Raw genomic sequence first — 57671 nt, 5'->3', positions numbered from 1 at the left:
AATGTGTACTGAGCCATCTGCTTTCGGTGCTAGATGCACTTTCCCGACAAACGAATTCCCACATGCACACAAAGTGATTCATTCGGTTGAGGATATCGAAAATCTTCCCCAACCAAATGTATCAACCGATGGATTGCTTCCATTTATGTTGAACAGATTAAAAATGAACCGTCAGAAAATTGAAGACGCCGGGCATAAAATTCGATTCTCTGTTTCGCGAGGACCATTAAATATTGCCAGTTATCTAATGGGTTCAACGGAATTTTTAACAACGATGATGATGTACCCCGACCAAGCTCATCTATTAATTAGAAAAATTACAGATTACTTAAAAGATTGGCACTTGCTTCAGAGAGAAGCAATTCCAACTATCGATGGAATTTTAATGCTGGATGATATAATCGGTTTTATGGGCGAACCAGAATTTCTTGAGTTTGGTCTTCCATATTTTAAAGAACTTTATGATTCGGATGTATCGATTAAATTTTTACATAACGACGCGCCATGCAGAGTATCAACTCCTCATTTGCCTGAAATGGGAGTTAATTTTTATAATATGGGTTTTGATGTATCATTAAATGAATTGAAGGAATTGACTCAAAACAAAGTCACTATGCTTGGAAATTTGCCCCCTCGTGATGTACTGGCAAGCGGAACAACAGATGAAGTAAAATCCGAAACCACAAAGCTTATAAAATCGCTGAATGACAGATCACATATAGTAATGTCGTGCGGGGGAGGAATGCCTCCAAATGTTTCCTCGGAAAATATTCAAGCTTTTATTGACGCGGTGAATAATAATTAAAATGAATTATGGATGTTAATTATTAATAAATATAGTTTTTATCTGAAAGGTTTTCTGCTCGGATTCCTAATTTTAATTTTACTGAATGTTAAAATATTTTCTCAATCAAAAAATGAGACTGAGAAGGTATTGATGATGATGAGCAGTGAAATAATTAAATCTACTTCTTTTAGTTTTATCTCTGATTCTTCGGGAAGAGAATTTAATTCTACTAATGAAATTCCGGTTGGTGAAAAAGTAAAGATTAAAAGTCCTTATAATGATTGGAGATACTGGAATGGGGTGCTGGGTATTTCATTCTTAAAACTAAGTTCAAAATTAAATTTGCCGGAATTGAAGCATTTTGTTTCCAGAAATCTGGCATTTGCCTTCGATAATGTTGATTACTTCAAATCAAATCATAAAGATGGATGGAAATGGAGTTATCCATTTGGACAGTTATTTATAACAGAAGAATTGGACGATTGCGGAGCTATGGGCGCAAGTTTAATAGAACTAACTAAATTCGATAATCAGCCACGGTACCAAAATTACATCAACAGTTCAGCTAATCATATATTGAAAAAACAAATACGACTAAAGGATAAAACTCTTGTTCGCCACTTCCCCGCAAAGTATACAATCTGGGCGGATGATCTTTATATGGGACTCGTATTTCTTTCGAGAATGGGAGAGATTACCGGAGAGCAAAAATATTTTGATGACGCCGCATTACAAGTAATTAATTATCACAAATATCTTTTTAATGAACAGAAAGGATTAATGCACCATTGCTGGTATTCAGATTTGAAAAGGAATGGAGTTGCGTTTTGGGGTCGAGCTAACGGTTGGGCTTTACTTGCACAAATTGAATTATTGGAGCGATTACCATTAAATCACCCGAAAAGAAAAATTCTTATTTCACTTCTTCAGAAACATATTTTAGGAATTTCTCAATATCAAAGTAGCAATGGTTTATGGAGACAATTATTAGATAAACCGGACTCTTACAATGAAACATCGTGCAGCGCGATGTTTACCTACGTAGTTGCAAGCGCAGTAAAAAATGGTTTTATTGAAGAGAGATATTTGTCAATTGCAATTAGAGGCTGGGAAGGGATCATGACAAAGATTGATAAGGATACGGGAGAAGTTGAAGGAGTTTGCGCCGGGACTGTAGTGAGTGATGATTTGGTTTATTATTATAATCGTCCTACACCCTTGAATGATATACATGGGCTGGGTGCAATCATTCTTGCAGGAATTGAAATGCTGGATGTACTGAAATAATAAGTTAGTAATTGCTTGAAAATCATAAACCATATTCAGATAGAATAAACTTACCGGGCTCAATTTCTGATAAAATATCCTCCACAAATTTACTTTCATCATCGGGGATTGATTCTATATCATCTCGTAAAATATTAAACCAGCCAATTTCTTTTGGATCATTAATCAGTCTGTTTTCCTCAATTGCTCGTTCGATAAGATCCAGTCCCTTTAGGCATCCTCTTTTGGTCGCGTCAATGTAATTGCTTCCTTTTACAATTTCTTTTGATATTTCAATAACATTTGCAGGAGCTAAGATTAATGCCTGCGGATCAAAAGAGATATCGGAATTAACAAGCAATCGTTGAAGATTTATAACGCTTTCTTTACCTTCCTTAACTGCTTCATTAAATAATCGAACGTCATACTGCAATTGTTCCATATAAACCACAGGTGCAAAATCGGATAGTAATTTTATATTCTGTACTGATTCATTGCTCCATAAATCGCAGCATGCCGCGGCCACATTTCCAAGCGGACTGGTGTGTGCGCAAGCGGAAGTTTTGCCTTCCATCGAAATAGGGATGCCGGTTATTGCTTTCAAGAAAGGTCCTTCATACCCGCAATCCTTATCTGGTCCTAATGCTCCTTCTTCAACTGAAGCTAAAGTTCTAACAACAGTAGCAATACGGGCAATTGCCGCAAATGTTTTGGGAATATATTTTTTTTCTGCCAATACCATTGCTGTATTCCCGAATCCACAAGCAGTATCACCGCCGGGAATTGTATTAGTTCTATTTGCGATATCAACGATATTCTTCCATAAAAATTTAATATCGCGCACACCAAGCACAGCTTGTGAAAAAATAAATTGTTTGATATTACACATTAAGAGGGAATCGTCTGAGATTTCTTTTCCACCAGTAGATTCAATAGAAAGCAGATCGCCTCCTGCTAGCGCGCCTTTTTCGAATAACTCAAACATTTTCACAAGCAACTCTGAAGTTCTCTGTTTAGGTGGGCGTTCAAATTCTCGAAGATCGTTTGGTGTTAATCTTATCTCACTTTTCAAACCAAACTTATAAAAATAATCTTCGCACACATCATTCATTACTTTTACTATTTCAATACCAATCTCAGGATTTTGTGTCATCTCAATTAAAGTCTCAAATTCAAACACAACGCCATTACTGCTTAAGTGAAGCGCTTTTTCAAGTGAGTTTTTTACAATATCTCTATAGTTAGATATCACTTCATCAAGGGTGGAAGGGGAGATGCTCATCGGGGGAAGTGTAAAATTTAATTCGGGATACACGAGTCCACCCCCAATAATTAATCCTCGTTTTGTTTTAATGGGATGAGGAGCGGTTCCAAAAATTAGATTGTCGGGATTACTGATTGCTAAATCTTTATACCTCATTACCAATTCCTAATTAGTGATTAAAAGAAAGGTTCTCAGAATAAATTACTAAATGAACTTATGTATATATTGAAATAGAAATCAGTAATATAAATTATAAATTAAGTGAGCGCCTGATGCCTAACTCAACACCACGAAGCTCCGATAGTCCTCTCATTCTTCCAAATAATGAATAACCCGGATAAATACCTTCTCTATTCATATCAGGTATCATCAGATGTCCATGATCGGGTCTCAATGGAAAACGATTATCTTTTCTTCCCTGTTCCAATCTTTTTTTCTGCTCGATGAGAAGCGTTTTCATTACACCAAAAATATCAATGTCGCCATCAAGGTGATTCTCTTCCAAAAAATCCCCCTGTTCATTTCTCGATAAATTTCTCAAATGAACAAAATTTATTCGATGAGCGAAAAGTTCGGTTAATTCGACGAGGTCATTCTTTACATCGGCGCCGAAAGATCCGGTACAAAGTGTTAAACCGTTGTGAGGTGAATCGTAGGCATCTAAAATTCCTTTTACATCGAATTTATTCTTTACGACACGGGGCAAACCTAATAATCCCCAGGGTGGATCATCAGCATGAATAACTAGATACATGCCAGCTTCCTCGGCAATCGGAGCTACTGCTTTAATAAATTGATGTAAATTATAGCGAAGTTTATTCTCATCAATATCATCATATTCTTTTAGGGCTTTTCTAAATTGTTCTAAAGTTAAAGCTTCTAATGAACCGGGCAGTCCAAGAAGTACTGTATCCTTTAGATTTTGGATCTCTTCGGGTTTTAATAAATCAAAAAATTCTTTCGCACGAGCAACTTGTTCCTCTGAATAATCTTTAAAAGCGTGGGCTCTTTTAAGAATAAAAAGATCGAATGCGGCAAATTTTCTTGATTCGAATTTTGAGGTGATAGAACCATCTCTAAAAACAACTTTAAGATCGGTTCTCGACCAATCCAGTATCGGCATAAAATTATAACAGATAATATCTAGACCGCATTTGGCTAGATTTTTAAGTGATACCTTATAATTCTCGATTAGTTGTTCGTAATTGGCTTTTCTTTTTTTAATGTTTTCATGTACAGGAAGACTTTCAACAACTGACCAGGTAAGTCCCTCCTCCTCAATTATTTTTTTACGTATTAATATTTCTTCAACGCTCCAAACTTCACCAACCGGAATATGATGAAGGGCACTTACAATTCCAGTTGCGCCTGTTTGTTTTATTTCTTTGAGTGATATCGGGTCATTAGGACCGAACCACCTCCAAGTTTGCTCAAATGCCATTTATATATTATTCCTTATCACAATTAAAATTTTACACACCGCTGAATGAACTAAATCCACCATCAACCGGTATGATTGCACCGGTAACAAATTGGGAAGCATCACTAGCAAGCCAAAGTATTGTTCCAACTAGTTCGCTGGGTTCACCAAATCTTTTAAAGGGAGTAATATCAATTATTGTTTTACCTCTATCGGTTAATGAACCATCTTCATTTGTCAATAAAGTTCTATTTTGTTCTGTGAGTAGAAAACCCGGAGCAATTGCGTTCACGCGTAATCCACTGCCATACTTTGCGGCAAGTTCAACAGCCATCCATTTTGTGAAGTTATCAACCGCGGCTTTAGCTGCCGAATACCCAACAACGCGAGTAATCGCTCTGTAAGTAGCCATCGAGGAAATATTGATAATAGAACCTTTATGCTGTTCTGACATTATTTTCCCGAAAACAAGAGTTGGCAGGACAGTTCCATTTAAATTTAGATCTGTAACTTTTTTAAATTGATCTATCTGCAGATCAAAAATGGTTTGATCAATTCCAATTGTTGCGCCTGCCATATTACCGCCGGCAGCATTTACGAGTACATCTATTCTTCCAAATTTCTCAACAATTTTACTTTTAACTTCATTAAGATTTTCTTCATCAAGCACATTACATTTATAACCATAGATTTCGCTACCCAAAGATTTTAGTGAATCAACTTTTTTGATTAAAGCAGATTCATTAATATCAAGTAAAATAACTTTTGCTCCAGCTTGAATAAACCCAGCAGCCATTTCTCCGGCTAAAATTCCACCACCTCCGGTTAGTAATACTATCCTACTATCAACACTGAAGAGGTTATTTATATAATTCATTTTTTACCTTTTAGACTTACTTTTTAAATTACTTACTTAAAGTTCAATAAAAATTTGAACCGTTTCAAATTAATAAAAGAATTGGAAGAAAGTCAAGCAAATTTGGGGGTACTTTTGATAAAGTTGAAGCACGCATTTTTTTCTTGCCCTTTTCAAAAATGATTGGTATTATTGAAACGGTTCAATGAACTATATATTTTGTTTAATTTATAAATAGCCCTTATTACTAAACAAAATATTTTTAGAATTAAATGCTTCTCCCGATTCAAAATAGAATAGATAGTATGGTGCCTCCTTCTATTTATTTCTATAGGTGGGTGGAATGTTCAACTTTTTAAGTTTGCCACCCACCTTTTTTTCTTCACTTCATTTATATCGTATCCTATCAATAATTATAATGAATTATCTTTTTAATAAATATAACCCGACACATTTGAAAAAAAGAGGTAAATTCAAACAGAAAACTGGAAGATCAGCTTGGTATCAAATTTGTGATATTGTAGAGTCTATTATTACTATTTTATTTTAAGGATCAAGTAATATGAAAAGAATAGTTTTTTTATTTCTACTGGTTTCAATAATTCATGGACAGAACCTATTGAAACTAAATGAGCAAGAATATTTTGAAATGCCAGGATTAAATGTAATGGCATTTAGCGATTTTTATCCAGATGGTCATCAAACGGGGCTTACATTTATTCAGCATGGAAAAAGAACAGCGGCTAACGGCGATGTTAGATTGGAACCGACTCCCGGGCAATGGTCTCCGATTCCAATGGTAGTAAATAGAAATGTTGATATAACTAAAAATCAAATCACAACATATTTGAGTTATCCCGATTCAACTAAAGATAGGAAAGGATTTAATCCCATTGTATATCCCGACTTCAAATTAAATTATTCAGTTAGGATAAAGTGTGAAGGAAAACTCATAAAAGTATATGTTGATTTGGAAAAACCACTACCAGATGAATGGGTTGGAAAAGTTGGGTTCAATTTTGAATTATTCCCCGGTGATTATTTTGGGAAATCATTTTTAACAGATAATTCTTCCGGGATTTTTAATCGCCAAGCAAATGGTCCTTTATTTAAGGATGAAGATGGAGAGGTTCAAATTATTCCGATGGCTGAGGGCAATAAAATTATTGCCGCACCGGAGGACCCATATTTTAAAATTACAATTGAATCAGAAAGCGGTAAATTGCAGTTAATTGATGGGAGAGGAAAACATGATAATGGCTGGTTTATAGTTCGCTCTCTTCTGCTACCAAACAAAACAGATTCCGCACTTGAATGGACTATTACTCCTAATGTTATTGAAAATTGGAGATATAAACCAGTTGTGCAAATATCTCAGGTTGGGTACCATCCACTGCAATCAAAAAAAGCTATAATAGAAATGGATAAACTGGATATGCCTGTTGATATTCATCTCATCAAATTAAATTATGATAAAAATGAAATTGTACTATCAGCACTGCCAATCGAGTGGGGATACTTTTTGCGCTATAAATATTTCACTTTCGATTTTACTAATATAACTGATGAGGGAATGTACCAAATAAAATATGGCGACTTTTTAACTTCTACATTTCAGATATCAAAAAATGTTTTTGCGAGAAATGTTTGGCAGCCGACAGTCGATTATTTTTTACCAGTTCAAATGTGCCACATGCGAGTAAATGATAGATACCGTGTTTGGCATGGGCTATGCCATAATGATGACGCACTGATGGCTCCAACTAACATAAATCATTTCGATGGGTATTTACAAGGTTCCTCAACACTCACAAAATATAAACCTTTGGAACATGTTCCGAACTTAAACCAGGGGGGGTGGCATGATGCGGGGGATTATGATTTAAGAATTGAATCGCAAGCCGAAACTGTTCATTTGCTTTCTCTAATTTATGAGGAATTTAAAATTGATTACGATGCAACTACTATCGATCAGAAAAACAAAATAGTAGAAATACATCAACCAGATGGAAAACCTGATATACTTCAACAGATTGAACATGGATTACTGTCAATTATAAATGGATATAAATCATTAGGCAGATTATATCGAGGGATAATATCACCAACAATACGTCAATATACCTTATTGGGAGATGGTTCGGTGATGACCAATAATATTTCGGAACCGACGGCAAATATCGATGAACAACCTGATGACAATTGGGTTTTCACTGAAATAAATCCAAACCATGAGCTTCAAACAGCATATTCGTTGGCTTCAGCATCAAGAGTAATGAAGGGATTCAATGATGAACTCGCAAACGATTGTTTAAGAATTGCAGAGGAATTATGGGCTTCTAATGAGGATAAAAATCCTCCATCAAAAATCGAAGCGGCAGTTGAACTATTTATTACAACTTCTAGAAATAAATATCGGGATTATATTTTATCTAATACAAATAATATATTACAGAGAATTGATAGGCAAGGGAGTAGTATATCAAGAATTTTAGACTTGGTTAATAATAAGGAATTCAAAGAGAGAACTATAGAAGAGCTTAAAAAATTCGCATCAAAAATAGATGAACAAAAAAATGAAACACCTTATGGTGTTCCATACAAACCAAATATTTGGGGTGCAGGTTGGGGTATTCAAAGTTATGGCGTTGACCAGTATTTTTTATTCAAGATTCTTCCGGAATATTTTCCAAAAGATAATTATATGAATGCATTAAATTTTATTTTAGGATGCCACCCTGGGGAAAACACTTCCTCGTTTGTATCAGGCGTTGGCGCAAAATCGGCAACGGTTGCTTATGGTACGAATAGAGCAGATTGGTCGTATATTCCCGGAGGAATAATATCTGGAACCGCGCTTATTCGTCCCGATTTACCCGAATTAAAAGAGTGGCCCTATTTTTGGCAGCAAACCGAATATGTACTGGGTGGAGGAACTGTTGATTATCTTTTTTTAGTTCTGGCAGCAATTAAGTCACATAATAAGTAGAGGAACAAATGAGAAATGGTTTATTAATTATATTATTGTTAATGATTACAACGTTCACTATAATTTCTAGGGCAGACAATTTTAATGAAAAGAATCCTACTAATACTATAGTTGAGAAGTATGGAATTTTGAAAGTTGATGGTAATAAAATTGTTGATAAAAATGGTGAGGCTGTTTCATTAATCGGTATGAGTTTGTTTTGGAGCCAATGGGGTGGTGAGTTTTATAATCAAAGTTGTATAGAGTGGTTGGTAAAAGATTGGAAGTGTACTGTGATTCGTGCGGCAATGGGAATTGAAGGTGGAGGATATCTAACAAATCCTGAAAGGGAATTAGAAAAAATATTTACTGTTATCGATGCTTGTATCAATCTTGGTGTTTATGTAATTGTTGATTGGCACGATCATAATGGAGAAAAACATGCAGAAGAGGCGGTGAAATTTTTTGGATTAATTGCACAGAAATATGGCGAATACAATAACATTATTTATGAAATATATAATGAACCGCTTCAAGTATCATGGTCAAATGTTGTAAAACCATATTCTGTAAGAGTCATTAGTGAAATCCGCAAGTATGATAAAGATAAATTAATTATTGCCGGAACTCCATCATGGTCTCAAGATGTAGATTCAGCCTCAACCGATTTAATAGACGATAAAAATACAGCATACTCATTGCATTATTATTCGAGTACTCATAGGCAATTTTTAAGGGATAAAGCAATTGCAGCGATGAATAATGGTGCGGCACTTTTTGTTTCGGAATATGGAATTAGTGAAGCTAATGGTAACGGAATAATTGATCTCGTTGAAACCGATTTATGGTTTAAATTTATTGAGGAGTACAAATTAAGCGCATTGAATTGGTCAATAATGGATAAGGATGAAACATCTTCCGCTTTAAAACCGGGGACATATCCTCATGGTAATTGGAAGGAAGAAGATTTAACGGAATCGGGTAAAATAATTCGCGACTATATTAGAAATAGAAATGCTGAAATATGGAAGTCTTTGTCTGAATAATTGATAGCTCTACTTTTTAGAATCCAACTAGAAATGATTTTCGGCCAAACTTTTATTGCGCATTTTGGTATTTAATTAGTATTATCACTTAATTTGCATTGCATTTCTTCCTTGGTTTACAATCTTAACGGAGTTTTTTAATGCAGCAAGATGGTTTTAGGTTTAGAGAAATACCTTATAATTATACCTCGCTCTCCGATAAAGAGATTATTCTCAAGTACTTCGATGAACAAACATGGACGGAGATTAATGCATTACGAACTCAAAGAGTAACAGGTAGAAGTGCCAAACTCATCTTCGAAATAATCGGTGATATATTTATTATCGAACGCAATCCCTATTTGTATGAGGATTTTCTAACCAATAAGAACAAGTATTTATATTTAAAAAAAATACACAAGCAACGCTTTGACTCGGTATTATCACATTCAGAAAATAAAGATCTGGTATTTGATCTTATTCGAAAAACAAAATTGCTGAACGATACTTTTTTTAAAAGTTTTGCCAAAACAAGAAATCTCCGCAATCAATTACTAATAAATTTAACAGGTACAACATCTCTAAAAAATATTTGTTTTACACCATTTCATCGGGTTTCACACGCAACCGACGCAACCGACTGGAGAGTTGAATATCCCGTTGCGGTAATTTACCCCGACTCCTCATCAGAGATCCCACGATTGATAAAAAAAATTAAAGAATTGGGGTTAACTATTATTCCGCGTGGAGGTGGTACCGGATTAACTGGCGGATCAGTTCCGGTGCAGAATAATAGCGTGGTGATAAATACCGAAAAGTTAAATCGGATTGGTGAAGTAAATATTATTAGTGAAAATGGAAATTCAATTCCTATCATTAATGTGGAGGCTGGAGTTGTAACTGATGATGTGATTGAATTTTGTGACGCACAAAATTATATATTTGCAACCGATCCAACCTCAGCTTGGGCATCTACAATTGGCGGTAATATTGCAGAAAATGCCGGTGGTAAAAAATGTGTGATGTGGGGAACCGCAATCGACAACATCTATTCTTTTACTCTCGTTGATCCGGAGGGAGCTTTAATCACTGTGAAAAGAATCAATCATCCATATAGAAAAATAAATGAAGATGATACTGTTGAATTCGAAGTGATAAAAAAAAATAAGAAGAAGGAAATATTACGTACAAAAATATTATTAGCGGGTACTGAGATTCGAAAAAGAGGCTTAGGAAAAGATATAACTAATAAGGCCCTAAAAGGACTGCCCGGCTTGCAGAAAGAGGGAGGAGATGGACTAATAATTTCAGCTCAGTTTGTACTTTATAAACCATTTAGTTTTAAAAATACTTTGTGCCTAGAATTTTTTGGTACTAATATGGTCAATGCTTCAAAAGCGATTGTTCATATTAACGATCACTTTAAAAAAGATGAGCTTGTATATCTTACCGCACTAGAACATTTTGATGAAAAATATGTAACCGCTATAAATTATAGAAATAAATCAACACGCTACGAAATTCCAAAAGCTGTATTGTTAATTGATATTGAAAGCAATTCACAGAAGGAGCTTCAATTAGCAAGTTCCACAGTTATTGAACTTGTTAAGCAGTATGAATCAGAGGGTTTTTTGGCAGAAACAACAAAAGACCAGAAAAACTTTTGGAATGATAGAAAACATTTGGGCGCAATCGCTCAGCACACTAACGCATTTAAATTGAATGAGGATGTTGTAATCCCCCTACAGAAACTGCCGGAATTTGCTGATTTTATTGAGCTTCTGAATTATGAAAAAGTGATATTAAACTCGCTGAACGCAATCCAAAAAATTGAAAATTACCTAATTGAGCTTACTGAGCAGTCTACTGTTGAATATCCTCATGACAGATTGGTGTCATATTTGTCTCGCATTCAAAAAATTAAAGTGGATTACAGTTTATTTCACTCAAGATTAACTGCTGAAGAAAATGATAAAGAATCAGAACAGAAAAATTCAATCCTCCGAAAACTTCAAGCTAAAGAAATTGTTATAGATTTTGAGGAGGAAATAAAAAAGCATTATTCAAATACATTCTTCGGTTATGAAAATATACTGTCTGATCTTAATAAAATCTCAAAAGGGGAATTGAGTCGAAAAATTATAATTGCTACTCACATGCACGCCGGAGATGGCAATGTGCATGTAAATATTCCTGTTCACTCAAGTGATTACTTGATGATGCGGGAGGCTGATGAGGCAGCTTCAATAATCATGAAAAAGGCAGTTGAATTGGGGGGTGTCGTTTCAGGTGAACATGGTATTGGATTAACTAAATTGAAATTTATGGAAAGTGATCTGCTTGAAAAGTATAATAATTATAAATCAACAGTCGATCCAAATAATATTTTTAATCCGGGAAAATTGAATGCAAATTTCCCTTATTTCAAAGTTTACACTCCCTCCTTCAACTTGCTTGAACGGGAAGCTATAATTCTTGAATCAACCGACTTGGAAAAATTATCTAATTCAATTGCAAAATGTGTACGATGCGGTAAATGCAAATCGGTTTGTAATACTCATTACACGAATGGTAATATGTTTTACAATCCGAGAAATAAAATATTGGCTGTTGGACTCATTACAGAAGCTGTTCTGTTTTCGGCCCAAACTATGGATATGAAATCATTCAAGCAATTTAAAAAGCTTAGAGAAATTGCTGATAACTGTACAATGTGTCATAAATGCAAAATACCATGTCCAGTAAAGATAGATTTTGGTGATGTATCCTTGCAGATGAGAGAACATTTACAGTATAGAAAGAAAACATCATTAAAACTTTTTACTAATATGGCTTTGTTTTATCTTAGCCGAAAGAAGTATTATACAAACACATTTCTCAGAGTTTTAATATTAAAATTCGGATATGGTATACAGAGAGCTATTTCTTTTGTATATAATCCGATTTCTAAATATACAAGCAGTTTATTGCCACGTTATGTTCAATTAATAAAAAATCCATTTCCTAAAAGTGGATCAAAATCGGTTCGAGAAGTATTTAAGCTAAAAAATGTAAATGCATTCTACTGCTTCCAAAAAAAAGAGAGTGACAGCATCAAAAGTGTATTATATTTTCCAGGGTGCGGGTCTGAGAGAATGTTCTCGGATATTAGTTTTGCCGTAATTGCTTTATTGTATAAATCTGGGATTAGAGTAATTATTCCTAATGAATATTTATGCTGTGGATATCCATTCTCAGCAAATGGGAAAAAGGAAAAAGCTGAAATAAAAAGTTATGAAAATAGGGTGCTCTTTCACAGGATTAGTGATGTTGCGAGTTATATGAATATAGAGGCTGTTATTGTTTCGTGCGGAACATGTTATGAAATGATTGAAAAATATGAGATTGAAAATATTTTTAATGGCGCTGAGTTGATTGATATTAATGAGTACATTTTTCAAAATAACTTATTCAAATCTGAAAGCATTCATAAAAATGAAATCATTTATCATGAACCTTGTCATACTCCTCTAAAAAAATATGGTTACTCAAAAACAATTGAGTATTTGCATAACAGCATACCGGTTGAATCAAAAAATTGCTGCGGGGAGGCTGGTACACTTGCTCTTTCGAGACCTGATATTTCCAGCATCTTACGTGATCGTAAAAACAATAATATAAGTCTACAAAACGTAAAAGGGGGAATAGATATATTAACCACATGCCCAAGTTGTGTTCTCGGTTTGTCAAAACTTGGAAATGGACATAAAGTAATCGGTAAATCCTTAGTTGTTCATAATGCTGAAGCTTTTCTCGGTAAGAATTGGAAAAAGGATTTTATTAAAAGTGCTAAAAAAAATGGTGTAGAGAAAATATTGCTTTAGATTGTTTTTATTATTGAATAGATCATATAAAAAATATTTGTGCACAAATATATTATAGTGATTAGTGATCAATACCAATATTTGACCTAATGCCAAATTTTTCTCTTAGCTTCAACAACTCATTCACCTCTTTCTCGTTTAAGTTGTTTACGTTTCCAAGTTGAAGTGCTAAAAATAAAATTTGGGCGAAATGCTCTACTGTCTCCATTTTGTGATATGCATTTTGAACATTACTCCCAACAGTAACAACGCCATGATTCGCTAATAAAAAAGCGTCATGATTTTTTAAATATGGCAGCAAAGAATCTGAAAAAGGCTCAGTTCCGGGGGTTTCATATTTAATTAAAGGTACTTTCCCTAGAACAATTACCGCTTCTGGCAATAAGAATTTATCTAGAGCCTTCCCTGCAACTGTGAATGCTGTTGAGTATGGCGGGTGAGAGTGGCAAACGCTATTCACATCATCGCGATTTTTATAAATTTTTAGATGCATTAAAAATTCCGAGGAGGGTTTTCTATTGCCTTTGATCAATTTCCCATTGAAATCTATCATAGTTAAATCAGCAGGTTTCATGAAGCCTTTACTAATTCCGGTTGGAGTAATGAGTATCCGGTCATCATCAATTCTTGCGCTTATATTTCCATCATTAGCAGCAACATAACCGCGCTTGTACATTCGAATACCTGCGGCTATTATTTCTTTCTTCAACTCAAAAATTTTCATTTTCTTTACCTAAAATATTTTTCACCTTTCAAAATCGGTTACTAATCATCTATTCCAATTTTATTAGAATAATGCTTATCGCTAAACAAATAATAACTTTTTTCAAAGCCTTATGCAAAAATCAATTGTATTTATTCTCTCACCATTTCATTATAGAAAATTAGGAGTAGAATTGTTTGGATGGTTTTAAAAATAAAAATGCCACATACAATGAAGTATGAGGCATCAAAATAAATGAGTAATTAAATACTATATATAAAGGTTAATAATTTGCTCATAAAGTTCTTGTTTACCGCTAATCTGTTTTGGTTCTCCATACTTTATCGCGATTTCACGAAGATCTTGAAGAGTTAACTCACCTTTTTCATAACGGGCACCATCGCCATTATCAAAGGATGCATATCTGTTACTTCTTAATTTTTTATAATCCGATTCATTCAGAATTTGATCGGCAATTATTAAAGCTCTTGCAAAAACGTCCATTCCAGCTATGTGGGCAATAAACATATCTTCCGGGTCAGTAGAGTTTCTTCTAACTTTGGCATCAAAATTTACCCCACCAAGCCCAAACCCGCCTGCTTCAGCTACAACAAGCATAGTCTCAACCATTTCATATAAATTTATAGGGAATTGATCTGTATCCCATCCATTTTGATAATCGCCACGATTAGCGTCAATGCTACCGAACATGCCTGCATCAACTGCGCATTGAATTTCGTGCTGGAAAGTATGGCCTGCTAATGTTGCATGATTAACTTCAATATTCAACTTAAAATCCTTATCCAAACCGTAATAGCGTAAAAATCCAATAATCGTTTCCACATCAAAATCGTATTGATGTTTTGAAGGTTCCATCGGTTTCGGCTCAATTAAAAATGTGCCGGTGAATCCCTGTTTACGAGCGTAATCACGGGCTAGTGATAAAAACTTACCCATATGTTCCTTTTCGCGCTTCATATTTGTGTTGAGTAAAGACATATAACCTTCTCTGCCTCCCCAGAAAACATAATTAGAACCACCAAGCTCAATTGTTGCATCGAGGGCACGTTTAACTTGCACAGCACCATGAGCAAGTACATTGAAATCGGGATTAGTTGAAGCACCATTCATATAACGGGGATGAGAAAATAAATTTGCGGTTCCCCAGAGTAATTTTACACCGCTAGCTTTTTGTTTCTCCTTTGCATAGTCTACAATTGCCTGCATTCTTTTATCTGTCTCAGCAATTGAATTACCTTCATCAACAATATCATTGTCATGAAAACAGTAAAAAGGAGCACCTAATTTAGTTGTGAACTCAAATGCGGCATCCATCTTTGCTTTACCGCGAGCTATCGCATCAGCGCTTTCATTCCAAGGAAGTACTTTTGTCCCCGGCCCGAATGGATCTCCTCCTGTTGAACAGAAGCTATGCCAGTAGGCAATCGCAAATCTAAAATATTCCTTTAATGATTTACCGGCTACTATTCTATTCTCATCATACCATTTAAATGCAAGGGGATTCTTTGAATCTCTACCTTCATATTTGATTTTACCAATACCTTTAAAATACTCGGTATCTCCAACTAAATAATCCATTTTACTTTTCCTGTGTTTGTTGATATTTTTTTATAAACTTTTGTTCAATTGGTCGAGCCATTTTTTGTACGCGGCTAAAGTTACATTCTTATTTTTCTCTTCAGGATTTACCTCATTCACTTTTTTAAGATTACCAAATGCATCGGTAAATGATTTGTAGTAGCCTGCGCCGTAAGCCGCGCCGCGAGCAGCGCCTTGCGCTCCATCAGTATCGTAAAGCTGAATTGACGCGCCTGTAACATTAGCTAAAGTTTGGCGAAAGACGGGACTCAAGAACATGTTTGCCTGACCAGCGCGAATTACATTTATATTTAATCCCATCTCTCTCATTATTTCAACACCATACATAAATGAGAATACAATTCCTTCCTGAGCGGCTCTGAAAATATGATTTATTGAATGCCTGTTGAAATCCAATCCTAATATTTGACTTCCAATATTTTTATTCTGTAGTACTCTTTCAGCTCCATTGCCAAATGGAATTATTATTACTCCATCGGAACCAATAGGTGCTTCGGCGGCATAACTGTTTATTTCATTATAAGATAATCCGGCGGCAAAATTTTTCCGGAGCCATGAATTTTGAATTCCGGTGCCATTAATACAGAGAAGTACGCCAAGCCTTGTGGATTCGTTAGAATGATTAACATGAGCGAATTGATTGACTCTCGATAAACTATCGTAATTTACTTGATCAATCACTCCATAGACAACACCTGAAGTTCCGGCCGTTGCGGCAACTTCACCCGGATTTAATACATTTAATGAAAATGCGTTATTTGGTTGATCACCCGCCCTATACGATACTATTATGCCTTCTTTCAAACCTAGTTCTTCAGCTGCTGATTTGGATAATCTTCCCTGCTCGGAAAATGAGGGGAGAGGTTTTGCAAGAATTTCAGGGGAGATGCCATATTGATCTAAAATTTTTGATGAAACAGAGTTTGTTTGGAAATCCCAAAATATACCTTCTGATAACCCAGAAAAAGTTGTATAAATCTCATTAGTGAGTTTCATTGCAATATAATCGCCAGGAAGCATGGCTTTATAGATTTTTCCATAAACTTCAGGTTCGTTCTCTTTTACCCATGCAAGTTTAGAGGCTGTAAAATTTCCAGGAGAATTCAATAAATTTTTCAAACAATAATCCGCGCCAATCGAATTAAAAGCTTTATTGCCAATTTCAACAGCCCGGCTATCACACCAAATTATTGATGGTCTCAGTACTTTCTGATTTTTATCTACGATAACAAGTCCATGCATTTGATATGAAATACCAATGGAAACAATGGCAGATGAATCAATTGAATTTTCTTTTAATAATTGCTGAGTAAGAGTTTTAGCATAATTCCACCACAATTCAGGATCCTGCTCTGCCCATCCCACATGTTTTGAAACTATCACCATTTCCTCGGAAGGATAAAAACCTTGCGCAGAAACTTTACCCGTTTCAATTTCTATTATGCTGCATTTTACTGATGAACTTCCGATGTCGTAACCAAGTGAGTACACTTTTAACCTCTTCAATTTTATGAAAATAAACTTAAAAAGATGTTTTGTTTTTTATTTCGGTGTAAAAAATACACTAATTAATTATAATTTTCATCAATAAAAATTCTTTATTGATATATTTTTTTGTTTGACATTAGTTTGCTCTTTTTTAGTTTTATAAATGTAAACTTATTTAATAAAGGAGTACTGTATCTGTGTCTCATGTGCGCAAAGAAATAATAAAAAATGTATCAATTGATTGTGTGATATTCGGATTTGAAAAATCTGTTTTGGAGGTCCTTTTAATTAAGAGAGCAAGGAAGCCGAACAAGGGGACATGGGCGTTGCCTGGCGGTTTTATCAAAAAGAAGGAGTTAGTAGAAGATGCCGCACACAGAATTCTTGAAGCCTCAACAGGAGTTCGAAATATTTATCTGGAAGAAATTGCGGTTTTTGATAGCGTTGATAGGTTCCCGACACATAGAGTTTTTACGATCGGGCATTTCGCCCTTATTAGTCCGGAGCAGTACCAATTAACAACAGGTATAGATTCAACCGAGGTTAGGTGGTTTAAAATGAATGAGTTACCCGAGCTGCCATTTGATCATGAGAATATATTAAAGGTTGCGCTATCAAAGCTCAGATCTCGTGTTAGGTACAAACCCATTGGTTTTGAGCTGCTCCCCGAAAAATTCACACTCCCAAAACTTCAAAATCTTTATGAAACAATTCTTGATAAAAAATTGGACAAAAGAAATTTTCGAAAAAAAATATTAAATATGAATTTATTAAAGAGTTTAAAAGAAAAAGATAAAAACAATAAAAGAAGAGCAGCGTTTTTATATAGATTTGATAAGAGTAATTATAACAGGCTAAAGGAAAAGGGATTCATATTTGAGTTGTGATAATTTTAGATAAATCTTATGTATAAAAAAAGGGATTCATTTTTTATTGAATCCCTTTTTGCTAATTACAGCCAGCTGTTTTCACTTGTTAATTAATGCTTACTTTAAAAAGATTTTTTGCAATTCTTTTTTATTCCTAGATTTCCACGCGCCTTTATGATAAGCATAACCGGCAATTAGGGGCATTGCCAATGTAGCTTCGGAGTAAACCATTTGCTCGTAAGTAGTTTCAACCTTGCCCCAGGAACTAGCTTCTTTTAAAGTAGAAGATGAAAGAGCTCCATCACGAACATCGGCAACAGTAATTTGAACCGCGTATTTATGCATCTGAGCATCTTCTTTTAATATATCAGCGGCAACAACTATATCCTGAGTAAAGTTTTTTGGAACACCACCTCCAATCATGAATATACCGGTTTCATCATTGTGAAGTTTTATTTGAGTCAATTCATAAAAATCTTTTCCAGAATCGAATGAGAGATGTTTCTCTGGGTTTTTATGTTGATGCATAACAATACCGAATCCGGCAGAGCAATCAGAAAATGCGGGGACAAAAATTGGTACATTATTTTTGTATGCTGTATAAATTACACTATCATCAACTTTAGGACCGCCATTATCTTCTAAGTACTTCCCAAAGTGCCATAATAATTCGCGTGAAGAATAAGGGCGCGGTTCGAGAGAGTCGAATATGGCGGCTGTGGTATCATCACATATTCTTAATTCATCTTCGTCGATAAATGTATCATAAATTCTATCAATATGAAGATCTCTCATCATATTATCATCAACATAGGGAGATCCAATGTAATGTTTAAATCCGAGAGCTTCAAAAAAATCTTGATCAACCATAATGGCACCGGTTGAAACTATAGCATCCACCATATTATTAGCAACCAAATCGTGAACAACTCTTTTTAAGCCTGCACTAAATAAACTTCCTGCTAATGTTAATATTACAGCGCACTCTTTATCTTGCAACATCATGTCATAAATTTTAGCGGCTCTATTTAAATCACGAGCGCTAAAAGCCATATGCTCCATCGCATCAACTAACTTAATAACATTGTGTTCCTTTATATCGATATGTTTAATCGTATCTTTTAAGAAATCTTTTTTTGACGACATTTTTACCTCGCTTTTTTTAATTGAATGCGCAAATATAACTACTTGTCAATAATTACCAATCTTGATAAACCGATTTTCGATTGGGTTAAAAGAATATTTTTGCCAGTTTTAATATTCCTTGTTTCCAGGGAGAACGATGGTCAATGCCTTCATTGTCTTTAAAACTTTCTACATTTTCAAGATACCATTTGTAATTTCTGATTAAAGCTTCTTTATTAGAGAATTTTGGTGCAAAGCCAAGTACTTGTTCTGCTTTTTCGATTGAAACAAATGAATCCTTTGCCGCCGTTTCATAAACCCATTGATAAAGTGGAGATAATTTTAAAAATTCCAAAATCTTTAAAGCGAGTATGATAGGCTTTTCGGGTAACGGGATTATTTTTTTTCCGTGTCCCGCAAAATCTAAAACCGTTTGGTAATCACTTTTCATTGTTCCAAATTCTTTTGCTCCAATATTAAAAGTATCATTTACCACATTTTTAGGAAGTTTGATGCATTGAATTATTGAATCGCATAAATCATCAACATCCAATAATTGATAGTGGTTATTGCCACTTCCAATCATAGGAAAATTTTTCGCATCTTTTACCCAATCATAAAAAAGTGCAAAAACACCAAGTCTTTCTGGACCGATGAATGATTTTGGTCTTAAAATGGGGATACATAATCCCTTCTCTCGATATTCTAAACATAGATTTTCTGCTTCAATTTTGGCTTTGCCGTAGGGACCAACCCCAATTAAATTATCTGTTTCATAAATTGGATGATGAACAGGAACTCCATAAACAGCTGTAGATGAAATATGGATGAATCTATTTATTTTATTTTTGTATGCTTGCTGAAGTAGTAATCTTGTCCCTTTAACTTCTGTTGAATAAATGTCTTCTTGAGAATATAAAGGAAGAGCCGCGGCAGTGTGAACCACGATATCAATTCCATTAAAGGATTTTTCAACAACGGAATTATTGCGGATATCTCCATTAATAATCTTTAAATTCCGGGATGAATCGGAATAATTAAAGGGAGCAATATCTAATGATACAACTTCATGATTTTCGGAGAGGAGACGTCGGATTAAATTAATTCCTAGAAATCCGGAGCCCCCGGACACCAAAATCTTCATTTTTGCCCTCAAACTCAGAAATGCACCTCAAAATTAATGATTTGATTAGATTAAAACTATTGAAGACTCATTATTCAACTATATTTATTATTGTTCTAATGGAAAATTTAAAGAGAGTTATCTTGACATTTTAACGGGGCAAGGATATATTTGGAACCTTTATAAATAGAATAAGTGTGTTTTTGGAGGAAAAAAGTGAAGCAAGAAAGAATCACTAAGTTCATTAAACCTGAAGATGCTGGTCAAAAGTGGTATCTGGTTGATGCAAAAGATCAAGTGCTTGGCAGATTAGCGGCTAAAGTTGCTAGTATAATTAGAGGTAAACATAAAGCTTTGTTTACACCCAATATGGACACAGGCGATTTTGTAGTTATTATTAATGCCGAAAAAGTTAAGCTTACCGGTAAAAGAGCAATTCAAAAAACCTATTTTACCCACTCGATGTATCCAGGTGGTGCAAGAACAAGAAGTTTTTCAGAAATTATGGAAAAGAAACCTGAATACGCTCTTCAAACCGCGATTAAAGGAATGCTTCCTAAAACTCGTTTGGGTAAACAATTAATCAAAAAATTAAAAGTATATGCGGGCGAAACTCATCCTCATTCAGCTCAACAACCGCAAGTATTAAGCTTATAATGGAGTAGTTGATGGCAGATAAAATGTATGTTGGTAGAAGAAAAAATGCTGTTGCTCGTGTTTATTTGAGAAATGGTTCCGGCAAAGTTACTGTAAATGATAAAGAAGTAGAACAGTATTTCCCAATTAAAGAACACAGCACTAACGTATTTCTACCTTTTATAGCAACCGAAACGTTAGGCAAATTTGATGTATTTGCAAATGTAGCTGGTGGCGGAATTACCGGTCAATCTGATGCTATAAGATTAGGGATAGCAAGAGCATTGGAAGATATGAATGCCGATTTCCGTTCTCCACTCAAATCTGAAGGTCTCCTTAAAAGAGATCCAAGAATGGTTGAACGTAAGAAATACGGTCAGAAGAAAGCAAGAAAAAGATTCCAGTTCTCTAAGAGATAATTTATTATTTAATATAACCATTCATATTCTCGGATTTGTCTCCTGTGTCCCACATTGGTTAAACCATAAAAAGGGATGAAAGACAAAGTTGAAGAGAATAGAAGCAAAACAGGAGTATATATGCCAAGAGTAGAACTCACAGAACTCATTGAGTCCGGTGCACACTTCGGACACTTAACCCGCCGTTGGAATCCTAAAATGAAACCTTACATTTTTATGGAGAAAAACGGAATTCATATCATAGATCTCAAGAAAACTCAACAAGCTATTGATAATGCGGCTCAAGCAATCAATGAAATTGCTTCGCAGGGCAAAAGAGTTCTTTTTGTAGGTACAAAAAAGCAGGCCAAAGGTGCAATTGCAACCCAAGCACGCAGATCAGAAAGTAACTGGGTTAGCGAAAGATGGTTAGGCGGAATGCTTACAAATTTTTCAACCATTCGCAAAAGTATTAAACGTCTTCAAAATATTGAGAAGATGGAGAGCGATGGCACATTTGAAAAAATTACCAAGAAAGAAAGATTATTATTAACTAGAGAAAAAGATAAACTAAGAAAAGTACTCGATGGTATTGAAACAATGAACAAAATGCCGGGTGCAATTTTTGTGGTTGACATCAAAAAAGAAAGTATAGTTATTAATGAAGCGCTCAGATTAAATATTCCTCTCTTCGCAATTGTTGATACAAATTGTGATCCCGATCCGATTGATTATGTTATTCCATGTAATGATGACGCCTCACGAGCAGTTGATACTATTTGCAGAGTTATGGCCGATAGTATTATTGAAGGAAACGCAAAATCGAAAGAATTGAGAGCTCACGAAGCCGCAGAAAAAGAGAAAGAAAGAAAAATTGAAGATGAAAACTCGGATAAAAGAGAAAATAAAGGTAGAGTTAGAAAAGTAAGATTTGAAGGCAAAGATAATAGAGGTGAAAGAGGAGAGAGAAAAGACAGAAGAGAAAAAACCGAACCTGCTGCTGAAAAACCAGCACCAGAAAAACCGGCTGATTCTCCTGCAGAAACTCCGGCTAGCTAATATCTTAATAGTAATTGAATAATTAGAAATTATAAAAGGTGAAATAAAATGTCGATTAGTGCAAATCAAGTTAAAGAGCTGAGAGAAAAAACCGGCGCGGGAATGATGGATTGTAAAAAAGCACTCGCTGAAGCTGATGGAAATTTTGAGAAGGCTATTGAAATATTGAGAAAGAAAGGTGCTTCGGTTGCAGCTAAACGTGCCGAAAGAACCGCAAGCGAAGGTACTGTAATAACTCGTATTTATAACAATGCAAAATCAGCCGTTATAGTTGAAGTTAATTGTGAAACCGACTTCGTAGCTAAAAGTGATGATTTTGTAAACTTTGCAAATTTTATTACTGATTTAGTAGTTGAACAAAAACCGGCTAATGTTGAAACTCTTATGGGAGCTTCAAAAGATGGTAAATCTGTAGCCGATGAATTAAATGCCTTGATCGGAAAAATTGGTGAGAAAATAGAAGTTTCTCGTTTCTCATTAGAAAATACTGAGAATGGAATTCTTGTAGATTACGTACACCATGGTTCAAAACTTGGCGTATTAATTCAAGGTGATAATGTTCCAACCGCCGCGACTGATGAGTTCCAAGTAATACTTAAAGATATTGCAATGCAGATTGCAGCTATGCGTCCTCTCTCAATTTATAGAGAAGAATTAGATAAATCAGTAATAGATAAAGAAATTGATATCTATAAAGAAATTGCAAGAAAAGAGGGTAAACCGGAAAATATTCTTGAAAAAATTGCATTGGGGAAACTCAATAAATTTTATGAAGAAAATTGCCTTTTTGAGCAAGCGTTTGTTAAAGACAATACAAAAAAAATCAGCACTTTAATTGATGAGTTTAATAAAAAGCATTCGGCAACAGCTAAACTCATTAAATTCAAACGCTTTCATCTTAGCGATGAAAAAAAATAACAGCCAATTAAAGGTCTTATTTTTTAATAAGGCCTTTTTTTTTATATTAAATCGAAATTTTTAGGTAAAAATGAAATATAACAGAATACTACTAAAATTAAGCGGTGAGTCACTTGCTGGTGAAGGTGATTTCGGTATCAACCCTGCAATACTTGATTTTTTTGCAGATGAAATTAAGTTAGTAATTGATCTTGGAGTTCAAGTTGGAGTTGTTATTGGGGGAGGAAATATTTACCGGGGTTTGAATGCCGAATCGCAGGGTATCGATCGTGTCACAGGAGATCAGATGGGCATGCTTGCAACAATGATCAATTCTCTGGCACTTCAGAATGCATGCGAGAGAAAAGGAATTTATACACGGTTAATGACTGCAATAAGCATGGAAGCTATTGCCGAACCATATATCCGCCGAAGAGCAATCCGGCATCTTGAAAAGGGAAGAGTTGTAATATTTGGAGCTGGAACTGGGCATCCTTATTTTAGTACTGATACAGCGGCTTCTTTGAGAGCAGTTGAGATTGAAGCTGACGCGATATTAAAAGGAACTCGAGTAGATGGCGTATATGATTCAGACCCTGAAAAAAATCCCTCCGCACTCAAATTTGATGAAATTTCTTACACCGATGTATTACACAAAAATCTTCGTGTTATGGATCTAACCGCTATTAGTTTATGCAAAGAAAATAATTTGCCTATCATCGTATTTAATATGGACAAACCGGGTAATCTGTTAAAAGTTGTTACCGGAGAAGGGGTAGGCACTTCGGTAAGGAATATAGATTTTATTGAGGTTAACAAATAGGAGATTATAATGGATAACACTATTCTGAAAGATGCAAAAAATAGAATGGACAAAACCATTGATGCGTTTAGAAGTGAAATTGCTAAAGTTCGCACCGGTAAAGCCACAACCACATTACTTGATGGGATAAAAGTAGATTACTATGGTACATTATCACCATTAACTCAAGTAGGAAATGTATCTGTACTTGATGCTCACACAATTTCTGTTACCCCATGGGATAAATCTATGGTTCAGGCTGTGGATAAGGCCATTCTATCTGCCGATTTGGGATTAAACCCAATTAGTGACGGTACAAATCTTAAAATTCCAATTCCACCATTGAATGAGGAACGCAGAAGGGAATTGGTTAAGTTGGTTAAAAAATTTGGTGAAGAAGCTAAAATTGCACTTAGAAATGTTAGAAGAGATGCGAATGATCATTTGAAAAGACAGGAAAAAGAGAAAAAACTTACTGAAGATCAACTAAAAGATGCTGAAAAAGAGACACAAAAGATGACTGACGAACATATCACAAAGGTGGATGAAATTATAAAGCACAAGGAAAAGGAAATTTTGGAAGTTTAGTTTTGATTAATTTTAGTAAAAAAAGCCCTATCATCTGATAGGGCTTTTTATTACATATAAACTTTTTGAAAATAAATTCGATAATGAGGAAGTTGTGCTAATTTTGAAATTGAAAAAATAGGCTTAGAAAATAAATGCAAATAGCGAAGGTAAAAACTGTTAAGGCCCCAAACGTTCTTATTCCAATTACCTCTGATGAAAAACCGGAAATTTCTAAGGAACTTCAGGAGAAGTGGCAAAAGGTTCTAGATTTAGCCGCAAAAATTATTGGCGTTCCTTCGGGATTAATAACAAAATTTCATCCTACTGAATTAGAAGTATTTCTCACGAGTAAAACTGAGAATAATCCTCTACCACAAAATTTGAAGTTAGAGCTAGGATTAGGCTGGTACTGTGAAAATGTTACCGGAACAAGAGAAAAAACAATTGTACCGAACGCTCTTGCGATGGAAGATTGGAAAGAAAATCCAAGTGTACCGTTCAACCTTCTATCTTATATGGGAATTCCAATTTTATGGCCTGATGGAGAGGTGTTTGGTACTTTTTGCATGCTCGATCTGAAGGAGCATAATTATCCTGAAATTTATCAGGAATTGTTGGAGTCGCTCAGAGAAGTAATTCAAAACGATCTCAAATCATTAATAGATTACCAAAGGATTGAAAATGATTTGGCCCATAAGGAAATTTTGCTCAAAGAAATACATCACCGTGTAAAAAACCACTTTAATTTATTAATTAATACTCTTCATCTGCATTCATTTTTAGAACCGAATAATGTTGATACCGATAAACTAATACAGAATTTGCAATCAAGAATTTCTGCCATTGCACTAATTCATGATAAGTTATATAAATCCTTAAGTATTGAAAATATTCTGATCGGAGACTATCTCTCTGAATTAGCTAAACACATTGTATCAACTCTTTCTTTAAAAAAAGTTGAGATTATTTGTGAGACAGCCCCTATTGAAATTAAGTCGGATGTCTCAGTCCCACTCGGCATCATAATTAGTGAATTGGTTACAAACTCTATTAAATATGCATTTAAAGATGAACCCGCCCCTAAAATCAAACTCGTAATTAGAAAGAGTGCAGATAAAAATATTTTTATTTCATACATGGATAATGGAATAGGCTTTTCAAAGGGTATGAACCCCTTAGAATCGAGTTCGCTTGGAATGACACTTATTAATCACTCCGCCCAGCAATTGAAAGGGGAATTCTCAATTAAAGGGGAAGGTGGTTTTACTTTTGAGCTTAATTTTAAGAGTTAGATATTACCTCCGTTATTTAAATCCCACAAATAGAGACGTAGATTTCTTCTTTTAAAAATTGACAACACTTAATTTTTTTCTATTAAGTAGAGTCTTAACTCCATATTTTAAATTACTCGAAATTCTGTGGTCTACTATCATTCAAAAAAAGGAATATTTTATGAGCCACACAAAAGAAGAAGCATTAAAATATCACAGTTCGGGAAGGAAGGGAAAAATTGAGGTAATCCCTACAAAACCCTGTTTTACTGCGAGAGAGTTATCATTGGCATATACTCCTGGAGTAGCGGAACCATGCCGGGAAATTGAAAAAAATGATGACGATGTTTACAAGTACACCGCGAAAGGAAATTTAGTAGCGGTAGTTTCTAATGGAACTGCTGTACTTGGACTTGGCGATATTGGTCCCCACGCTGGCAAACCAGTGATGGAAGGTAAAGGAGTTCTATTCAAAAGATTTGCTGATATTGATGTTTTCGACATCGAGCTTAATAGTAAAGATAGTGGAGAAATTATTAGAGCGGTGCAACTTCTCCAGCCAACATTTGGAGGTATCAATCTCGAAGATATTAAAGCTCCAGAGTGTTTTGAAATTGAGGAAGAACTTATTAAAACAATGGATATTCCGGTATTTCATGATGACCAGCATGGAACAGCAATTATCTCCTGCGCAGCTTTAATAAATGCTGTAGAGATAGCGGGGAAAAAATTGAGTGATGTAAGAATTGTAGTATCCGGCGCCGGTGCTTCTGCGGTTGCCTGCTGTAAAATGTACATTGCCGCTGGTGCTAAAGTAGAAAATATTTCGATGTTCGATACAAAAGGGCATATAAATCAATCAAGAAAAGACTTAAATAAATACAAAAGTATTTTTGCTCAAAAAGTGGAGTATAAGGATTTAACTCACGCAATGACGATGGCTGATGTATTTGTAGGTCTTTCAAAGGGGAATGTTGTTTCAAAAGATATGCTCAAAGTAATGGCAAAAAATCCAATTGTTTTCGCTATGGCAAATCCAGATCCTGAAATTAGTTACGAAGATGGGATTGATGCTCGTAAAGATATAATAATGGCAACAGGAAGAAGCGATTATCCTAATCAAGTTAATAATGTTCTCGGATTCCCATTTATATTTAGAGGGGCATTGGATGTTCGCGCAAAAAAAATAAATGAGGAAATGAAAATGGCAGCCACAAGAGCATTAGCTCAACTGGCTCGCGAAAAAGTACCTGAAGTTGTGCTTCACGCCTATGGTGGAAAAGAATTTTCATTTGGTCCTGATTATATAATACCAAAACCATTCGATCCCCGAGTTTTGTGGTATGTAGCTCCGGCAGTTGCCCGTGCGGCTATGGAAACCGGTGTTGCTCGTCTCCCGATAAGTGATTGGAATGCATATAAAGAGGAATTACAGGAGCGCCTCGGATTCTCCTCTGAGATAGTTAGAGTAATGGTTCACAAAGCTCAAAAGAATCCTAAAAAGGTTGTATATCCTGAAGGTGAAGAGGAAAAAATTATTAGAGCTGCCGCCACGGTTTTTGATGAAAACATTGCAAAACCAATACTCGTTGGCAATGAAGCCAAAATTAAAGCAAAAATAATTGAGTTGGATTACGATCCCGAAAAATTTGAAATAAGAGATCCTTTAAGTTCGGATAAACTTGATTTTTATGGCGACGAGTTCTTTAAACTTAGACAGAGAAAAGGCATCACCTTAAAAGATGCAAAAAAAATTATTTGCGAGCCAAACTACTTTGCTTCTATGATGCTGAAACTTGGCGATGCAGATGCTATGGTTGGCGGATTAACTTATCATTATCCACAAACAATAAAGCCAGCTCTGCAATGCATTGGAGTTAAAGAGGGTTTAAAGATAGTGTCCGGAATGTACATCGTAATTATTAAACGCAAAATTTACTTTTTCGCCGATACAACAGTTAATGTAGATCCAAACGATGAACAATTGGCCGAAATTGCTATTAGTGCTGCCGATGCAGTAAAAGAATTCGACATCCTACCCAAAATAGCAATGCTTTCTTTCTCTAATTTTGGAAGCGCTCCTCATCCAAACTCTAATAAAGTTGCAAGAGCGGTTAAAATAGTTAAACAAAAAAGACCCGAATTAATTATAGATGGAGAAATGCAGGCCGATACGGCTGTGGTACCAGAGAGAATTGAAAAAGAATTTCCATTTTCCAATTTGAAAGGTGGCGCAAATGTGCTCGTCTTTCCAAATCTTGAAGCTGGAAATATTGCATACAAATTAATGCAGCGATTAACAGACGCTACAGTAATTGGTCCAATCTTAATTGGAATGAATAAGCCGGTACATGTTTTACAACGTGGCGATACAGTTCGTGATATTATTAATATGACCGCATTTGCCGTTGTTGAGGCAAAAACTATTAAGTAAAATATTCATTAACTCATTGCTAATGAAAGCGTCTAAAATGGCGCTTTCTTTATTTTTAAGAGTAATTTATATTTCATATAAGAATCATGTAATTAGGTTATAAGTGATTAAAGATATTATTTACATAACCTCAAGCATTCTCGTCTTCTTTTCAGGTTTGATAATGTATGGTACTATTCTAAATCTTCGTGATGAACCACTTTCTGAAATTATGACCCGAAAGGGAATAGTGGAAATCACAAATCCCAAAATTTTAATTAATAAAAACAACTTCCGTCTTGAATTATATTCTGATAAGATATTTCTTAAATCATACCGGGCTTCATTCGGAAAAAATTCTGAGAGATTTAAATTATCAGGTAATGATAATGTAACTCCGAGCGGCGAGTATAGGATATGCAAGATTGATTCAACTCATAAATTTTATAAATTTTTTCAACTCGATTATCCCAATAGCAAGGACGCTTATGAATCTTATAGAAGAGGGTATATTAATAAAGACGAATTAGATGCAATTCTCATTTCGAAAAAAAATAAAGAATGCTCTCCCCCCGAAACAAGACTTGGTGCACAAGTCGGTATCCATGGAATTGGAGAGTATAATTTAATTTTCAAAAATCTCCCTTTTACATTTAATTGGACTAATGGCTCAATTGCACTTAGCAATGAAGGTATAGATGAGTTATATTCGGTACTAAAAATTGGAACTCCTGTAATTATATCTTACTAGACTGATGAAAAAAACACCATTATTAGTTATCATATTTTGCTTATTGAGTATATCAATTTATTCTCAAAATAGATTAGAGATTGATAAGATAGAGTTTATTGGCAATACGGCAATTCCGGCTGAAGAGCTTGAAAAAGTAATTCTCTCAAAAGAATCTCCCAATTGGTTCCTCCAGTTATTAAATAAAGTATATGATATTGGGAGTAAACCAATTTACTACGATTCAAATTTAGTCCGAAACGATCTTGGAGCAATTAAATCTTTATTCGCCGGAAGTGGTTACTTTAAATCAAAATTTTGGTTCAAGGATTCTGTTAGTGAGGATAAAGAATCGGTAATTCTTCGGTATTTCATTGATGAGCGGGATCCCGCAATTATTGATTCTTTTGTTGTTACAGGGCTTGAGAAGATTGACCCAGAATATTATGATATGTTGATGGAATACTCGAGAATAGAACCTAATACAGTATATAAAGACAATATTGTTGAAGAGAAAAAAAATTATATCCTTTCATTCCTGCGCGACCACGGATTCATGTTTGTAAAAGTGGATAGGCCACAAATTACTATTGATACTGTAAAGAATAGTGCAAACATTCTACTTAATTTTGAACCGGGAAGAAGATACAAGATTAGCAACATTGTAGCCAACAGATCCGGTAAAGGTGCTGACTTAGTTGATGATGACCTGCTAATTAAAATTGTGGGCATTAAACCAGAATCCTGGTACAGTTACTATGATATCCAGCGTGGACAAGTCCGTTTATATCGAACCAATTTATTCACATCTGCAATAATTAATAGTGTGATATCCGATACTGTTGGAAACAGAGTACCCCTTAGTATTAGTGCAGATGTAGGACTTCTTTATGAAATAGCTCCCGAAATTATTATTAACAATGAGGACAATACATTTAATTTGGGTCTTGGTTTGAATTTTATAAGAAAAAACTTTTTAGGGAATGCACGTAAGTTTACTGCTGGAGCTTCTTCAGCGGCACAAAATGTATCCGAGTTTATAAAAAATCCATCTTTCGCCGATTCTACCTTTTACGGATATGCAGATACCAGAATATCGTTTGAACAGCCATTCTTGTTTGGACAATTAATAAATACAAAATTTGAAAGTTATTACACACTTCAGAAAAGAAAGAATGAATATAACTCAACCTTGTATGGCGTAAAACTATCGCTAGATTTTGAACTTCCTCAGAAAACATTTTTGAAATCTGTAACATCATATTTTAATGTTGAAAGAAACGAATATCTCTTTAAAAAAGAATTTTTAATTAATCTTGCCAAACAGTTTATTAGATACAATACCGATATTGACGAAAGTTTAATTGATACTACTGCTAGCCTGGTTGTAGAATCAAGTTTTGGTGGACAACTTATATCTCAGAGCACTAACGCAACTCTGGGCACCACGATGGGTACTAACTATACTGATAATTTATTTTTCCCCACAAGAGGTTATACACTTTCACTGATTCTTGAAGATTATAATTCAATCCCTTATTTATTTTCACAAATATCAGGTTCTAATTTTCAGAGACCGTTAAGTTTTAAGGCTGTATTTACGGGTACATATTATTTACCCGTCTATAGTTCACCTAATAACGCATTTGGTACAAAACTTAAAATAGGACAAATTTTTACCTATCGTGGAAATAAAGCAGATGTATCCCTCAATCAAAGATTATATGCGGGGGGAAGTAACTCAATCAGAGGTTGGGCCACGAGAGAATTAGTACCAACCGATGCTGAATACAGTCTTTCGAATCCAAGTTTAGAAGAACTTGAAGCGTTACTAATAAATGGTGCCACCACAGGAGGGTTTTTTATACTTGAGGGCTCAATTGAAACCCGTAACCGCTTATTTGGAAATGTAAGTTCGGCACTCTTCGTTGATTATGGTAATACTTGGAATAGCTCGAAGAGTTTGAGATTTGATGAAATTGCAATTGCAGCCGGGTTTGGGTTTAGATATTACACAGAATATATGCCATTTCGCATCGATTTCGGTTTCAAAATTTATGATCCGAACAATCGAAAGGCGTTCTATAAAAAGCAGTTTTGGAGCGAGCTACTACAGTTTCATATAGGAATTGGGGAAGCATTCTAATCAATAGATAATACCTCAAATTTGAACCATCAATTTACTTTGCTGGGTGCTCATTTTTAGCTAAATTTGTGCCCACTTTATTCGGGAATTTACATGATTTTAAGTATGACCGGTTATGGGAATGGTACTTCGGTCAAAAATGATATTGAGATTGAAGTCGAAATTAAAAGTGTAAACAGCAGGTATCTCGATCTTTCACTTCGACTTCCCAAATTTTTACTTAACCGTGAATTTGAGATTCGCGAATTAATAAAAAAAGGTGTAAGAAGAGGAAAGGTTTTTTTATCGGTTTCGATTAAAAAAGGAAATATTGAAGAAAAATTTAATGAAATTGATCCAACTGCAGTTAAATACGCCCTTAACCTCTTAACGGAAATTAAAAAAGCCGCGAAGATTAAGGATAAAATTTCTCTTCAAGATATTATGCTATTCCAAAATATGATTTATAAAGATGAAGAGACTCAAGCTACAGAAGAATTTGAGCTTGTTGCCGATGCAATTGAGAAAGCTATTGTTCAATTAAACCAAATGAGAGAGGCTGAGGGTACAGAATTAGAAAAAGATCTTAGAAAAAGAATTGCTCTCATCCAAGATTCATTGATTGGTATTGAAAATAGAAGTGAGCAGAGCATTAAAGATCATTTTGAAAAATTAAAAGATCGCGCAAAACAAATTCATAACGATTGGGCAGATAATGAGCCAAGATTGAATATGGAATTGGCATTACTAGCCGAGAGATCAGACGTTACCGAAGAATGTGTACGATTACGAAGTCATATTAAAATGTTTCTTGAATCCCTTGAAAAATCTGATGATGCCGGAAGAAGATTAAATTTTATAACTCAAGAGATGAACAGAGAAGCAAATACAATTAATAGTAAAACGGTATCTTCCGAAATTTCACATCATGGAATTTTTATAAAGGAAGAACTTGAAAAAATTAGAGAACAGATTCAAAATATTGAGTAACTGTGATTAATAATAACGCTAAATTATTTGTCTTTTCTGCTCCGAGCGGTACTGGTAAAACTACTATTATTCAAGATGTTCTTTCGAATAATCCGGAGTTTGTTTTTTCAATATCTGTTACCACAAGAAAACAAAGAAAGGGTGAAATAGATGGAGTGCACTACTACTTTGTTGACGAAGCTCAGTTCCTAAAAAATATTGAAGAAGATAAATTTATTGAATGGGAAAAGTTTTACGATTATTATTACGGTACTTTAAAAGAAACTATAAATCTAAATCTTAAGGCTGGTAGAACAATTGTATTTGAAGTTGATGTTAAAGGTGCTCTTAAAATTAAAAAGCAATATCCTTCTGCAGTTCTAATTTTTATTGCACCACCAAGTATGGAAATTCTTAAAGAAAGATTGGTAAAGAGAAATACAGAAACCGAAGAGGATTTGAGAAAACGAATTGAAAGATCGGAATTAGAAATGAGTTTTAAGGATAATTTTGATTATGTTGTAACCAATCTTGAACTTGAAATCGCAAAAGAAGAAGTGAAGAAAATAATAGAAAATGAAACCATGGAGGTAAAAAATGGCAATTAAACCGATTAATCTTTCTACTATAAAGAAGAGCATTCCTAATCTTTATGAAAGTGTGATTGTTGCCGCAAAAAGAGCTCGCAAATTAAATGATGACCAAAAACTCGAGTTTAGTCAGTTGTTGGGCACAATGAATGCCGGGCATGAAGATGATTTTGAGGATAGAGAAAACCCGGAACAATTCAAACTATCTCTCGAATTTGAGAAACGGGAAAAACCACACATTAGAGCTTTGCAAGAATTAGTTAAGCACGATATTGAATACAGATACAAAAACGAAAAAGAAATTAAATAGTATTCGCTGAAAATCGGATAATTAGTGAATCAGTAATTCGGAATTGAAAATAGTTACAAATGCTTTTTATGAGCGGAGTATTTTATAAAACTCCGCTTTTTTTTGTTTTACTAAGTAATTATTAAGATAATTTTTTAACTTCTCTAGTAAATCTTCAAAAATTGGATTTTAACATTGCTTGCTGATATAAAAAAGGGCATTATTGAATCGTTGAAAGATCAGCGCGATATTTTTGGTGATGACCTTTATGAAAAATTTAATTCCATTCCAATTTCAGAATTAAATATGAGCAATACTCATGAACCATCACAAAAAGAAGACAAAATGGAATCGTTTCAGAACGCAAGTAATTTAGAAGATCTAAATCAACTCATTTGTAATTGCCTTAAATGTGATTTAGGAAAAACAAGAACTAAATTTGTTTTTGGTGTTGGTAATCCAAATGCCAATGCGATGTTGATCGGCGAAGCCCCGGGCGCGGATGAGGATAAACAGGGGGAACCCTTTGTTGGGAGAGCCGGAAAATTGTTGAACGATATTCTAAAGGCAATTAATCTATCAAGAGAAGAAGTTTATATCGCTAATATTTTAAAATGCCGCCCACCAGGAAACCGTGATCCACTTCCTTCTGAAATGGAAACTTGCATCCCTTATCTCCAAAAACAAGTTGATCTGATTAAACCAAATGTAATTTTATGCTTGGGGAGAATTGCGGCTAATGGGCTGTTGAATAAAAAATTACCCCTTTCAGGATTGCGCGAAACAACCCACGAGTTTGCTGGAATTCCTGTTATTGTAACTTACCATCCCGCCGCATTACTTCGAAATCCCAATTGGAAAAGAGGATGCTGGGAGGATGTTCAAAAATTTAAAAAATTATTAGATGAATTAAGCTGATTGTTATGGCAAAAAAATCAAAAGAATCATTCGATATTGAAAAATTAAAATCCTCTTCCAAACTTCCTCCATCAGCTGTAGAAGTAGAAACGGCTGTGTTGGGGGCCATGCTTCTTGATGAAAACTCAATTCCTAAAGCTGTTGAAGTACTTACTGCCGACGCGTTTTATGATCCTCGAAATAAAATAATTTTTGAAGCTATTGTATCATTATATGAATCGAATGAACCGATTGACACTGTCTCGGTTTATGAAGAATTAAAAAAAGCCGGTAAGGTAGAGGATGTTGGCGGAGCCGCATTTATAAGTAAACTTACACAAGATGTTTCCTCTGCGGCAAATATTGATTACCACGCGAGAGTTGTTCTCGAAAAATATATTCTCCGGCAATTAATTTCTTCTTCTCTGGAGATAGCGGATCTAGCTTATAAAGGTCACGATGATGTGTTTGATTTACTCGATTCAGCGGAATCAAAAATTTTCCAAATCTCTGAAGCAGGAATTAAAGAATCATTCAAGTCGATGGATAAAGCGGTAAATGAAGCATGGGAGTTAATTGAGGCAATCCACGCAAAAAAGATATCAACTTTTTCGGTACCCTCCGGTTTTTTTGAGCTTGATGAATTATTAGGAGGATTCCAGAAATCCGATTTAATAATAGTTGCGGCTCGTCCCTCAATGGGTAAAACTGCATTCGCGATGTCCGCTATCAGAAATTCGGCTATCGATCATAACATTCCAATTGGTGTTTTCAGCCTCGAAATGGCAACTATTCAACTTGTAACAAGATTAATATCTGCCGAGGCTCGAATTAACGCACACAACCTTAGAACCGGAAAGTTTAGGGCAGAAGAAGGCGCAAAGGTAAGTAGGACTGTATATAAACTTAAAAAAGCTCCAATATACATTGATGATTCCCCTTCTATTACAATATTGGAATTACGAGCCAAAGCAAGACGGTTAAAAAATGAAAAAAATGTTGGAATGATTGTGGTGGATTATCTTCAATTAATTCATCCTTCAAATAATATGGAAAGCAGAGAGAGGGAAATATCAACAATTTCGAGATCTCTGAAAGCCCTTGCGAAAGAACTTAATATTCCTGTAATAGCATTATCACAGTTAAACCGTGCGGTTGAAACAAGAACTGATAAAAAACCGATGCTTTCTGATTTACGTGAATCCGGATCAATCGAGCAAGATGCCGATGTTGTTTTATTTCTTTATCGTCCTGAAGTTTATGGCATCACTCAATATACCGGTGGAGATATGAGCGGTCAATCGACCGAAGGAATTGCAGAGATTATTGTTGGTAAACAGCGTAACGGTCCGATTGGCGAAGTAAAGTTAAGATTTATAAAGGAGTACGCGCGTTTCGAAAATCTTGATAGGTTCCGAACAGAATTACCCGGTGGCGAAGAGGTTGCGCAAATTACCGCCGGCGGTGAAGAATACCCAATTTAAGGTGAACTATGAAATTCATAAAGACACTATTTTTAGTTCTACTTTTCTCACCTCTAATTTATTGTCAGGAAAATAATAATCAATTGTTCTGCAGTAAAGATTCTCAAATATTTGGCGAGAAAATTTCTTTAGCAAAAAAGAATAATTTACATACAAAAAATATCAACGAGATAATAGAATCTATTGGGAAAAGTTTTATAGGTACAAATTATGTCGCAAATACACTCGAAAATAGTGATACTGAGAAACCAATATTTTGTCTTGATGCGCTTGATTGCTATACTTTTGTGGAGGCAACACTTTCTTTATCAAGAATAATTAAGAACAACAAATCAAGTATAGATGATTATATAGCCGAAATTGAGAATATTCGTTATAGAGATGGTCAAATTAACGGGTACCCTTCGCGTCTCCATTATTTTTCCGACTGGATCTACGAAATGAATAAGCGCGGTATTTGTGAAGATATCACAAATAAAATTGGTGGGATGATCTACTCAAATAATGTTGATTATATGAGTACACATCCAAATTCTTACAAACACTTAAAGAATAATCCCGAAAATGTTAAAGCTCTTGCTGAAACTGAGAAAGTGATATCACAAAGAAGGTATTACTATATACCGCAGGAAAGAATAGCTCTTCTCGAGAATAAAATTGAGAGTGGTGATATTATTGGAATTACTACTAATGTTGATGGTTTAGACATTGCTCACACAGGCTTAGCCATAAAAATGAATTCGGGAAGAATTCATTTTCTACACGCGCCAAATGTTGGTTTTAAAGTTGAGATTACTAAAAAGCCCCTTTCTGAATATGTTAAAGGAAATAAAAAACAAACCGGTATTATGGTTGTGAGAGCGATTAATCCATAATTTATTTTATCAATCCGAGTAGAGTTTTTACATTTTCCAAATCTTCAAGCTGTTCTTTCCCTTTTGGGGTTTCTAAAATTTTTGCAACTCCATCCAATCTTTTATCATTCATAATATTTGTAAATCCTTCTAATCCAATAAATCCTTTCCCAATATGATCATGCCTATCTACTTTTGAGCCCAATTCTTTTTTGCTGTCATTCATATGAATACATTTTAGCAATTCCAATCCCACGATCGAATCAAAATCCTTTATTACAGCATCATAGGTTTTAGGATCCTTAATATTATAGCCGGCAGCGAAAATATGCGCGGTATCAATGCAGACACACATTCTATCTTTCTCTTCCACTAAATCAATAATTTTTATTAGGTGTTCGAAAGTATATCCAATTGCTGTTCCTTGTCCCGCGGTAGCTTCAAGCATACTTTTCACTTTAAAATTTTTTGTTTGCTCATGCGCCAAATTTAATGATTCAGCGATCATCTTAATTCCCTCATCTTCCCCTTGCCCGCCATGCGCACCGGGATGAAAATTTAAGTATGGAATTTCAAGTTGTTCGCATCGTTCAAGTTCATCAATAAAGGCTTTACGCGATTTCTCCAATATCTCGGGATTTTGAGCGCACAAATTAATTAGGTAGGAATCATGAGAGACAATAACTTTTATCTGTGACGACTTTCTTTTTTCTTTAAATGAGGAAATTTCTTTTTCCGACAATGCTTTAGAAACCCAGCGATTGTTATTCCGTGTAAAAATTTGAATTGCCGTAAAGCCAAATTCATCAGCTTTCGAAATTGCTGAATCGACACCGCCTTCAACAAATACGTGTGCCCCAAGTAACTGATCCATATTTAATCTCTCTTTCTTAATTCTAAAGCGAGCGAATAAACTAAACCGCCTTCTCATTTATGTTTTTTTTATTATTGCGACGGTGAATTTATTGAATAGGGAACAAATATGAAAATTTTTATAACCGGTGGGAGCGGAATGCTGGGGCAATATTTGAATTTGGAGTTACATAAAAAGCATGAAATACTTACTCAATATTATTCTAATCCTGGTAACTGTTCTAATTTCCCCAATGTTTGTTTAGATCTCACAAATTTTGAGCAGTTAAAAAAAGTATTTAACGAATTTAATCCAGATATAGTAATTCATGCCGCCGCTGTTTCCACTCCCGAAAAAGTTGATGAACAATCATCTAAATTTGTGTACAATTTAAATGTTAACACTACGGCTAAAATTGCAGAGCTATGCAAAGTTAGTTCGTCGAAAATGATTTACACATCAACCGATTTAGTTTATGCCGGTTACAGAGGCTCGTTTTTGAAAGAAGACTCGAAGCTGATCCCCTCCTCTTTATACGCTGAAACAAAGCTGATGGGTGAAGCAAAAATAAAAGAGGTTTTTGATAACTATTTGATACTTCGAGTTTCATTGCAAATAGGATTTGGACTAAATCATTCAACAAATAATTTCCATAAATTATATAATAGTCTAAAGGAAAATAAGTCATTCAAATTATATACAGATCAATTTAGAACTCCGCTTGCCCTTCATGAATCAGCTAAAATGATCTCTTCATTAATAGAAATGGATATAGTAAGTGAAACTCTGAATTTTGGTGGAAAAGAGAGAGTTTCGAGATATGAACTTGGTGAGATTTTATGTGAGGAAGGTGGGTTTGATAAAAATTTATTAATCCCAACAACAATGGCTGACGTAAACTTAAAATATCCGGTTGCTGACGTATCCTTAAATACAACTAAACTCTCTTCATTCGGAATTAATATTGAACCGTTGAGAAATTCAATACGTACTTTACTTAAAGAAAATGAATAGAGATAAAGATTATATAAGAAGAACTTTTGAGTTAGCGAAGAATGGAGCCGGATTTGTATCTCCAAACCCACTCGTTGGTGCAGTCATTGTTAAACAAGAAAGAATAGTTGGAGAGGGATTTCATGCAAAATATGGAAATGCTCACGCGGAAGCTGATGCCATAAATAATAGATCAGAAAATCTTAAAGGGGCAACACTTTATTGTAATCTCGAACCCTGTTCACATACAAATAAACAAACCCCTCCTTGCGTTCCTTTAATTATTAAAAGTGGAATTAAAAAAGTGGTAATCTCAAATGTTGATCCGAATCCAAATGTAAATGGTGCGGGAATTCAACAACTAAGAAATGCGGGTATTGAGGTAACTACAAATATTTTGAGCGCTGAGGGGAAGGAAATTAATAAATTTTACTTCACAGCGGTTGAAAAACAGAGACCATACATAACTCTGAAACTTGCTCTATCCGCCGACGGATTTATTAATAGGGCTGAGGGTAATAGGACTAAAATTACTAGCATTGATTCAGATAAGTATGTGCATCAGCTAAGAAGTGAATTTGATGCAATAATAGTAGGGGCAAATACAGTGAAGGTGGACGATCCCCAATTAAACGTAAGATTAGTTAGTGGAAGAAATCCTCTTCGAATTATTCTTGATAGTAAATTAAGTTCTCCGGTTGACTCAAAAATATTTAATGATGCGAATTCAAAAAACACAATTGTGGTCTGCTCATCCAATGCAGACTATTCTAAGCTGAAACTCTTATCGGAGAAAGGAATAAAAATTCAGAATGTTGAGATGAATTCTACGGGAAAGTTTGATTTATCTGAATTACTAACATATTTATTTCATCAAAAAATAAGATCTATTTTGGTTGAGGGGGGAGCATTCGTTTTTGATCGCTTTTTTGAAAATTCTTTGTTTGATGAAATACTATTTTTCCGTTCAAATCAATATTTCGATACTGGATTGAAACCATCAAAAATTTCGGCTGCACGCAAATTACCCCTTCACCAAATGACTCGATTAGGTGCAGACATCCTTGAAGTTTACAGAAATCCATCCTTATGAAAAGTGAGCCTTTCTTTTTAACTTTGCCCCCATGTTTACAGGAATAATAGAAGAAATAGGAGTAATCCAGAGAGTTAATTCAATCCCTGGCGGACTCAAATTCACCATCGGATGTAAGAAAATTCTGGATGATCTTAAAATTGATGATTCAGTTTCGGTTAATGGTGTGTGTTTAACTTCAATTAGGGTTGATAATGATAGCTTTGATTGTGAGGCTGTGGGCGAAACTTTAAATAAAACCACTATAAATACTCTTACAGTAAACATCAAAGTGAATCTAGAAAGAGCGGTCCGTTTGGCTGAGAGACTTGGTGGGCATTTAGTTCAAGGTCATGTTAATGGTGTAGGAATAATTACCAAAATTGTTAAGCTTGGAGATAATTATCTTCTTGCATTAAAAATACCGAATGAGTTAAAAAAATATGTAGTTGATGAAGGCTCAATTGCGATTGATGGTATTAGTTTAACAGTTGCAAAAATAATTAATGATGAAGTAGAGATTTCTGTAATCCCTCACACTTGGGCGAACACAAATCTGTCACACAAAGAACCGGGCAATAAAGTAAATATTGAAACAGATATACTTGCTAAATATGTTGAAAAAATTCTAAGTGAAAAAAATAATTCTATCAATACCGGCGAAAGCTGGGTAAACAAATTAGGTTATCAGTGATGAACGATTTAATATTTGAATTGAATACGATTGATGAAGCGGTGCAAGATCTTAAAAATGGAAAAATGATTATTGTTGTGGATGATGCCGACCGTGAAAATGAGGGCGATTTAATTATGGCATCGGAAAAAGTTACCAGCAGTGATGTAAATTTTATTACTAAAGAAGCGCGCGGAATTTTATGTATCGCAATAACGGAGGAGAGAGCGGCTCAGCTTAATCTTGAATTACTGGTTGAGAATAATACAACAACATTTCAAACCCCATTTACTGTTGCAATAGATTATATCCACGGCACTACCACTGGAATCTCAGCATATGATAGAGCGGCAACAATAAATGCTGTTGTTAACAGCGCGGTGAAGCCTAATGATTTTGCGCGTCCGGGACATATATTTCCATTAATCGCAAAAAAAGGGGGAGTACTAAAAAGATCGGGGCATACTGAGGCGGCAATTGATTTGACAAAACTTGCTGGATTATATCCATCCGGTATTTTATGTGAGATAATGGCTGAAGATGGATCAATGGCACGGATACCTCAATTAGTGGAATTCGCTAAAAAGTATAATCTAAAAGTTATTTCAATTGCTGATTTGATTGAGTACAGAAGAAAAACTGAAAAACTTGTCAAATTAAAAAGTACGGTAAAAATGCCCACAAAGTTTGGAGATTTCAATCTTCATCTTTATGAAAATTTACTTGATGCAAATGATAACCCAATAGCTTTGGTAAAAGGGGAAATTAATCCGGATCATCCTACTTTAGTACGAGTTCATTCTGAGTGCCTAACAGGTGATGTGTTTGGTTCACTGCGATGCGACTGTGGTGAGCAGCTAGCGAAATCTCTTCAGATTATTGATTCAGCCGGTTGCGGTGTTTTACTTTATATGAGACAGGAGGGAAGAGGAATTGGTCTAGCAAATAAAATACTAGCGTACGGACTTCAAGAAAATGGAAGTGATACTGTTGAAGCAAATGAAAAACTAGGATTTAAAGCAGATTTACGTGATTATGGAATTGGCGCGCAGATACTAAAAGATTTGGGATTAAAAAAAATTAGATTAATGACTAATAATCCAAAAAAAATTATTGGTTTAAAAGGGTTTGATCTTGAAATAGTTGAACGGGTACCTTTAGAAATTGACACTAATGAAAATAATCAACATTACATTCAAACAAAGCATGAGAAGATGGGACACATTTTTAGTTTTATTAATAAGCATAATTAATATTTGGAGGATAAATGGCTAAAATGATTGAAGGACAACTTTCTGCCGAGGGGCGTAAATTTGCGATTGTTGTTTCAAGATTTAATGAAATGATTTCAAAAAGTTTATTAGGCGGAGCTTTTGACTGCTTGGCAAGACATGGAGCCGATGAAAAAGAAATTACTGTATTATATGTGCCCGGTTCCTATGAAATTCCACTAGCCGCAAAAAAACTAGCATCATCTAAAAAATATGATGCGGTAATTTGTCTTGGAGCCGTTATTCGGGGAGGCACTCCTCATTTTGATTATATAGCTTCTGAAGTATCGAAAGGGGTAGCGCAAGTATCTCTTGAAACTGAAATACCTGTAATATTTGGTGTTATAACTTCCGATACAATTGAGCAGGCAATTGAAAGAGCCGGAACAAAGGCGGGGAATAAAGGTTGGGATGCGGCTTTAAGCGCTATTGAGATGGCTGATTTGATGGATAAAATTTGAAGATGAAGATCATGTGCCTTTGCTAAATTTTATTTAACGAAGGCACTTTACTAATTTTTTAATTTATTGAGCTTCTTTTTTAATAGTTGATTTACAGATTGCGGATTAGCTTTCCCTTTTGTTTCCTTCATGATTTGACCAACTAAGAAACCAATTACTTTATCTTTGCCGCCTAAGTAATCAGCAACATCATTTGGATTTTGAGCCAGCACTTTATCTATCGCTAATTCAATCTCTCCAGAATCATTAATCTGCACTAGATTTTTTTCTTTAATAATTATTTCGGGATTATTATTTGTGGCAATCATTTCGGGAAATATATCTTTTGCGATCTTCCCGCTTATAATATTATTATTGATGAGTTTAATAAGTTTACCCAAATTGTCGGGTGAAACAGTAAAATCTTTAATCTCGATTTTTTGATCATTTAATGATTTTAACACTTCAGTCATTACCCAATTACTCGCCGATTTATAATCATCTGTCTCAATTAATATGGATTCGAAATAATCAGCCAACGAACGGGAGGATGTCAGCACTTCAGCATCATATTTGGGAAGAGAATATTCATTTATAAATCTCGTCAATCTTATATCTGGCAATTCGGGCATTGATTTATAAATCTCATTTTTCCATACTTCATCAATTACAACAGGCATTAAATCGGGATCGGGGAAATAACGGTAATCATGAGCATCTTCTTTCCCACGCATTGGCATTACTTTATTTAAGTCCGCGTTCCATAATAAAGTTTGCTGCACTATAGAGCCGCCATCTTCCACGATACTAATTTGTCTTTCAATTTCATATTCAATTGCTCTTTCCACATTTCTAAAAGAGTTCATGTTTTTAACTTCGGTCCTGGTACCAAGTTTTGAATCACCACGCAAACGAATTGAAATATTCGCGTCACAGCGCATCGAACCTTCTTCCATATTACCGTCACATATTCCCAGATAGGTTAGGATCTGTCTGAGTTTCGTTAAATATAGGTATGCTTCTTCGGCGCTTCGCATATCGGGCTCACTCACAATTTCCATTAACGGTGTGCCGCATCGGTTAACATCAATTAGTGTATTAAATGATTGATCATGTATTGATTTCCCCGCATCTTCTTCCATATGAATTCTGGTAATGCCAATCATTTTTGTAGTCCCATCCGAAAACTCAATTACAATATTTCCATTTTCACAAATTGGTTTTTCATACTGTGAAATTTGGTAACCCTTAGGGAGATCGGGATAAAAATAATTTTTACGCGCAAATACCGACTTCTCATTAATAGTGCAATTTGTTGCTAAGCCCATTAAAGTTGTATACTCTACAACTTTTTTGTTGAGAACAGGAAGTACACCCGGATGCCCCAAACATATTGGACACACATTAGAATTTGGATTGGAACCGAACTTTGCAGAACAACTGCAAAATATCTTTGTTTCAGTTAATAGTTGGGCGTGGACTTCAAGCCCGATTACTACTTCGTATTTGGAATTCATAAACATGTATTTTTTTTGTGCGAATATAATTAAATATAATCTATTTATTGAATTGGTTGAACGATTATTAAATGATGATGCTCTTTTGCGATTCAAAAAAAGTCGGTACAAAAATATTATTGTCCGCTTGTTCCACCTTGATTATGGCAAGAGCCCACATCTTTTGAAAAGAATTTAATTGATTCAGGTATTTTGATTTGTTCGCTGCTTATCCAATTATTTCCATCGAAGTATTCGATATCATACAAAGTACCTAAAACTTGATACTGAAGTTGTCTGATCGGATCCCCAATCTTTCTAGAAATTGATCCTGTTCCGGAAATACTGAAATTAAGATTCCTCTGCAACAATGTTGCTGCGAGAGTTACACTCAACCTATTTAAAGAAATTGTAGAGCCCACTGTGACTGAAGCCGAAGCTTTTTCCGATCTGCAATCTGCAATGGCAGTGGTACTCTTTACCGAATCTTCATATAATTTCTCAGTTACCCTAAATAGATTTTGATCTAAATAAAGAATTACATAACTAAAGTGATTAAACTGAACATTAATTCTTCCCCCGGTAGTTATTGTCACATTAGATATTTGCTCAACTGCGCCGGTGGCGGAGTTTACCGTTAAGGCTTTTAGGTTTGTACTGTTTACTATTGATGGAGATACCTGCAAAGGAACTTGAAGTGTAAACGGTGAGGAAAAAGTTTGTCCGGCAGGTTCGCATGCTACCGCTTCAATAACAAATTTTCCCGAAGTATTAAAAGGAATTCCTCCTCCAAGAATTGGAGTAATAGACATTGCAGTATTTGCTGATAACGCATTCGCCGGAATCGAGAGCGAATAACCTTCTGTTAAATTGATTGATCCCCCAGTTGATGCTGTGATATTAACAGTGGGATTTTTTTGAATCATGCTAAAAGCAGTTACGAACGATTTACCCTTTTCAGGTTTACTTATTTTTAGATTTCTCTGTATGGTAAAGTAACCCTCTTTTGTAATTACTATTGGATAAATTCCATCTGATAATTCTTGAGTTAAAGAAAAACTACCGTTGGCGTCTGTTATTAAATTGGAACCGCTAATTGTAACTCTTGCCTGAGGAATACCTTGAAGTGTTTTATCATCAATTACTTTACCGCTCAGAAATTTCAGATCCCCTACGTCATTTGATGTTGGTTCAGAGGGAGCTTTTTGTATATCGCAGCTTGTTTGAAATAGCATTAATGAGGAGAGATAAATGATGAGAAATGAAAAATATTTTATTTTCATACCTCGCTCTCCTTTATTATAACTAAATATAAAGATATTTAGTATTTCAATCTATATTTTTTTAACAGTTTGTATCTCTTTCAAAAAGTTTTAATTTATACCTCAAAACAAAATTGAAAAGTACATTTAGGAAAAATTTATGAAGTTAGATGTGATTGTTTTTGCGGCTCACCCCGATGATGCTGAGTTATCAATGGGAGGAACTATCGCAAAGCTGGCAGATTCCGGATTGAAAATAGGAATAATTGATCTAACACTTGGGGAGATGAGTACACGCGGAACAGTTGAAAAGCGTAATTTGGAAACCGCATCCGCGAGTGAAATTCTGAAAATTTCCTTGAGGAAAAATTTAGGATTTGTGGATGGATCTATCAAACCCATTAATGATTATCTTCTTCAAATAATAACTCAAATTAGGAAACATCAACCCGAAATAATTTTTGCACCTTATTGGAATGACAGACATCCCGATCATATTGGTGCAAGTCAATTGATTAAAGAAGCAATGTTTAAAAGTGGACTGCAGAAAATTGAAACCTTGGATGATAATAAAGTTCAAGTTCATTACCGGCCAAAACGACTATTTTATTTTATGCAGACTTATGAGTTTACTCCTTCATTTATTGTTGATATTACAGATACTTTTGAGACAAAAATGAAATCGATATACGCATACGATTCACAGTTTTATGATCCGAGCAGTCATGAAGCTCCTACATTTATCAGCGATCCAAAATTTTTGAAGTATATTGAAGCGAGAGCCCGCTACTTTGGATTTAAAATCGGTAAAGAATACGGTGAAGCATTTTTCTGCGAAGAATTTATTGAGATGGATATTGCTAATCTTGTAAACAAAGGGGGTCAATTATGAAAGTTGCTTTCCTTGGTACGGGATTAATGGGAAGTTTAATGGCGGAAAGATTGATTCAACACAAGTATGATTTAATTTTATGGAATCGTACTGAATCTAAGACGATGAAACTAAAACAGTTGGGAGCAGAAATTGCCGATTCTCCCTCTTCCGCGATTCAGAAAGCGGAACTGGTGATTACGATGCTGGCTGATTATGTTGCTGTATCTTCAGTCCTTTTTGAGAAGGAGCTATCCTATAAAAATAAAACTGTAATTCAAATGAGTACAATTTCTCCCGGTGAAAGTGAGTTATTAATGGAAAGAATAAATTTGAAGGGGGGAGAATATCTCGAAGCTCCGGTTCTAGGTGGTTTGGCACAAATACCAGATGGTAAACTTTTACCTATGGTGGGCGCATCCAAAGAGTTGTTTGTTAAATGGGAAATGTTTCTGCACAATTTTGCTGAAAATGTTTTTTATATTGGAAATGTTGGAAAGGGCAGTGGTGCCAAACTTGCATGCAACCAGTTAATTGCATCTTTGTTATCAGCATTTTCTATGAGTTTAGGTTATATAACAGAGCAGAATATTGACCCAGAAATTTTTATGCAAGTAATTAGACCAAGTTCATATTATGTGCCCGCATTCGATAGAAAAAAGGATGCAATGATTTCGGGGGACTATTCGGAAACAAATTTTCCTTTAAAACACCTCAATAAAGACGTTAAGCTAGCAATCGAAAATTTTGGAAATTCAAATGTTAATGTTGATCCTTTAAGTAAAGTAAATGAAATTCTAGAACTAGCGATTAAATCAAATTTAGGAAATTTAGATTACTCTGCGCTTCACCAAATTATTTATAAGCATAAGTAAAGTTGGAGTAAATTCTTGATCAAGTTTAATAGTAAGAATTGGTCATATATAAATATCGTTTTAGCAATCGTTACATCTCTATTGTTTTATCTCATCGCCGAATTTTCAGTAGAATACCAATCTGCAAAAACTGTGGCCACCATTGCAATACTAATGTCTATTCTGTGGATGACTGAAGCAATGCCCATTTCTGCAACCTCACTTATACCTCTAATATTGTTCCCATTAACGGGCACAATTTCGGGTAAGCAAGCGGCCGAAGCTTACATGAACTCTACTATCTTTTTATTTCTTGGCGGATTTATTATAGCTATCGCAATGGAAAAGTGGAATCTCCATAAAAGAATTGCGTTAAATGTAATTAATTTATTCGGTAATACTCCATCATTAATTATACTTGGTTTTATGATTGCCGCCGCTTTCATATCAATGTGGATTTCAAATACTGCAACCGCCGTTATGCTGCTGCCGATTGGGATCGCGATTATTTCTAAAATGGAATTATCATTTGGGAGAGAAGACACCAAAACTTTTTCGATAGCATTGATGCTTGGTATTGCCTACGCGTGCTCTATCGGAGGTATTTCAACATTAATTGGAACACCTCCTAATTTGGTGTTCCAGAGAATTTATAAAATTAGTTTCCCCGATCAACCCGAAATGCTATTTGGTGATTGGATGAAATTCGCGTTACCAATAAGTATTACAATGCTTGGTATATGCTGGGCATTATTAACAAAAATTATTTATCCGCCCGATAAACGATTGATACTCGACAAAAATTTAATTAAAAATGAAAAAGAATTACTTGGTAAAATGAGCTTTGAAGAAAAGGCAGTAGCACTTGTTTTTATTACCACATCACTATTATGGATATTTAGAGTTGAGCTGGACCTTGGGATAATTTCAATTCCCGGTTGGTCTGCAATTTTCCCAAAATCAGATTTTATTGATGACGGAACAGTAGCAATTACAATGGGAATTTTATTATTTCTAATTCCCGCAAAATCTAACACTGAAAATAAATTTTTACTGAATGCTGAATCTATTAAATCTATTCCCTGGGATATCATACTACTATTCGGAGGGGGATTCGCGTTAGCGGATGGATTTGTTGCATCTCAGTTATCAAAACTTATTGGGGCTCAGTTTGCTTCACTTCAAGGAATCCACATATTCTTAATTATTATAGCTGTTGCGTTTGTTGTGACGTTTTTAACAGAGCTTACTTCAAATACCGCAACAGCGCAAATATTATTACCCATTTTGGCGGCACTATCAATTCAGCTTGAAATTAATCCTTATTTATTAATGATACCGGCAACAATCTCAGCATCGTTTGCATTTATGCTGCCGGTTGGTACTCCTCCAAACGCGATTGTGTTTAGCAGTCAAAGAGTAAGAATTTTTGATATGAGTAAAGCTGGAATATTTTTAAATATTATTGGAATAATTATAACATCAATATTTGTATGGATATTTTTTGAATAATGATTGAATCTATTTATGGAAATTTGCATCACATCATTTAACAATAGGGATTAATATGTCGTATCATAATTCAAAAACCGTTAATTATTCTTTCGAAGAAGCATTAGCAAAGATTGCCGATGAGCTTAAGAAAGAGGGATTTGGTATTCTTACAGAAATTGATGTAAAAGAAACATTGAAGAAAAAACTTGATGTGGATTTTAGAAAATATAAAATATTAGGAGCGTGCAACCCGCCATTTGCTCATAAAGCATTACAAATTGAAGAAAATCTAGGAGTTCTTCTTCCATGTAATATTGCGGTTCAGGAGATGAATGGGGAAGTGCAAATTAGTTTTATAAATCCTATGGAATCTATGCAAGTTGTCCAAAACCCAAAATTAGTTGAGATTGCAAGTGAGGTATCAAATAAACTTTCAAAAGTTTTAGAAAACTTATAAAGTAATATTTTAGATATGTGCCGAATTAATATTAATTCGGCACGTAAGCTATTTATTTTTTGGCCTTCTTATTGTTCCGTAATTGTTACTTCTACCATTATATCACCTTCTTCAATCATATCAACAACATCAAGTCCATTTACAACTTTGCCGAAAACAGTATGCTTTCCATTTAAATGTGATTGAGGCGAATGAGTTATAAAAAACTGACTTCCATTTGTATTAGGACCGGCATTTGCCATAGAGATAACGGCTCTTTCATGCTTGAGTGGGTTACCGGCTAATTCATCTTCAAATTTATAACCTGGACCGCCTCTTCCTGTACCGGTGGGATCTCCTCCTTGAATTACAAAATCGGGAATCACTCGATGAAAAGTAACGCCGTCATAAAATCCTTCCTTAGCGAGGAATACAAAATTGTTTACAGTTTTGGGCGCGTGTTCGGGCGCAAACTTAATTTCAATTATACCCTTGTTTGTATTAATAATTGCCGAGTAACTTTTCTTGACATCAATTTGCATGTCGGGTTGCTTACTCCATTGCTTTGATTGCATTGGTTCTCCTTCTATGATTTATACATTATAGAATAACTATTTTTCAAATGGGGTCTCTTTTATAATTGCTTCACTCAATTTGTTTATAACTTTTTTAAGCAATTTATTCATTTCAACACCTTCCGGAATTTTTTCTTCAATATTTATTTTACCGTACGAAACTTCTCTTCCTCGCTCATTATCATAAATCAAATATTTAACGTAAGTAGAAAAAACAAAGTCCGATAATTTAGCCGGAGTTAACGCAACATCGTATGGAGTTGGGGAGGACGCGGTATAATGTTTCGCCGGATTGGAGGTTTCTCTTTGCTTACGATATATTGAGCATGAGAGATTCTCAAATAATAATATGAATATTCTATCATCATCAGAGAATGCAACAGATTTTGTTGGTACATTTATTCGAATCGGCTCATTCTCTCTAAATACTAATTCGGTTTCTTTGAAATTAACTTTTCCTTCCAAATCAGCAAAATGAACCTTCTGGAAAGTGGAAGCACTTTTAATCCCATCAATCAATGTCTGCCCTAACTCATCAGAAAAGTCTTTGTTAATTGCCATTAATTGTTCTTCTGTGAAAACGTTTTCTGCCTGACTTATTTTGAATTGCTTTATTTGAGGAATTAGAAGTGAAGCGTTGCTGATATTTTGTCCACGATATTCTGGTACAATTACATAATCCTTTGTACCGCAAGCATTAATCAAAACAATAAATAGTGGGATAATGATTAATATATTTTTCATTATTTGTTTCCTCCACTTTTACTAGGTTGATTAAAAATAAGTAATCAGTTATAAACCAAACAATCCAATTATCTAGTTAGTTTTTTATATTTAACTCTATGAGGAATATCTGCATCCTTGCCCAATCGTTGTCTACGATTTTCCTGGTAATCGGAAAAATTACCTTCAAACCAAATTACTTTACTATCACCTTCAAATGAAAGAATATGTGTACATATTCTATCCAAAAACCAGCGGTCGTGACTTATTACAACCGCACAGCCGGCGAAATTTAGAAGCCCCTCTTCGAGAGCCCGCATTGTATTAACGTCCAAATCATTTGTAGGCTCATCAAGTAGAATTACATTCGCCCCCTGTTTTAAAGCGATTGCAAGATGTACTCTATTTCTTTCTCCGCCGCTTAATGTTCCTACTTTTTTCTGCTGATCACCACCGGTGAAATTAAACTGACCTACATACGCGCGTGAGTTTGTCTCTTTATTCCCCAGCATTATAATATCATCACCGCCACTAACCATTTCCCAAACTGATTTATCGGGATCTAAAATATCCCTGCTCTGATCAACATAAGCTAATGTAACCGTCTCACCAACTTTGAAAGATCCGCTGTCTGCTTGCTCTTGCCCAACAATCATTCTAAACAATGTAGTTTTACCCGCGCCATTTGGTCCAATCACACCAACTATACCTCCGGGAGGAAGTTTAAAGCTCAAATTTTCGAACAAAATTTTATCACCGTAAGCTTTGGAAATATTTTCAGCTTCGATTACAACATTACCTAATCGAGGTCCTGGTGGAATATATATTTCTAAATCTTTTTCTCTTTTTTCATTTTCCTCATTCAACATTTCTTCATAAGCGTTAATACGTGCTTTTGATTTTGCGTGCCTTGCGCGGGGAGCCATTCGAACCCATTCAAGTTCCCGTTTCAAAGTTTTTTGTCTATCCGTTTCTTTCTTTTCTTCCTGAAATAATCTTTGTTGTTTCTGATCGAGCCACGATGAGTAATTCCCCTTCCATGGAATTCCCTGTCCGCGATCTAATTCCAAAATCCAGCCGGCAACATTATCTAAAAAATAACGATCGTGTGTTACCGCAATTACAGTTCCAGGATATCGGTTTAATTCTGCCTCAAGCCATAATACAGTTTCGGCATCAAGGTGGTTAGTTGGTTCATCAAGCAGTAAGATATCAGGTTTCTGCAATAATAATCTGCATAAAGCAACTCTCCTTCTTTCTCCGCCGGAGAGAACTTTTATTGGAGCATCAGGGGGAGGACAGTTTAGTACATCCATCGCCAAATCTAATTTTGAATCAAGATCCCACGCATCCATAGAATCTAATCTATCTTGAACCTTTCCTTGCCTCTCTAATAATTCATTCATTTCATCATCACTCATCGGCTCAGCGAATTTTGCGTTTATTTCATCATATTCCTTAAGAACATCCACAATTTCCTGAACCCCCTCCTGAATTATTTCTTTTACTGTTTTTGAATCATCCAGTTTAGGTTCCTGCTCAAGAATTCCAACTGTAAACCCGGGTGAGATTGCAGTTTCACCATTGAAATCTTTATCAATCCCCGAGAGGATTCTAAGTAAAGAACTTTTACCAGATCCATTTAATCCGAGAACTCCAATCTTTGCGCCGTAGAAATAGGAAAGATAGATGTCTTTCAGCACTGCTTTTTGATTGTAGTATTTGCTCACCCCAATCATTGAATAGATAACTTTATTTGGTTCTATTGCCATTTTATTTTTACCCTTTTTAACGGCAAATATAGGAATGTTGGAGATTATTTGTCGATTATCCTTTGCGATAATTGTTTGTTGTTGATAGAATAATTTTTGCTGACCAAAAGAAATGATAACAAATATTACCCAAGGAATAATAACGTCATGATCTTCTCACATAGCAATATCTCGTTAAGCTGAGAAAAATGAATTTCTCTCTTTATTTATCTCGTATAAATCATGATAGTTTTAACAAAATTTCATTTAAGAAATTCATTTTTTTTTGTTACGCTATTTAATATTTGCGTTATTATTGCGATTATAGTATAGAAAATAATGGGATTTGGCAATATTTAATGAAGATCAGAAATCTTAGGGGAATTGCAGACGGACTGTTTGAGCAGGGTAAGTATGAAGATGCGTATCTAATTTATGATGAAATATATAATCAGATTTGGAGCGCAATCGGATCTATTCATGAAGGAATGGGTAACTTTTCTCAATCATTTCTAGGAAACAGTTTTAAGCTTAGTTACGATCTCAAGAAGAGTTTTTCTGTTCACGCTTCCGATAATACATTTAAAAGATGGTTTGATTTGGATAGTGATCAAACTTTGAATGAGTTTACATTTACTACCTACTCTCACCTTCAGTGCATTGCGTATTCACAATATCTTCATAGAACAATTAGTGTGAATACTGTTTACAACGAGTTCCTAATTCTTCAAACATTAGTTACAGAATACGCAAAAGAAGATTGGGTGAGTTCAATTTTAAAAGTTGCAGTGCCGGTTTTTGAAAATGATAAATTTCGTAAGATTCGTCCAAACCTAACCGAAGTATCAGTAAAAAAGAAAATTATAGAATTAACACCCTACTTAAAACAAACCGATTGGAGCGATGCCAGTGTTTGTTTCCTCGATTATTTATTCAATATGGGGGATAATTGTTCGGAGCTTTATACTTCTGTTCACGAAATTATTGGAACTCACTTCCGGCATAAAACGCACCGTAAGCAGGGGAGCCAAAAAACTAAAAGGGAAAATCAATCGGGTAATAATGGTCAAAGTTATCAGAGTTATGAAAGGTATGAAAAGTATGAAAGATATGAGCGGTTTGAGAGCAGTTCACCAAATGGGAATTTTGATCCTATAACCGCCACTGAATTTGAAAAAGCTCAATATTATGGAAAAATTTTACGCCTCTCAGGTAAAATTACTAAAGCTGGCATCCGAAAAAAATATCTTGAGATGGTTGCAAAATATCACCCGGATAAAGTGTTTGATTTGGGAGAAGAATTAAAAGTACTCGCCGAAATTAAAACAAAACAAATCAATCAAGCTTACGATTGGTTGAAGAAAAAACATAATTTATCTTAGCAAAAATTGAAAACCTCCTGGCAGATTCCGGGAGGTTTCCTCATTAAAATCATAGACTAGTAGTTTTAACCCCGGTAAGTTTGGCGTTCTCTAATAAAACTTTATAAGAGTATCCATAGCCAAAATCTTTATCAAGAACAACTTTACCTTCAAAAGTAAAAACATCTCCCACGTTAACCATATCGTTAGTTGTAATAGTTAAATCGAAATTATTATCGTACGAGGTTCCGTCCTGAATGTGTACCCAATTGGTTTTCATTATTGCGGGATTAAACTTTACAACTTTACCCCTTATTTTTATTTTTTTCCCTTCATATTTACTTGTCTTTGAATATAGCTCCGAAATCGTAATTCCGTCAGCCGCGGGTTCAACAACAACATCTTCTTTATTTATTTTAGGCTTTTGTGGAGATGTCATCATCCCAGCGCCAAGTTTTTCCTGCACATCTTCAACAAATAAAATTGTTTCGAATGTACGTTTCAAATCCTTGCTCTCAAAGTTGTTCATTGTCATCGAGCTATTGAATAACAGTACAGAACCAACTTTAATATCAGCTCTAGGGATAGCAATCCAGATTTCACTATCATTTTCTTGAGCACGAAGATATGTGTAGTCTTTTACCTGAAGTACCTCTTTCACAGTAATTTCATGTTTATATGATGAAGCATGAGCCTGCATTGTACTTTGAGAATTATTTGTTTCTGTCGATTCCTTTTCTTTGGAGCATGCTGAGAAACCAATAACTGAAATAAGAACTAATAGTAATATATTTTTCATAATACCCTTAATTTGTTTTTTTTTACGGCAAAATATAAGTAACGATTTAATAAGATTTGGAGTTAATATTGGGTAAAAATCGGTTTCCTTTGTGAAAAGTTATTTTAAATCTATCCACAAGCATCACAATTCCCGCATGGCTTTTCGCCGGGAAATCCAAAATAATCTGAAATATACACTCTTCTGCAGGTAATGGATTTAAAGTAATTTACTACAGATAATAGCTTTTTGTTATCATTCATCAGTTTATCTTTTAGATTCTGATCATGAGTGAGCTCATGGGGCAGTTCATCAATCACCGTTAGATTTTTGGTTTCGATAGAGCCTTCTGTTACCCCATATCTGTCCATCATCGCCAAAACGGTCTCAACCCTAAAATCATTTTTATCTTTAAAACTCATCTGTTCACGCAAATATTCAAATCCTTCCGCGTTTACCTGTTCAATTTTAGTTTTAATAATATCATACAAACGCTGATAATAATCAGCATTAGGATTTGCCCATTTTATAAATTCCATTTGAGTGTACAAATCCTGTTGATTATATAGAAGCGAACATAGCGAGCTTTCTCCATCTCTGCCGGCCCTTCCAATTTCCTGGTAATATGATTCAATTGATGAGGGTACTTCAGCGTGAATCACGAATCTAATATCGGATTTATCAATTCCCATCCCGAAAGCATTTGTCGCCAATATTAGATTCTGCTTTCCCGAGAGAAAATCGCGTTGAATTTTTTTCCTCATCGGAGCTTCAAGTTTACCATGATATATTCCATGGTTGTATCCTTTATCGCGCAATATCTGTGAGTATTTCTCAAGTGTTTTTATGAGTGCAAAATAAATTATACCCGAGCCGGAGTAATTATCTAAAATGTTAAGAATAGCTTTAATTGTATCTTTATCATCAAATATATCAACGGTTTCTAATCTTAAGTTTGGTCGCTCAATTCCTTCATGGTATAAACTTATCTCATCTTTTGTCAATCCCAATTTTGAGATAATATCTTTTTGTACTGCCGGAGTAGCGGTAGCCGTTAACGCGATAGTTAGAGGATTTTTCATCAACGAACGAAATTCAGCGATGCGCGAATAATCGGGGCGGAAATCATGTCCCCATTCACTAATACAATGTGCTTCATCAACCGCCAGTAATGAAATTTTAGTTTTGGAAATTACCTCAACAAAATCTTTTTTACGAAATCGCTCGGGAGTTACATAAAGTAGTTTGATCTTCCCTTCAACAAATTTCTCAAGTCTCTCTTTTCTCTGCTCTGGCTTAACGGTTGAATTGATAAAATCTGCCGGAATATTTTTTTTCTTTAGCGCGTCAACCTGATCCTGCATTAGTGCGATTAATGGACTAATTACAATAGTGCCTCCATCGAGCAATAATGCCGGAAGCTGGTAACAAATTGATTTACCCCCACCGGTTGGCATTAGAACCAAGCAATGTTTTTGTTTTTTCAATAAATCATTTATAATCGATTCTTGCTTGCCCCGAAAGCTATTAAAACCAAAATATTTATTTAATGAATCTTTTAGATTAACCATATCGCCATTAATTTTTACTCCGCAAAGATATCAAATAGATTCATTATTAATGTTAAAGTGGAGTATCTTTGTATTAAAAATTGGATATAAAATGCACAAAGTTATACTTAAGAAAAATGAAGAGCGCCGCATTAAAAATGGTCATTTATGGGTATTCAGCAATGAGGTAGATAGACTTGAAAGTGACGATGAAAATATAAAAAATATTGATCTGAAAATTGATAGCGGCGAGTTGGTTCAAGTGTTTGATTCAAAGAATAATTTTATTGGCTCCGGTTTTTACAATCCCCACTCATTAATTACTGTAAGAATGATTGAAAGTAGCACCGAGATTGATTTAAATAATCTATTGAAAGATAGAATTATTAAAGCCGCCAGTCTGCGTAAATCGATTTATCCCAAGAGAGAATCGTATAGACTAGCGTTCAGCGAAAGTGATTATTTGCCAGGATTAATTATTGATAAATATAACGACACATATGTGATGCAGATTTACTCTTCTGGAATGCAAAAAAATATTGATGTGGTTGTTGATGTATTGAAAAATGAATTTGCTGCGAAAAATATATTCACTAAGAATGAAAGCTATTTCAGAAAGATGGAGGGATTACCCGAAGAGGATTCTGTCTATTTAGGTGAAATGAAAGATGAGATAATAGATGACGGTGAGGTTAAGTATAAAGTAGAGTTTTCATCCGGACAAAAAACCGGATTTTATTTTGATCAATGCGACAATAGAGAATACTTTGGCAAATATTGTAAAGAAAAATCTGTTCTTGATTGTTTTTGTAATTCAGGCGGTTTTGGGCTTCATGCATCTCTAAATGGGGCAACATCAATCACTTTTGTTGATTCCTCACAAAGAGAGATCGAAAGCGCTAAATATAATTTTGGATTGAATGATTTCTCTAATCAAAATGATTTTGTTAATATGGATGTTTTTGATTACCTACAGCAATGTATTGATCAAAATAAAAAGTTTGATATTATAAATGTTGATCCACCAGCATTCGCGAAAAATAAGAAAACGCTCGCTACGGCAATTAAGGGTTATGAAAAATTAAATAGATTGGCACTCCAACTTCTGAATACGGGCGGTTTCTTATTTACCTCCTCCTGTTCATTCCACTTAAAGGAAGATGAATTTATTGGATTGCTCCAAAGTTCGGCGAACAAAGCATCAAAAAAAATACAGTTAGTATATTTCAACAATGCGGCTTTAGATCATCCTTCTCTACCAGCAATGCCGGAAACAACTTATCTTAAATTTGCATTGTTAAGGGCGCTTTAGCCCTTAAATTTTACTAATGGCTCAAAACATTGTACTTTCTTATATTTGCCCCGCAAAAAACTAGAATTTTATGAAATTCTGCAATTTTTAAGAAACCGAATTAAACCATAGTTTGTAGAAACACAGTTTATAAAAAGTGAGGTTATCATTGGATATTTCAGCACTAAACGAAAAAATCAAAAAAGAGAGTGAATTTATTGACATTCTCTTCACCGAAATCGGAAAAACTATTGTTGGGCAAAAGTCGATGCTCGAGAGACTTGTAATTGGACTTCTTTCCAACGGGCATGTTCTTTTAGAAGGTGTTCCAGGATTAGCAAAGACACTTGCCATAAAATCACTCGCTTCCTCAATGAAAGCAAAATTTCAAAGAATTCAGTTCACCCCCGATCTTTTGCCTGCCGATTTGGTTGGTACATTAATCTATAATCAGAAGGATGGAAATTTTGCGATTAAAAAAGGTCCTGTATTTGCCAATTTTATTTTAGCAGATGAAATTAACCGTGCACCCGCGAAAGTTCAAAGCGCACTTTTAGAAGCAATGCAGGAGAGACAGGTAACTATCGGGGATCAAACTTTTAAACTCGATGAACCTTTTTTAGTGCTTGCCACACAAAACCCAATTGAGCAAGAAGGAACCTATCCTCTGCCCGAAGCTCAAGTTGATCGTTTTATGCTCAAGGTTAAGATTACTTATCCTTCCCGTGAAGAAGAACAAAAAATTATGAAACTCAATACAAACATGGATTCTCCTAAAATTAATGCTGTTATTTCTCCCGATGATATTTTGCGGGCTCGCCAGCTTGTTCATGAAGTTTATATGGATGAAAAAATTGAAAAATATATTTTGGATATTGTTTTTGCCACAAGATCACCAAAAGACTTCGGACTTGATGAATTAACAGATTTAATTAGTTATGGGGCATCACCGCGTGCTTCTATAAATTTATCGATGGGCGCCCGCGCAATGGCATTTGTTAGAAGAAGAGGTTACGTAATTCCTGAAGATGTCCGCGCAATTTGTATGGATGTATTGCGTCATCGTATTGCCGTTACTTATGAAGCAGAGGCTGAGGATATCACTTCTGAAACTATAATCACTAAAATATTAAATAAAGTCGAAGTACCGTAAATCAATCGGCGTTGGCGATCATTAAACTATGCTTACTAAAGAATTATTAAAACAAGTAAAACAAATTGAGATCCGCACACGGGGATTAGTCAATGAAGTATTCTCGGGAGAATACCATTCCGTATTTAAAGGAAGAGGAATGGAATTTTCAGAAGTGCGGGAATATAATCCCGGCGATGATATACGAAGCATAGATTGGAATGTGACAGCTAGGTTTGGTCATCCTTACGTTAAAATTTTTGAAGAGGAGCGGGAATTAACTGTAATGCTGCTGGTTGATTTGAGCGGTTCATTAATGTTTGGTTCAAATGAAAAGACAAAGCAGGAAGTAGCCGCGGAACTCTCAGCAATACTTGCGTTCTCGGCTTTAAAGAATAATGATAAAGTTGGACTTATTTTATTTACCGATAGAA

The 57671-nt window shown here is 34.9% G+C and carries 51 protein-coding genes (2 of these 51 only partly in view); 35 read left to right on the top strand and 16 right to left on the bottom strand.

The genetic code is table 11. The features are described from left to right. Both KF816_13415 and KF816_13410 read left to right on the top strand, forming a co-directional pair. Window positions 1–805, top strand: partial view of a uroporphyrinogen decarboxylase gene (locus tag KF816_13415; GenBank protein ID MBX3009011.1) — the 3' portion only. The gene continues 224 nt to the left of window position 1, outside the view; 805 of the gene's 1029 nt are visible here — the last part of the coding sequence; the start codon falls outside the window, past its left edge; its stop codon occupies window positions 803–805. Window positions 806–817: 12 nt separating this feature from the next. After that, window positions 818–2074, top strand: coding sequence for a glycoside hydrolase family 88 protein (locus KF816_13410; protein MBX3009010.1), 1257 nt, complete (start codon window positions 818–820; stop codon window positions 2072–2074). A 22-nt stretch (window positions 2075–2096) separates the two neighbouring features. Here the strand turns inward: KF816_13410 and KF816_13405 are convergent, their stop codons facing one another. From KF816_13405 to KF816_13395, 3 genes are all read right to left on the bottom strand, one after another. Then, window positions 2097–3473 (bottom strand): hypothetical protein, encoded by a 1377-nt coding sequence (locus KF816_13405; GenBank protein MBX3009009.1) that lies wholly within the window; start codon window positions 3471–3473, stop codon window positions 2097–2099. 94 nt (window positions 3474–3567) lie between these two features. After that, window positions 3568–4758: a mannonate dehydratase gene (gene uxuA, locus KF816_13400; protein MBX3009008.1), complete on the bottom strand. Its 1191-nt coding sequence runs from the start codon at window positions 4756–4758 to the stop codon at window positions 3568–3570. A gap of 31 nt (window positions 4759–4789) precedes the next feature. After that, the gene (locus KF816_13395) at window positions 4790–5614 is read right to left on the bottom strand and encodes an SDR family oxidoreductase (protein ID MBX3009007.1); all 825 of its coding nucleotides are present in this window, start codon (window positions 5612–5614) and stop codon (window positions 4790–4792) included. A gap of 541 nt (window positions 5615–6155) precedes the next feature. On the opposite strand from KF816_13395, the gene KF816_13390 reads away from it, so the two are divergent. The 3 genes from KF816_13390 (at window position 6156) to KF816_13380 (ending at window position 13449) form a co-directional block, all read left to right on the top strand. After that, window positions 6156–8582 (top strand): glycoside hydrolase family 9 protein, encoded by a 2427-nt coding sequence (locus KF816_13390; protein MBX3009006.1) that lies wholly within the window; start codon window positions 6156–6158, stop codon window positions 8580–8582. A gap of 8 nt (window positions 8583–8590) precedes the next feature. After that, complete coding sequence (locus KF816_13385) at window positions 8591–9607, top strand: glycoside hydrolase family 5 protein (GenBank protein MBX3009005.1); 1017 nt, start codon at window positions 8591–8593, stop codon at window positions 9605–9607. Window positions 9608–9747: 140 nt separating this feature from the next. Beyond that, window positions 9748–13449 carry a DUF3683 domain-containing protein gene (locus KF816_13380; GenBank protein ID MBX3009004.1) on the top strand — a complete coding sequence of 1234 codons (3702 nt, stop codon included), beginning with the start codon at window positions 9748–9750 and terminating at the stop codon, window positions 13447–13449. 61 nt (window positions 13450–13510) lie between these two features. Here KF816_13380 and KF816_13375 read toward each other — a convergent pair whose 3' ends face one another. The 3 genes from KF816_13375 to KF816_13365 form a co-directional block, all read right to left on the bottom strand. Further along, window positions 13511–14173 (bottom strand): class II aldolase/adducin family protein, encoded by a 663-nt coding sequence (locus tag KF816_13375; GenBank protein ID MBX3009003.1) that lies wholly within the window; start codon window positions 14171–14173, stop codon window positions 13511–13513. A 249-nt stretch (window positions 14174–14422) separates the two neighbouring features. Continuing rightward, a complete protein-coding gene (gene xylA, locus KF816_13370) occupies window positions 14423–15751 on the bottom strand; it encodes a xylose isomerase (protein MBX3009002.1) in 1329 nt (442 codons plus the stop codon). 30 nt (window positions 15752–15781) lie between these two features. Continuing rightward, window positions 15782–17263: a carbohydrate kinase gene (locus KF816_13365; protein MBX3009001.1), complete on the bottom strand. Its 1482-nt coding sequence runs from the start codon at window positions 17261–17263 to the stop codon at window positions 15782–15784. A 194-nt stretch (window positions 17264–17457) separates the two neighbouring features. Between KF816_13365 and KF816_13360 the strand changes: the two genes are divergently transcribed. After that, window positions 17458–18147: an NUDIX hydrolase gene (locus tag KF816_13360; GenBank protein MBX3009000.1), complete on the top strand. Its 690-nt coding sequence runs from the start codon at window positions 17458–17460 to the stop codon at window positions 18145–18147. Window positions 18148–18246: 99 nt separating this feature from the next. Here the strand turns inward: KF816_13360 and KF816_13355 are convergent, their stop codons facing one another. Both KF816_13355 and KF816_13350 read right to left on the bottom strand, forming a co-directional pair. Beyond that, window positions 18247–19275: a deoxyhypusine synthase gene (locus tag KF816_13355; protein ID MBX3008999.1), complete on the bottom strand. Its 1029-nt coding sequence runs from the start codon at window positions 19273–19275 to the stop codon at window positions 18247–18249. A gap of 85 nt (window positions 19276–19360) precedes the next feature. After that, window positions 19361–20398 carry an NAD-dependent epimerase/dehydratase family protein gene (locus KF816_13350; GenBank protein MBX3008998.1) on the bottom strand — a complete coding sequence of 346 codons (1038 nt, stop codon included), beginning with the start codon at window positions 20396–20398 and terminating at the stop codon, window positions 19361–19363. Between the two features lie 195 nt (window positions 20399–20593). Here KF816_13350 and rplM point away from each other — a divergent pair, with 195 nt between their 5' ends. The 16 genes from rplM to KF816_13270 all read left to right on the top strand — a co-directional run bounded on the left by rplM (window position 20594) and on the right by KF816_13270 (window position 36382). Then, entirely contained in the window at window positions 20594–21034 is a 441-nt protein-coding gene (gene rplM, locus KF816_13345) for a 50S ribosomal protein L13 (GenBank protein MBX3008997.1), read from the top strand. An 11-nt stretch (window positions 21035–21045) separates the two neighbouring features. After that, window positions 21046–21432 (top strand): 30S ribosomal protein S9, encoded by a 387-nt coding sequence (rpsI, locus tag KF816_13340; GenBank protein ID MBX3008996.1) that lies wholly within the window; start codon window positions 21046–21048, stop codon window positions 21430–21432. A gap of 120 nt (window positions 21433–21552) precedes the next feature. Beyond that, complete coding sequence (rpsB, locus tag KF816_13335) at window positions 21553–22470, top strand: 30S ribosomal protein S2 (protein ID MBX3008995.1); 918 nt, start codon at window positions 21553–21555, stop codon at window positions 22468–22470. Between the two features lie 48 nt (window positions 22471–22518). Continuing rightward, window positions 22519–23388 carry an elongation factor Ts gene (locus tag KF816_13330; GenBank protein ID MBX3008994.1) on the top strand — a complete coding sequence of 290 codons (870 nt, stop codon included), beginning with the start codon at window positions 22519–22521 and terminating at the stop codon, window positions 23386–23388. A gap of 70 nt (window positions 23389–23458) precedes the next feature. Beyond that, window positions 23459–24190, top strand: a complete 732-nt coding sequence (pyrH, locus tag KF816_13325; GenBank protein ID MBX3008993.1) for a UMP kinase — start codon at window positions 23459–23461, stop codon at window positions 24188–24190. A gap of 6 nt (window positions 24191–24196) precedes the next feature. Continuing rightward, window positions 24197–24757: a ribosome recycling factor gene (gene frr, locus KF816_13320; protein ID MBX3008992.1), complete on the top strand. Its 561-nt coding sequence runs from the start codon at window positions 24197–24199 to the stop codon at window positions 24755–24757. Between the two features lie 134 nt (window positions 24758–24891). Continuing rightward, entirely contained in the window at window positions 24892–26031 is a 1140-nt protein-coding gene (locus KF816_13315) for a hypothetical protein (GenBank protein MBX3008991.1), read from the top strand. A gap of 160 nt (window positions 26032–26191) precedes the next feature. Continuing rightward, entirely contained in the window at window positions 26192–28444 is a 2253-nt protein-coding gene (locus KF816_13310) for an NADP-dependent malic enzyme (GenBank protein MBX3008990.1), read from the top strand. Between the two features lie 103 nt (window positions 28445–28547). Next, a complete protein-coding gene (locus tag KF816_13305) occupies window positions 28548–29174 on the top strand; it encodes a L,D-transpeptidase (protein ID MBX3008989.1) in 627 nt (208 codons plus the stop codon). Between the two features lie 4 nt (window positions 29175–29178). Next, window positions 29179–31299, top strand: coding sequence for a BamA/TamA family outer membrane protein (locus tag KF816_13300; protein ID MBX3008988.1), 2121 nt, complete (start codon window positions 29179–29181; stop codon window positions 31297–31299). Window positions 31300–31392: 93 nt separating this feature from the next. After that, window positions 31393–32268 (top strand): YicC family protein, encoded by an 876-nt coding sequence (locus tag KF816_13295; GenBank protein MBX3008987.1) that lies wholly within the window; start codon window positions 31393–31395, stop codon window positions 32266–32268. Between the two features lie 5 nt (window positions 32269–32273). Beyond that, a complete protein-coding gene (gmk, locus tag KF816_13290; protein ID MBX3008986.1) occupies window positions 32274–32855 on the top strand; it encodes a guanylate kinase in 582 nt (193 codons plus the stop codon). Beyond that, the gene (gene rpoZ / locus KF816_13285; protein MBX3008985.1) at window positions 32845–33147 is read left to right on the top strand and encodes a DNA-directed RNA polymerase subunit omega; all 303 of its coding nucleotides are present in this window, start codon (window positions 32845–32847) and stop codon (window positions 33145–33147) included. Before gmk ends, rpoZ begins: the two co-directional genes overlap by 11 nt. A gap of 174 nt (window positions 33148–33321) precedes the next feature. Continuing rightward, complete coding sequence (locus tag KF816_13280) at window positions 33322–34044, top strand: uracil-DNA glycosylase (GenBank protein MBX3008984.1); 723 nt, start codon at window positions 33322–33324, stop codon at window positions 34042–34044. 5 nt (window positions 34045–34049) lie between these two features. After that, window positions 34050–35507 carry a replicative DNA helicase gene (gene dnaB / locus KF816_13275; protein MBX3008983.1) on the top strand — a complete coding sequence of 486 codons (1458 nt, stop codon included), beginning with the start codon at window positions 34050–34052 and terminating at the stop codon, window positions 35505–35507. A gap of 8 nt (window positions 35508–35515) precedes the next feature. Further along, window positions 35516–36382 (top strand): DUF1460 domain-containing protein, encoded by an 867-nt coding sequence (locus tag KF816_13270; protein MBX3008982.1) that lies wholly within the window; start codon window positions 35516–35518, stop codon window positions 36380–36382. A 1-nt stretch (window position 36383) separates the two neighbouring features. On the opposite strand, the gene nfo is transcribed toward KF816_13270, so the two are convergent. Further along, the gene (nfo, locus tag KF816_13265) at window positions 36384–37292 is read right to left on the bottom strand and encodes a deoxyribonuclease IV (protein MBX3008981.1); all 909 of its coding nucleotides are present in this window, start codon (window positions 37290–37292) and stop codon (window positions 36384–36386) included. Between the two features lie 51 nt (window positions 37293–37343). On the opposite strand from nfo, the gene KF816_13260 reads away from it, so the two are divergent. From KF816_13260 to KF816_13240, 5 genes are read left to right on the top strand one after another with little or no spacing between them, the layout of a single operon-like run. Continuing rightward, complete coding sequence (locus KF816_13260; GenBank protein MBX3008980.1) at window positions 37344–38228, top strand: SDR family oxidoreductase; 885 nt, start codon at window positions 37344–37346, stop codon at window positions 38226–38228. Further along, on the top strand, window positions 38221–39300 hold the full coding sequence (ribD, locus tag KF816_13255; protein ID MBX3008979.1) for a bifunctional diaminohydroxyphosphoribosylaminopyrimidine deaminase/5-amino-6-(5-phosphoribosylamino)uracil reductase RibD: 1080 nt from the start codon (window positions 38221–38223) through the stop codon (window positions 39298–39300). The genes KF816_13260 and ribD overlap by 8 nt, the downstream gene beginning before the upstream one ends. 31 nt (window positions 39301–39331) lie before the next feature. Further along, window positions 39332–39973, top strand: a complete 642-nt coding sequence (locus tag KF816_13250) for a riboflavin synthase (GenBank protein ID MBX3008978.1) — start codon at window positions 39332–39334, stop codon at window positions 39971–39973. After that, window positions 39973–41205 carry a bifunctional 3,4-dihydroxy-2-butanone-4-phosphate synthase/GTP cyclohydrolase II gene (locus KF816_13245; protein ID MBX3008977.1) on the top strand — a complete coding sequence of 411 codons (1233 nt, stop codon included), beginning with the start codon at window positions 39973–39975 and terminating at the stop codon, window positions 41203–41205. Before KF816_13250 ends, KF816_13245 begins: the two co-directional genes overlap by 1 nt. A gap of 14 nt (window positions 41206–41219) precedes the next feature. Next, window positions 41220–41684 (top strand): 6,7-dimethyl-8-ribityllumazine synthase, encoded by a 465-nt coding sequence (locus KF816_13240; GenBank protein ID MBX3008976.1) that lies wholly within the window; start codon window positions 41220–41222, stop codon window positions 41682–41684. 50 nt (window positions 41685–41734) lie between these two features. Here the strand turns inward: KF816_13240 and gatB are convergent, their stop codons facing one another. Together gatB and KF816_13230 are read right to left on the bottom strand one after the other, a co-directional pair. Further along, on the bottom strand, window positions 41735–43180 hold the full coding sequence (gene gatB / locus KF816_13235; GenBank protein ID MBX3008975.1) for an Asp-tRNA(Asn)/Glu-tRNA(Gln) amidotransferase subunit GatB: 1446 nt from the start codon (window positions 43178–43180) through the stop codon (window positions 41735–41737). Between the two features lie 116 nt (window positions 43181–43296). Further along, window positions 43297–44442, bottom strand: a complete 1146-nt coding sequence (locus KF816_13230) for a carboxypeptidase-like regulatory domain-containing protein (GenBank protein MBX3008974.1) — start codon at window positions 44440–44442, stop codon at window positions 43297–43299. 139 nt (window positions 44443–44581) lie between these two features. On the opposite strand from KF816_13230, the gene bshB1 reads away from it, so the two are divergent. From bshB1 to KF816_13210, 4 genes are read left to right on the top strand one after another with little or no spacing between them, the layout of a single operon-like run. Further along, complete coding sequence (bshB1, locus tag KF816_13225) at window positions 44582–45313, top strand: bacillithiol biosynthesis deacetylase BshB1 (GenBank protein ID MBX3008973.1); 732 nt, start codon at window positions 44582–44584, stop codon at window positions 45311–45313. Continuing rightward, window positions 45310–46167 carry an NAD(P)-dependent oxidoreductase gene (locus tag KF816_13220; GenBank protein MBX3008972.1) on the top strand — a complete coding sequence of 286 codons (858 nt, stop codon included), beginning with the start codon at window positions 45310–45312 and terminating at the stop codon, window positions 46165–46167. Before bshB1 ends, KF816_13220 begins: the two co-directional genes overlap by 4 nt. A gap of 48 nt (window positions 46168–46215) precedes the next feature. Further along, entirely contained in the window at window positions 46216–47658 is a 1443-nt protein-coding gene (locus tag KF816_13215; protein ID MBX3008971.1) for an SLC13/DASS family transporter, read from the top strand. Between the two features lie 55 nt (window positions 47659–47713). Next, complete coding sequence (locus KF816_13210) at window positions 47714–48097, top strand: DUF302 domain-containing protein (protein MBX3008970.1); 384 nt, start codon at window positions 47714–47716, stop codon at window positions 48095–48097. A gap of 68 nt (window positions 48098–48165) precedes the next feature. On the opposite strand, the gene KF816_13205 is transcribed toward KF816_13210, so the two are convergent. From KF816_13205 to ettA, 3 genes are all read right to left on the bottom strand, one after another. Continuing rightward, window positions 48166–48651, bottom strand: coding sequence for a peptidylprolyl isomerase (locus tag KF816_13205; GenBank protein ID MBX3008969.1), 486 nt, complete (start codon window positions 48649–48651; stop codon window positions 48166–48168). 36 nt (window positions 48652–48687) lie between these two features. Further along, window positions 48688–49395 (bottom strand): hypothetical protein, encoded by a 708-nt coding sequence (locus KF816_13200; protein ID MBX3008968.1) that lies wholly within the window; start codon window positions 49393–49395, stop codon window positions 48688–48690. Window positions 49396–49463: 68 nt separating this feature from the next. Then, complete coding sequence (gene ettA / locus KF816_13195; GenBank protein MBX3008967.1) at window positions 49464–51146, bottom strand: energy-dependent translational throttle protein EttA; 1683 nt, start codon at window positions 51144–51146, stop codon at window positions 49464–49466. Between the two features lie 338 nt (window positions 51147–51484). On the opposite strand from ettA, the gene KF816_13190 reads away from it, so the two are divergent. Beyond that, window positions 51485–52507 carry a J domain-containing protein gene (locus KF816_13190; protein MBX3008966.1) on the top strand — a complete coding sequence of 341 codons (1023 nt, stop codon included), beginning with the start codon at window positions 51485–51487 and terminating at the stop codon, window positions 52505–52507. A gap of 49 nt (window positions 52508–52556) precedes the next feature. Here the strand turns inward: KF816_13190 and KF816_13185 are convergent, their stop codons facing one another. Both KF816_13185 and KF816_13180 read right to left on the bottom strand, forming a co-directional pair. Then, window positions 52557–53285 carry an SH3-like domain-containing protein gene (locus KF816_13185; GenBank protein MBX3008965.1) on the bottom strand — a complete coding sequence of 243 codons (729 nt, stop codon included), beginning with the start codon at window positions 53283–53285 and terminating at the stop codon, window positions 52557–52559. 110 nt (window positions 53286–53395) lie between these two features. Continuing rightward, window positions 53396–54835: an ATP-dependent DNA helicase RecQ gene (locus KF816_13180; protein ID MBX3008964.1), complete on the bottom strand. Its 1440-nt coding sequence runs from the start codon at window positions 54833–54835 to the stop codon at window positions 53396–53398. Between the two features lie 91 nt (window positions 54836–54926). Between KF816_13180 and KF816_13175 the strand changes: the two genes are divergently transcribed. The 3 genes from KF816_13175 to KF816_13165 all read left to right on the top strand — a co-directional run. After that, window positions 54927–56126 carry a class I SAM-dependent rRNA methyltransferase gene (locus KF816_13175; protein ID MBX3008963.1) on the top strand — a complete coding sequence of 400 codons (1200 nt, stop codon included), beginning with the start codon at window positions 54927–54929 and terminating at the stop codon, window positions 56124–56126. 148 nt (window positions 56127–56274) lie between these two features. Further along, window positions 56275–57258, top strand: coding sequence for an AAA family ATPase (locus KF816_13170; protein ID MBX3008962.1), 984 nt, complete (start codon window positions 56275–56277; stop codon window positions 57256–57258). Window positions 57259–57286: 28 nt separating this feature from the next. After that, a protein-coding gene (locus KF816_13165) for a DUF58 domain-containing protein (GenBank protein ID MBX3008961.1) crosses the window boundary here: on the top strand, window positions 57287–57671 show its start. It continues 491 nt past the right edge of the window; the window shows 385 of its 876 coding nt (coding positions 1–385); its start codon is at window positions 57287–57289; its stop codon lies off the right edge, out of view.

The organism is Melioribacteraceae bacterium, assembly GCA_019638015.1.
Lineage (GTDB): Bacteria > Bacteroidota > Ignavibacteria > Ignavibacteriales > Melioribacteraceae > JAHBUP01.
The sequence above is the reverse complement of the archived record's forward strand: the minus strand, read 5'-3'. Positions and strand labels throughout refer to the sequence as shown.

Bases quoted from the DNA above. Each gene is read 5' to 3' on its own strand.
- rpsI (MBX3008996.1), top strand. From the start codon at position 21,046: ATGGCAGATAAAATGTATGTTGGTAGAAGAAAAAATGCTGTTGCTCGT.
- KF816_13405 (MBX3009009.1), bottom strand. From the start codon at position 3,473: ATGAGGTATAAAGATTTAGCAATCAGTAATCCCGACAATCTAATTTTT.
- xylA (MBX3009002.1), bottom strand. From the start codon at position 15,751: ATGGATTATTTAGTTGGAGATACCGAGTATTTTAAAGGTATTGGTAAA.
- KF816_13220 (MBX3008972.1), top strand. From the start codon at position 45,310: ATGAAAGTTGCTTTCCTTGGTACGGGATTAATGGGAAGTTTAATGGCG.
- KF816_13190 (MBX3008966.1), top strand. From the start codon at position 51,485: ATGAAGATCAGAAATCTTAGGGGAATTGCAGACGGACTGTTTGAGCAG.
- KF816_13310 (MBX3008990.1), top strand. From the start codon at position 26,192: ATGAGCCACACAAAAGAAGAAGCATTAAAATATCACAGTTCGGGAAGG.
- KF816_13200 (MBX3008968.1), bottom strand. From the start codon at position 49,395: ATGAAAAATATATTAATCATTATCCCACTATTTATTGTTTTGATTAAT.
- KF816_13210 (MBX3008970.1), top strand. From the start codon at position 47,714: ATGTCGTATCATAATTCAAAAACCGTTAATTATTCTTTCGAAGAAGCA.
- KF816_13390 (MBX3009006.1), top strand. From the start codon at position 6,156: ATGAAAAGAATAGTTTTTTTATTTCTACTGGTTTCAATAATTCATGGA.
- KF816_13250 (MBX3008978.1), top strand. From the start codon at position 39,332: ATGTTTACAGGAATAATAGAAGAAATAGGAGTAATCCAGAGAGTTAAT.
- KF816_13385 (MBX3009005.1), top strand. From the start codon at position 8,591: ATGAGAAATGGTTTATTAATTATATTATTGTTAATGATTACAACGTTC.
- KF816_13315 (MBX3008991.1), top strand. From the start codon at position 24,892: ATGCAAATAGCGAAGGTAAAAACTGTTAAGGCCCCAAACGTTCTTATT.
- KF816_13205 (MBX3008969.1), bottom strand. From the start codon at position 48,651: ATGCAATCAAAGCAATGGAGTAAGCAACCCGACATGCAAATTGATGTC.
- bshB1 (MBX3008973.1), top strand. From the start codon at position 44,582: ATGAAGTTAGATGTGATTGTTTTTGCGGCTCACCCCGATGATGCTGAG.
- rpsB (MBX3008995.1), top strand. From the start codon at position 21,553: ATGCCAAGAGTAGAACTCACAGAACTCATTGAGTCCGGTGCACACTTC.
- KF816_13330 (MBX3008994.1), top strand. From the start codon at position 22,519: ATGTCGATTAGTGCAAATCAAGTTAAAGAGCTGAGAGAAAAAACCGGC.
- KF816_13240 (MBX3008976.1), top strand. From the start codon at position 41,220: ATGGCTAAAATGATTGAAGGACAACTTTCTGCCGAGGGGCGTAAATTT.
- KF816_13395 (MBX3009007.1), bottom strand. From the start codon at position 5,614: ATGAATTATATAAATAACCTCTTCAGTGTTGATAGTAGGATAGTATTA.
- ettA (MBX3008967.1), bottom strand. From the start codon at position 51,146: ATGGCAATAGAACCAAATAAAGTTATCTATTCAATGATTGGGGTGAGC.
- KF816_13260 (MBX3008980.1), top strand. From the start codon at position 37,344: ATGAAAATTTTTATAACCGGTGGGAGCGGAATGCTGGGGCAATATTTG.
- KF816_13230 (MBX3008974.1), bottom strand. From the start codon at position 44,442: ATGAAAATAAAATATTTTTCATTTCTCATCATTTATCTCTCCTCATTA.
- KF816_13380 (MBX3009004.1), top strand. From the start codon at position 9,748: ATGCAGCAAGATGGTTTTAGGTTTAGAGAAATACCTTATAATTATACC.
- KF816_13375 (MBX3009003.1), bottom strand. From the start codon at position 14,173: ATGAAAATTTTTGAGTTGAAGAAAGAAATAATAGCCGCAGGTATTCGA.
- KF816_13175 (MBX3008963.1), top strand. From the start codon at position 54,927: ATGCACAAAGTTATACTTAAGAAAAATGAAGAGCGCCGCATTAAAAAT.
- nfo (MBX3008981.1), bottom strand. From the start codon at position 37,292: ATGAGAAGGCGGTTTAGTTTATTCGCTCGCTTTAGAATTAAGAAAGAG.
- ribD (MBX3008979.1), top strand. From the start codon at position 38,221: ATGAATAGAGATAAAGATTATATAAGAAGAACTTTTGAGTTAGCGAAG.
- KF816_13355 (MBX3008999.1), bottom strand. From the start codon at position 19,275: ATGTCGTCAAAAAAAGATTTCTTAAAAGATACGATTAAACATATCGAT.
- KF816_13185 (MBX3008965.1), bottom strand. From the start codon at position 53,285: ATGAAAAATATATTACTATTAGTTCTTATTTCAGTTATTGGTTTCTCA.
- rpoZ (MBX3008985.1), top strand. From the start codon at position 32,845: ATGGCAATTAAACCGATTAATCTTTCTACTATAAAGAAGAGCATTCCT.
- uxuA (MBX3009008.1), bottom strand. From the start codon at position 4,758: ATGGCATTTGAGCAAACTTGGAGGTGGTTCGGTCCTAATGACCCGATA.
- KF816_13295 (MBX3008987.1), top strand. From the start codon at position 31,393: ATGATTTTAAGTATGACCGGTTATGGGAATGGTACTTCGGTCAAAAAT.
- KF816_13410 (MBX3009010.1), top strand. From the start codon at position 818: ATGTTAATTATTAATAAATATAGTTTTTATCTGAAAGGTTTTCTGCTC.
- KF816_13245 (MBX3008977.1), top strand. From the start codon at position 39,973: ATGAACGATTTAATATTTGAATTGAATACGATTGATGAAGCGGTGCAA.
- gatB (MBX3008975.1), bottom strand. From the start codon at position 43,180: ATGAATTCCAAATACGAAGTAGTAATCGGGCTTGAAGTCCACGCCCAA.
- KF816_13350 (MBX3008998.1), bottom strand. From the start codon at position 20,398: ATGAAGATTTTGGTGTCCGGGGGCTCCGGATTTCTAGGAATTAATTTA.
- KF816_13270 (MBX3008982.1), top strand. From the start codon at position 35,516: ATGAAATTCATAAAGACACTATTTTTAGTTCTACTTTTCTCACCTCTA.
- dnaB (MBX3008983.1), top strand. From the start codon at position 34,050: ATGGCAAAAAAATCAAAAGAATCATTCGATATTGAAAAATTAAAATCC.
- KF816_13180 (MBX3008964.1), bottom strand. From the start codon at position 54,835: ATGGTTAATCTAAAAGATTCATTAAATAAATATTTTGGTTTTAATAGC.
- pyrH (MBX3008993.1), top strand. From the start codon at position 23,459: ATGAAATATAACAGAATACTACTAAAATTAAGCGGTGAGTCACTTGCT.
- KF816_13300 (MBX3008988.1), top strand. From the start codon at position 29,179: ATGAAAAAAACACCATTATTAGTTATCATATTTTGCTTATTGAGTATA.